This window comes from Klebsiella electrica, from assembly GCF_006711645.1.
GTDB classification, from domain to species: Bacteria; Pseudomonadota; Gammaproteobacteria; order Enterobacterales; family Enterobacteriaceae; genus Klebsiella; species Klebsiella electrica.
The window spans coordinates 1,091,944-1,148,915 of record NZ_CP041247.1 but is presented as its reverse complement, the minus strand read 5'-3'; the positions used below and the strand labels follow the sequence as shown (position 1 = coordinate 1,148,915).

At 53.1% G+C, this 56,972-nt stretch carries 54 protein-coding genes and 2 pseudogenes (2 of these 56 only partly in view); 21 read left to right on the top strand and 35 right to left on the bottom strand.

Going from position 1 to position 56,972, the window contains the following annotated elements; all coding sequences use genetic code 11:
- The 4 genes from Electrica_RS05565 to Electrica_RS05550 all read right to left on the bottom strand — a co-directional run.
- Nucleotides 1–1,139 carry the 5' portion of a tyrosine-type recombinase/integrase gene (locus Electrica_RS05565; RefSeq protein ID WP_141963839.1) on the bottom strand. The gene continues 64 nt to the left of window position 1, outside the view, so 1,139 of the gene's 1,203 nt are visible here — the first part of the coding sequence; the start codon lies at nt 1,137–1,139; the stop codon falls past the left edge of the window.
- A 281-nt stretch (nt 1,140–1,420) separates the two neighbouring features.
- Nucleotides 1,421–1,735: a hypothetical protein gene (locus Electrica_RS28765; RefSeq protein WP_141963837.1), complete on the bottom strand. Its 315-nt coding sequence runs from the start codon at nt 1,733–1,735 to the stop codon at nt 1,421–1,423.
- Nucleotides 1,736–1,754: 19 nt separating this feature from the next.
- The gene (locus tag Electrica_RS05555; protein WP_137474826.1) at nt 1,755–1,961 is read right to left on the bottom strand and encodes a helix-turn-helix transcriptional regulator; all 207 of its coding nucleotides are present in this window, start codon (nt 1,959–1,961) and stop codon (nt 1,755–1,757) included.
- Nucleotides 1,962–2,241: 280 nt separating this feature from the next.
- On the bottom strand, nt 2,242–3,087 hold the full coding sequence (locus Electrica_RS05550; protein WP_141963835.1) for a DUF6387 family protein: 846 nt from the start codon (nt 3,085–3,087) through the stop codon (nt 2,242–2,244).
- A 480-nt stretch (nt 3,088–3,567) separates the two neighbouring features.
- Between Electrica_RS05550 and Electrica_RS05545 the strand changes: the two genes are divergently transcribed.
- Nucleotides 3,568–4,755 carry an integrase domain-containing protein gene (locus Electrica_RS05545; protein WP_000124713.1) on the top strand — a complete coding sequence of 396 codons (1,188 nt, stop codon included), beginning with the start codon at nt 3,568–3,570 and terminating at the stop codon, nt 4,753–4,755.
- Nucleotides 4,756–4,914: 159 nt separating this feature from the next.
- The gene (locus Electrica_RS05540) at nt 4,915–5,901 is read left to right on the top strand and encodes a hypothetical protein (RefSeq protein ID WP_141963833.1); all 987 of its coding nucleotides are present in this window, start codon (nt 4,915–4,917) and stop codon (nt 5,899–5,901) included.
- A 129-nt stretch (nt 5,902–6,030) separates the two neighbouring features.
- On the opposite strand, the gene Electrica_RS05535 is transcribed toward Electrica_RS05540, so the two are convergent.
- The 4 genes from Electrica_RS05535 to Electrica_RS05515 all read right to left on the bottom strand — a co-directional run bounded on the left by Electrica_RS05535 (nt 6,031) and on the right by Electrica_RS05515 (nt 9,440).
- Complete coding sequence (locus tag Electrica_RS05535) at nt 6,031–7,602, bottom strand: LA2681 family HEPN domain-containing protein (RefSeq protein WP_112132971.1); 1,572 nt, start codon at nt 7,600–7,602, stop codon at nt 6,031–6,033.
- Between the two features lie 269 nt (nt 7,603–7,871).
- Entirely contained in the window at nt 7,872–8,438 is a 567-nt protein-coding gene (locus tag Electrica_RS05525) for a phage polarity suppression protein (RefSeq protein WP_141963829.1), read from the bottom strand.
- A gap of 15 nt (nt 8,439–8,453) precedes the next feature.
- Nucleotides 8,454–8,693, bottom strand: coding sequence for an STY4826 family bacteriophage gene regulatory protein (locus Electrica_RS05520; RefSeq protein WP_000468231.1), 240 nt, complete (start codon nt 8,691–8,693; stop codon nt 8,454–8,456).
- 3 nt (nt 8,694–8,696) lie between these two features.
- Entirely contained in the window at nt 8,697–9,440 is a 744-nt protein-coding gene (locus tag Electrica_RS05515; RefSeq protein ID WP_167686221.1) for a capsid protein, read from the bottom strand.
- 540 nt (nt 9,441–9,980) lie between these two features.
- On the opposite strand from Electrica_RS05515, the gene Electrica_RS05505 reads away from it, so the two are divergent.
- The 6 genes and pseudogenes from Electrica_RS05505 to Electrica_RS05485 all read left to right on the top strand — a co-directional run bounded on the left by Electrica_RS05505 (nt 9,981) and on the right by Electrica_RS05485 (nt 13,684).
- Complete coding sequence (locus Electrica_RS05505; protein ID WP_000556587.1) at nt 9,981–10,247, top strand: helix-turn-helix transcriptional regulator; 267 nt, start codon at nt 9,981–9,983, stop codon at nt 10,245–10,247.
- Nucleotides 10,244–10,576 (top strand): annotated as a pseudogene (locus Electrica_RS29180) (ash family protein); the annotation flags it as partial. The gene Electrica_RS05505 and the pseudogene Electrica_RS29180, both read left to right, overlap by 4 nt.
- Nucleotides 10,577–10,600: 24 nt before the next feature.
- A complete protein-coding gene (locus Electrica_RS29175) occupies nt 10,601–10,795 on the top strand; it encodes a host cell division inhibitor Icd-like protein (RefSeq protein ID WP_001472075.1) in 195 nt (64 codons plus the stop codon).
- Nucleotides 10,792–11,019 (top strand): hypothetical protein, encoded by a 228-nt coding sequence (locus tag Electrica_RS05495; protein WP_141963821.1) that lies wholly within the window; start codon nt 10,792–10,794, stop codon nt 11,017–11,019. Before Electrica_RS29175 ends, Electrica_RS05495 begins: the two co-directional genes overlap by 4 nt.
- Entirely contained in the window at nt 11,016–11,336 is a 321-nt protein-coding gene (locus tag Electrica_RS05490) for a DUF5375 domain-containing protein (RefSeq protein WP_001472077.1), read from the top strand. The genes Electrica_RS05495 and Electrica_RS05490 overlap by 4 nt, the downstream gene beginning before the upstream one ends.
- Nucleotides 11,337–11,350: 14 nt before the next feature.
- Nucleotides 11,351–13,684: a primase-helicase zinc-binding domain-containing protein gene (locus Electrica_RS05485; protein WP_141963819.1), complete on the top strand. Its 2,334-nt coding sequence runs from the start codon at nt 11,351–11,353 to the stop codon at nt 13,682–13,684.
- Nucleotides 13,685–14,202: 518 nt separating this feature from the next.
- On the opposite strand, the gene tssG is transcribed toward Electrica_RS05485, so the two are convergent.
- The 17 genes and pseudogenes from tssG to Electrica_RS05390 form a co-directional block, all read right to left on the bottom strand.
- Nucleotides 14,203–15,237, bottom strand: coding sequence for a type VI secretion system baseplate subunit TssG (gene tssG / locus Electrica_RS05475; RefSeq protein ID WP_141963817.1), 1,035 nt, complete (start codon nt 15,235–15,237; stop codon nt 14,203–14,205).
- Nucleotides 15,234–17,018 carry a type VI secretion system baseplate subunit TssF gene (gene tssF / locus Electrica_RS05470; protein WP_141963816.1) on the bottom strand — a complete coding sequence of 595 codons (1,785 nt, stop codon included), beginning with the start codon at nt 17,016–17,018 and terminating at the stop codon, nt 15,234–15,236. The genes tssG and tssF overlap by 4 nt, the downstream gene beginning before the upstream one ends.
- Nucleotides 17,015–17,554 carry a type VI secretion system lipoprotein TssJ gene (gene tssJ / locus Electrica_RS05465; RefSeq protein WP_141963814.1) on the bottom strand — a complete coding sequence of 180 codons (540 nt, stop codon included), beginning with the start codon at nt 17,552–17,554 and terminating at the stop codon, nt 17,015–17,017. Before tssJ ends, tssF begins: the two co-directional genes overlap by 4 nt.
- Nucleotides 17,551–19,878: a T6SS phospholipase effector Tle1-like catalytic domain-containing protein gene (locus Electrica_RS05460; protein ID WP_141963813.1), complete on the bottom strand. Its 2,328-nt coding sequence runs from the start codon at nt 19,876–19,878 to the stop codon at nt 17,551–17,553. The genes tssJ and Electrica_RS05460 overlap by 4 nt, the downstream gene beginning before the upstream one ends.
- Entirely contained in the window at nt 19,866–20,417 is a 552-nt protein-coding gene (locus Electrica_RS05455) for a DUF3304 domain-containing protein (protein WP_141963812.1), read from the bottom strand. The genes Electrica_RS05460 and Electrica_RS05455 overlap by 13 nt, the downstream gene beginning before the upstream one ends.
- Nucleotides 20,405–21,001 carry a DUF3304 domain-containing protein gene (locus Electrica_RS05450; RefSeq protein ID WP_228267393.1) on the bottom strand — a complete coding sequence of 199 codons (597 nt, stop codon included), beginning with the start codon at nt 20,999–21,001 and terminating at the stop codon, nt 20,405–20,407. Before Electrica_RS05450 ends, Electrica_RS05455 begins: the two co-directional genes overlap by 13 nt.
- Nucleotides 20,998–24,345 carry an ImcF-related family protein gene (locus tag Electrica_RS05445; protein ID WP_141963811.1) on the bottom strand — a complete coding sequence of 1,116 codons (3,348 nt, stop codon included), beginning with the start codon at nt 24,343–24,345 and terminating at the stop codon, nt 20,998–21,000. Before Electrica_RS05445 ends, Electrica_RS05450 begins: the two co-directional genes overlap by 4 nt.
- The gene (locus tag Electrica_RS05440; protein ID WP_141963810.1) at nt 24,326–25,471 is read right to left on the bottom strand and encodes a hypothetical protein; all 1,146 of its coding nucleotides are present in this window, start codon (nt 25,469–25,471) and stop codon (nt 24,326–24,328) included. Before Electrica_RS05440 ends, Electrica_RS05445 begins: the two co-directional genes overlap by 20 nt.
- Nucleotides 25,468–25,725, bottom strand: a complete 258-nt coding sequence (locus Electrica_RS05435; protein ID WP_142255845.1) for a PAAR domain-containing protein — start codon at nt 25,723–25,725, stop codon at nt 25,468–25,470. The genes Electrica_RS05440 and Electrica_RS05435 overlap by 4 nt, the downstream gene beginning before the upstream one ends.
- 2 nt (nt 25,726–25,727) lie before the next feature.
- On the bottom strand, nt 25,728–28,037 hold the full coding sequence (locus tag Electrica_RS05430; RefSeq protein ID WP_141963808.1) for a T6SS phospholipase effector Tle1-like catalytic domain-containing protein: 2,310 nt from the start codon (nt 28,035–28,037) through the stop codon (nt 25,728–25,730).
- Nucleotides 28,022–28,537, bottom strand: coding sequence for a DUF3304 domain-containing protein (locus Electrica_RS05425; protein ID WP_141963807.1), 516 nt, complete (start codon nt 28,535–28,537; stop codon nt 28,022–28,024). The genes Electrica_RS05430 and Electrica_RS05425 overlap by 16 nt, the downstream gene beginning before the upstream one ends.
- 21 nt (nt 28,538–28,558) lie before the next feature.
- The gene (locus Electrica_RS05420) at nt 28,559–29,347 is read right to left on the bottom strand and encodes a YceK/YidQ family lipoprotein (protein ID WP_208764237.1); all 789 of its coding nucleotides are present in this window, start codon (nt 29,345–29,347) and stop codon (nt 28,559–28,561) included.
- Nucleotides 29,344–30,111, bottom strand: a complete 768-nt coding sequence (locus tag Electrica_RS05415; protein ID WP_141963806.1) for a DUF4123 domain-containing protein — start codon at nt 30,109–30,111, stop codon at nt 29,344–29,346. Before Electrica_RS05415 ends, Electrica_RS05420 begins: the two co-directional genes overlap by 4 nt.
- 53 nt (nt 30,112–30,164) lie before the next feature.
- Nucleotides 30,165–32,060 carry a type VI secretion system Vgr family protein gene (locus Electrica_RS05410; RefSeq protein WP_141963805.1) on the bottom strand — a complete coding sequence of 632 codons (1,896 nt, stop codon included), beginning with the start codon at nt 32,058–32,060 and terminating at the stop codon, nt 30,165–30,167.
- Between the two features lie 28 nt (nt 32,061–32,088).
- Entirely contained in the window at nt 32,089–32,898 is an 810-nt protein-coding gene (gene tssL / locus Electrica_RS05405; protein WP_167686220.1) for a type VI secretion system protein TssL, short form, read from the bottom strand.
- Nucleotides 32,899–33,423: 525 nt separating this feature from the next.
- A pseudogene (locus tag Electrica_RS28635) lies at nt 33,424–33,502 on the bottom strand (integrase); the annotation flags it as partial.
- Nucleotides 33,492–33,845 carry a helix-turn-helix domain-containing protein gene (locus Electrica_RS05390; protein ID WP_141963803.1) on the bottom strand — a complete coding sequence of 118 codons (354 nt, stop codon included), beginning with the start codon at nt 33,843–33,845 and terminating at the stop codon, nt 33,492–33,494. The gene Electrica_RS05390 and the pseudogene Electrica_RS28635, both read right to left, overlap by 11 nt.
- 333 nt (nt 33,846–34,178) lie before the next feature.
- Here Electrica_RS05390 and Electrica_RS05385 point away from each other — a divergent pair, with 333 nt between their 5' ends.
- Together Electrica_RS05385 and oqxB are read left to right on the top strand one after the other, a co-directional pair.
- The gene (locus Electrica_RS05385; RefSeq protein ID WP_131048874.1) at nt 34,179–35,354 is read left to right on the top strand and encodes an efflux RND transporter periplasmic adaptor subunit; all 1,176 of its coding nucleotides are present in this window, start codon (nt 34,179–34,181) and stop codon (nt 35,352–35,354) included.
- A 24-nt stretch (nt 35,355–35,378) separates the two neighbouring features.
- Nucleotides 35,379–38,531, top strand: coding sequence for a multidrug efflux RND transporter permease subunit OqxB (oqxB, locus tag Electrica_RS05380; RefSeq protein WP_141963801.1), 3,153 nt, complete (start codon nt 35,379–35,381; stop codon nt 38,529–38,531).
- A gap of 856 nt (nt 38,532–39,387) precedes the next feature.
- Here the strand turns inward: oqxB and Electrica_RS05375 are convergent.
- From Electrica_RS05375 to Electrica_RS05365, 3 genes are all read right to left on the bottom strand, one after another.
- A complete protein-coding gene (locus Electrica_RS05375; protein ID WP_100685849.1) occupies nt 39,388–39,864 on the bottom strand; it encodes an RrF2 family transcriptional regulator in 477 nt (158 codons plus the stop codon).
- 185 nt (nt 39,865–40,049) lie between these two features.
- The gene (locus tag Electrica_RS05370; protein WP_141963800.1) at nt 40,050–40,397 is read right to left on the bottom strand and encodes a DUF6404 family protein; all 348 of its coding nucleotides are present in this window, start codon (nt 40,395–40,397) and stop codon (nt 40,050–40,052) included.
- A 127-nt stretch (nt 40,398–40,524) separates the two neighbouring features.
- The gene (locus tag Electrica_RS05365) at nt 40,525–41,436 is read right to left on the bottom strand and encodes a LysR family transcriptional regulator (protein ID WP_100685847.1); all 912 of its coding nucleotides are present in this window, start codon (nt 41,434–41,436) and stop codon (nt 40,525–40,527) included.
- A gap of 112 nt (nt 41,437–41,548) precedes the next feature.
- Between Electrica_RS05365 and speB (Electrica_RS05360) the strand changes: the two genes are divergently transcribed.
- The 8 genes from speB (Electrica_RS05360) (at nt 41,549) to Electrica_RS05325 (ending at nt 49,363) form a co-directional block, all read left to right on the top strand.
- Nucleotides 41,549–42,499 (top strand): agmatinase, encoded by a 951-nt coding sequence (gene speB, locus Electrica_RS05360; RefSeq protein ID WP_141963799.1) that lies wholly within the window; start codon nt 41,549–41,551, stop codon nt 42,497–42,499.
- 12 nt (nt 42,500–42,511) lie between these two features.
- Complete coding sequence (locus Electrica_RS05355; protein ID WP_131048878.1) at nt 42,512–43,375, top strand: sugar phosphate isomerase/epimerase family protein; 864 nt, start codon at nt 42,512–42,514, stop codon at nt 43,373–43,375.
- Entirely contained in the window at nt 43,372–44,448 is a 1,077-nt protein-coding gene (locus Electrica_RS05350; protein WP_141963798.1) for an isopenicillin N synthase family dioxygenase, read from the top strand. Before Electrica_RS05355 ends, Electrica_RS05350 begins: the two co-directional genes overlap by 4 nt.
- Before the next feature lie 9 nt (nt 44,449–44,457).
- Nucleotides 44,458–45,261 carry an ABC transporter substrate-binding protein gene (locus Electrica_RS05345; RefSeq protein WP_131048880.1) on the top strand — a complete coding sequence of 268 codons (804 nt, stop codon included), beginning with the start codon at nt 44,458–44,460 and terminating at the stop codon, nt 45,259–45,261.
- Nucleotides 45,262–45,294: 33 nt separating this feature from the next.
- Nucleotides 45,295–46,815, top strand: coding sequence for an amino acid ABC transporter permease/ATP-binding protein (locus Electrica_RS05340; protein ID WP_141963796.1), 1,521 nt, complete (start codon nt 45,295–45,297; stop codon nt 46,813–46,815).
- Nucleotides 46,816–47,544, top strand: a complete 729-nt coding sequence (locus Electrica_RS05335) for a class II aldolase/adducin family protein (RefSeq protein WP_100685841.1) — start codon at nt 46,816–46,818, stop codon at nt 47,542–47,544. It begins immediately after the preceding gene.
- A 5-nt stretch (nt 47,545–47,549) separates the two neighbouring features.
- Nucleotides 47,550–48,482, top strand: a complete 933-nt coding sequence (locus Electrica_RS05330) for a 2-hydroxyacid dehydrogenase (protein WP_131048882.1) — start codon at nt 47,550–47,552, stop codon at nt 48,480–48,482.
- Between the two features lie 86 nt (nt 48,483–48,568).
- Nucleotides 48,569–49,363, top strand: a complete 795-nt coding sequence (locus Electrica_RS05325) for an SDR family NAD(P)-dependent oxidoreductase (protein WP_131048883.1) — start codon at nt 48,569–48,571, stop codon at nt 49,361–49,363.
- Between the two features lie 22 nt (nt 49,364–49,385).
- Here the strand turns inward: Electrica_RS05325 and Electrica_RS05320 are convergent, their stop codons facing one another.
- The 6 genes from Electrica_RS05320 to speB (Electrica_RS05295) form a co-directional block, all read right to left on the bottom strand.
- Entirely contained in the window at nt 49,386–49,712 is a 327-nt protein-coding gene (locus tag Electrica_RS05320) for a DNA-binding protein (protein WP_131048884.1), read from the bottom strand.
- 50 nt (nt 49,713–49,762) lie between these two features.
- The gene (locus Electrica_RS05315) at nt 49,763–50,218 is read right to left on the bottom strand and encodes a PTS sugar transporter subunit IIA (protein ID WP_004866667.1); all 456 of its coding nucleotides are present in this window, start codon (nt 50,216–50,218) and stop codon (nt 49,763–49,765) included.
- Nucleotides 50,215–51,579 (bottom strand): PTS galactitol transporter subunit IIC, encoded by a 1,365-nt coding sequence (locus tag Electrica_RS05310; protein WP_141963794.1) that lies wholly within the window; start codon nt 51,577–51,579, stop codon nt 50,215–50,217. Before Electrica_RS05310 ends, Electrica_RS05315 begins: the two co-directional genes overlap by 4 nt.
- A 3-nt stretch (nt 51,580–51,582) precedes the next feature.
- Nucleotides 51,583–51,864 (bottom strand): PTS sugar transporter subunit IIB, encoded by a 282-nt coding sequence (locus tag Electrica_RS05305; RefSeq protein ID WP_032696809.1) that lies wholly within the window; start codon nt 51,862–51,864, stop codon nt 51,583–51,585.
- A 223-nt stretch (nt 51,865–52,087) separates the two neighbouring features.
- A complete protein-coding gene (locus tag Electrica_RS05300) occupies nt 52,088–52,906 on the bottom strand; it encodes an ABC transporter substrate-binding protein (protein WP_141963793.1) in 819 nt (272 codons plus the stop codon).
- 13 nt (nt 52,907–52,919) lie between these two features.
- On the bottom strand, nt 52,920–53,891 hold the full coding sequence (gene speB, locus Electrica_RS05295) for an agmatinase (RefSeq protein ID WP_131048887.1): 972 nt from the start codon (nt 53,889–53,891) through the stop codon (nt 52,920–52,922).
- Nucleotides 53,892–54,026: 135 nt separating this feature from the next.
- Here speB (Electrica_RS05295) and Electrica_RS05290 point away from each other — a divergent pair, with 135 nt between their 5' ends.
- Nucleotides 54,027–54,929 carry a LysR family transcriptional regulator gene (locus Electrica_RS05290; protein ID WP_004866683.1) on the top strand — a complete coding sequence of 301 codons (903 nt, stop codon included), beginning with the start codon at nt 54,027–54,029 and terminating at the stop codon, nt 54,927–54,929.
- A 47-nt stretch (nt 54,930–54,976) separates the two neighbouring features.
- Here Electrica_RS05290 and Electrica_RS05285 read toward each other — a convergent pair whose 3' ends face one another.
- The gene (locus Electrica_RS05285; RefSeq protein WP_141963791.1) at nt 54,977–55,738 is read right to left on the bottom strand and encodes a transporter substrate-binding domain-containing protein; all 762 of its coding nucleotides are present in this window, start codon (nt 55,736–55,738) and stop codon (nt 54,977–54,979) included.
- A 315-nt stretch (nt 55,739–56,053) separates the two neighbouring features.
- Between Electrica_RS05285 and Electrica_RS05280 the strand changes: the two genes are divergently transcribed.
- Nucleotides 56,054–56,923: a MurR/RpiR family transcriptional regulator gene (locus tag Electrica_RS05280; RefSeq protein WP_131048889.1), complete on the top strand. Its 870-nt coding sequence runs from the start codon at nt 56,054–56,056 to the stop codon at nt 56,921–56,923.
- Between the two features lie 37 nt (nt 56,924–56,960).
- Nucleotides 56,961–56,972, top strand: the 5' portion of a protein-coding gene (ddpX, locus tag Electrica_RS05275) for a D-alanyl-D-alanine dipeptidase (RefSeq protein WP_100685836.1). The gene runs 573 nt beyond the window's last position; 12 of the gene's 585 nt are visible here — the first part of the coding sequence; its start codon is at nt 56,961–56,963; its stop codon lies off the right edge, out of view.

Genomic DNA, 56,972 nt, shown 5'->3' with positions numbered 1-56,972 from the left:
TCAAAAATATGCCTGCGATTATAGATTATTGAAGTGTCTGAACCTGGTAGCCATCCCATTAGATAAGAACGGATTTGTTGCTCTTTTTCGTCGGATATGTCCTTAGCCTTATCTATTGTTTTCGAGAACTCATAATTCCATGTGTGTCGTAATTTATGGCCTGTTAATCCACTTAGAAGTGAGGATGATTGACGAACAACACTCACTATTTTATGGTATGAAGAAAATGATAGCGGTTGCCCTTGAGTCTTCCCTTCCTTATAGGTAATAAACAGAAAGTCATGCTTATTAGCATTTTTAACTTTCCTACGATCATTCAAGATATAATCTGAAATTTCATATATAAGGTTCGCATCAGCAATTAATTTTCTCTCACAAGTCTTCACTAATGGCTGATAAACTCGCGGATCTGTTTTATCATTTGCTCTTCTCCTTATTGCTATTGTTGATTCTGCAAAATCTATGTCACCAATTCGCAGATTCAAAAGTTCACCGACTCTCATGCCAAAGCAATGTAATAATAGGAATATTAGGTTATTTCTTTTTTGTACTGTTTCTGTAAACGGATTCAAGTTACTTCCTGGCGAAAGAATGCTAAACAAAGAATCCAGTTGAGCTTTGTCTAAGCTCTTTTCGATATCCATAACATATTTGTCATTGTTTCTTGGTTTCTTTCTTTTTATGTTGTTAATGAAAACAAGTATCTCTTTGATTGTATCTTTCTGACCTGTATGAGAAAGAAGTATTTTACATAGCCATTCCAGATAGTTAGCTATTGTTGTAATCCGAAAATACTTAGTTGGTTTTTTGACATTTGAAACACCAAAATCATTTTCTCCGCCATTTTTAAAATTAAATGAAGTAAACTCAATCAAATCATCAATTTCATGATTAGCCAGAAATATCCTTTTCTGAATTCTTTCATCAATATTGATCTCTTTCCTCATAAAGAATCGATATAACAATGAAATGCTACCGGCAATAACCTTCATTGTTGATATGGACTCTGATCGATTCCTGACTTGTGTTGTTATATACAAGTTTGGAAAGTACAATGGCTCACCATTTTCTTTATTTACAACATGACAATATCTCTCACCATTTTCGAACATAAACGAATCTACACAAATACTGCACATATTTTCCTCCTAAACATTACAAAAAGTATAGTTCCAATATATTAATAATAAGCATTTCGTAGATTTACAAATTTATTTGAATCGTTAGAATCATTTATTTAATTATAACAGTGAGATAGACGATTTTTCCTGTCAAATTATCCTCTGGTAGATCTAGTATATATTATGTACACCTAATACTTCGAAAACTATCTCACTGCCTTGCTAATAAACGGCAACCAAAATAATGTAAGTTATTCTGTAAGGTTTTATGCCAAAATATGGGACCAAACTTTACATTTTTATAAAAGAGTTTTCAGCCCAATCTGATATCGAATTATCCGTTTCGATAAATTCCTAATTTCATCAGGACATTTAATTAGAGATAACCAGGTCTCGTAAACATATATCTGTTTGCAAGCATTAAGCTCAGAGATCGAATCTAGCGGTTCTCTTAGATTCCCCACTAAATACTGGCTTAACCAGTAAACAATCTTTCTGTTAAACTCATTATCAGGTAAATCGTAAATCGCTCCGGGTTCGAAAATTTCACAAAAAAGTTCCTGACCCAGATTACACATATGGTTATCTTCACTCACAAATTCTTCGATATTCATAAAATGTCTCCCAGTTTTATTAAGCGACATTATTGCGGCTTGTTTTGATTACAGACTGAATCCAGGTATCAATCTCACTTTCAACGAAAGCTACTGCACGACTTCCAATTTTGACAGGGGCAGGAAACTTACCATCGTTGATCAGACGATAGATCCAGGCTTTTCCGTAGCCAGTTCGTTCGAGAACTTCTGGTAGGCGTATGAGGCGGGTTGCTTGATTTTTCATTTCGTTATCCCTTGTCGTTGCGGTGAAGTCACTATACGAACAGTTGGGAAAAGAAAAGAGCGATGCTCCTGAAGCGGAGGTTCTTCGTAGCTATGCAGGATGGTTTTCTCAAAGTTGGTGCCGTACAGAAAAGGGGAACTTGAGAGTAGCTGAAATTCCCCCGTTTTATAGCAAGTGTCAAAATGCCCGGTTTAAAGTAAAAATCGCAAAAAAAAGCACCACTCATAATGATGCCTTTAGTTAATTTTCACAATTAAAACAAATAGTTATAAATGTAATCCTAATCCGATAGTTTCATTACATCAGAGACTTTCATTTGCTTCAAATGGCTATTTTTGTTCATGAAGTAATGGAATTGTCGGATAAAGTCAGTTGTGCAGGATTTAAGAGCCAAAGGCCTGTCGGTATCTTTGATTTGGCTAGACTGCCTCATTTCGCTTTCTTCGTCATCGTCTGTATATAGCAATCTGGATAACCTGTCGTCAGAGACACGGATTTTTTTAACGGCTGCCCACACCAGGATATCCAGCATAGGTATCACACGATAACTGATGAGTTTCTTGATAGTTCCATACCCAAAGCGAACTGATTCTAAAGGATCTGGTCCGATACCTTTGATTTTACGCCACTGCGGTAATGCAGCTTTAAGCGACTCTGCAATCTCTTCGTCTGTGCCACTTGCCAAATCAATCTCGAACATGACTGTTCGTGAAAATTGATCTGGCATAATATCTGAAAGTGATTCTTCCCGAAGATCTCTGTTTATTGAATAATTGTCATCACCATCCCAAACAAAACCTCCGCGTTGCATAGCAATGATGCTCGTTTCAGCAAGGCGATCAAGAGTTGTTAGAAAAAAATGGGGAGGCTGAAAAAGTTTGTTGGCAGGAGTCATGTATCCCAGTTGCCCTTCTTCAATTAAAAAAGGATTGCCACTGAAAATTTTTGAGAAGTAACCCATAAGAGTTCTGCTTTCAAACTCTTCCCGATACTCCTTAAAGAACAAGTTACGAGCCCATATCTCATGGTAAAACTGGAGCAATGAGAGGTCTTCAAATTTGCGATATGTATCAATCTTAAACCAACTCTTTATGTCTTTTGTATGCTCTGGTGACCAGTTGTTCAAAATCCATTCTCCACCTATGCTGGTACTGCCCTACGGATAGAATTCAGTTTTGCTGAAAAACTACCGCATTCACTAATCGGTGAAAAGCAGATCCTGCTTGCGCAGTTCAGCTACCAGCAGGGAGTTGAACTGAAGAATTTGTTTCCTTTTGATACAATTCTCCAATCCGCTAGTCGTGTGAACCCATACCATTACGATTTATGGTTCCTTTTTAGAACCACACATAAAATTCAAGGTTTAAATAATATTAAAAATCAATGGAATGAATGGTTAATCACAGGGACGCCAGCCCACCAAATGATGATCCGGATACGTCCGGTGAAGTACAGAAAGCCCGCATAGCACAAGCTCTGCGGGCTTTTTTGTGTCTGTAGTTGTCCGAGAACATCCGGCTAAATCCGGTGATTATTGGTATACGTTTAGGTATACGGTAGGATGTATACCTAAAAGCGTATACCAATTCATGAAGGAGCGGCCACAGTGGCACGGACAACACGCCCCCTGACCAACACCGAAGTTCTGCGCGCTAAAGCGTTAGAGAAGGATCTAACGCTGCATGATGGCGATGGCCTTTTCCTGATAGTGAAAACCAGCGGGAAAAAGCTCTGGCGTTTCCGTTATCAACGTCCGGCGACAAAACAGCGGACAATGATGGGGCTAGGAGCTTTCCCCGCCCTCTCACTTGCTGACGCCCGAGGGTTAAGAGCGGATTACCTTGCCTTGTTAGCCAACGGAATTGACCCGCAAATTCAGGCCGAAGTTGCAGAGGAACAGCAGCAAATCGCTCTGGACAGTATTTTTTCAACGGTCGCCGCTAACTGGTTCCATCTCAAAAGCAAAAGCGTTACCCCTGATTACGCAAAAGACATTTGGCGTTCACTGGAGAAAGATGTATTCCCTGCCATCGGTGAGATCCCCGTTCAGCAAATCAAAGCCCGAACTTTGGTTGAAGCCCTTGAGCCAATAAAAGCACGTGGGGCGCTTGAGACTGTACGTCGACTGGTGCAGCGCATTAACGAAATCATGATTTATGCCGTAAACACTGGTCTGATTGATGCTAATCCAGCATCCGGTGTTGGCATGGCCTTTGAGAAGCCCAAAAAGCAAAACATGCCGACGTTGCGGCCAGAAGAATTGCCGAAGCTGATGCGTTCTTTAGTCATGTCAAATCTGTCTGTTCCGACTCGCTGTCTAATCGAATGGCAACTCCTGACCCTTGTGCGCCCTTCTGAGGCTTCCAGTACCCGGTGGGCAGAGATCGATCTTGATGCAAAGCTCTGGACAATTCCTGCCGAACGGATGAAAGCTAAGCGTGAGCACATAGTCCCACTATCTCCTCAGGCGTTAGATATTCTGGAAGTGATGAAACCAATCAGCGCTCACCGTGAACATGTTTTTCCCAGCAGAAATAACCCTAAGCAACCAATGAATAGTCAGACTGCTAATGCCGCACTTAAGCGTATTGGTTATGGTGGGAAATTAGTTGCTCACGGGTTACGGTCCATCGCAAGTACTGCACTCAATGAAGCCGGATTTAATTCTGATGTTATTGAAGCAGCATTAGCACACTCAGACAAAAATGAAGTTCGAAAAGCTTACAACCGTTCAACTTATTTACTTCAAAGAGTTGAGTTGATGGATTGGTGGGGAGATAAAGTAAATCATTAAAAATTTTTGCTCAGTATATCTGTGAGTTAGCACTAACCGTTGCCACGGATATAATGTATTCTTACATGATGATCGGCTTTAAGCGATAATGGTATAACTTTGTAATATGTTAATGACATATAACTTATTGAGTTCGAACTAAACCTATAGGGAGCTACCTTGAAAGATAAGCCGACAGATTTAGAGAGACTTATACATGAATCTCTAGAGCAACTGGGTTGGGAGGCTGACGCTAAGGCTATCGCTGAACGTGTAAATAGACTTAATATTGGCCTCCCGTTAGAAGACGAGTTTTCGATTATCTGTGGTTGGCTAGGTCAATGCAACCTAGTCCATAAATTGGATCAACAGCAGTATCCAACTACTTCTAACAAGACTTTTCAGGTTCCAGATTTACTAGCAAATTTTAATGTGCGTGGCGCAGGCAAGACTACTGTTTTGATTGAAGTTAAATCTTACATGGGAAATGTTTTGTCTTTTCGTCCAGATTACGTGTCCAGATTAAGAGCTTACGGCCAATTATTAGGGCTGCCCGTTTTAATTGCCTGGAGAAGACATGGAATTTGGAGCCTGGTAGATCTAGATTTATTTACAAAGGCAAAAACAAATTTCAACCTTAATTTCAATGATGCAATGTGTAATAGCTTAATGAGTAAAGTTTTAGGTGACTTCACCTACACTCCACAAGTTAATTCAGGTGTTCATATAAGTTTCAAGAAAGAAAATATTATTGAAACCATTGAAACAGATGAAGGGACACAAGAAAACTGGCATACCGTCATAGATGATGTTTACTTCACTAACGGAAGAAATGAACAAATAAGGGATCTGTCACCAATTGCTCAGCAATTATTTCATTCTTGGGATCTTTCTACGAAAGAATCATATTCTGATTCCCACGTGGTTGCCCATTATACAATCGATGAACAATCAGGAATGTTCGCACATATGGCTCTAACCCGATTGTTATCTTTTCATAGTCGAGAAAAAGATGTTCACTGGCGACATCATTTACAACATGATGCAACAATCTCAAGTATTCTAGATTTCAGGAAAGGAATTGAGGAGAACCTAAAAGCCGGAATCATTAAATATATTTTTGACCTTGAACCAGCTAATATCCCAGATTTTCTCAATATAACATAATAAGTGTATGTTACCAGAGACAGACTTTCAGCCCCTGGCATAGAACCGCCTATGAGATTGGGGCTTTGTGCCAGAGGTGTGTCAGGTCAAAGTTGAACGAATACAAGATATACTTGCAACGTAATGTTTTCATATTTTCCAATCTAGTGAGTTTGATATCAAAAATGAATCCTTGTTACTTTTACCCCCCTCTTCTCTTACCATAAAGGTAAAAAGAAAAATTGCTGAGCGTACTATTTGCAATAACACTTTAAAATGTCTAGTAAAATCAGACTCCGATATCAACCTAATATTCTTCATGTAACCGTAGGAATTATATATATCTAAAGGCTCGCAATCTTTATGAACGATCACTATATTATGTTCCAAATCATTTCTCCAATCCTTATAAAAGGATAATTCACCATTCTTTCTATCATTTAGGTCAGTAGCTAGACTATATAAAGCCAGTAAAGCTGGAGTTTTTATTTCTTCAAACTTATCCCTTCGCCCATTTTGGTTTAATTGCCAAAAATTTTCAAAGTACACTATTTTATTGGCTGGATAAACATCGTATAACTCACATATTGCAATAGCTATTTTATCTAATACACCAAAACATATACGAAATGCATTTCTTATCTTCTCAACACCAACATTTAAAACTTCATCGTTATACAACTCTGAATAACAGGCCACATCATCAACTTCCTCCATGTACTCATACTCGAATAACGAGCGCCTTGCCAAAGCATATTCAGACTTTAGCCTATTCAAAACCATTTCCATGGGAATAATAAAATCACCAGAAACACCATTATGTGTTGGTAATATTGTTAGGTTATCTTTAGCCCCTACTACGCAAGGACAATACACCCCATGCTCAGAAAGAACAAAGTGGTTATCTAAAACGAATTTTTGATAATTATTAAGTTTGCTATATTCTTCTAGCGTCTGTTTTTCATCAAGCTCATCTTCTTTTTCAAAAAATGGTTTTCCCGACATTTCGATTATATCTTCCGTGAGTTTTTCAGCACGTGATTGAAAGTGTGGTTTCCATGGCGGTGGCATCTCTGTTGATTCAATTGCTTTCATATATCCAAGTCTAATCTCTCTTATATGCTTTATAGTATGAGAACCAGAGAGTTGCAGCAATAGCATTAAGGCTTCAGACCTGTTAATCCATGCTTGCGGTATATCTTCCCCCGAGGAAATAACATCATCATAATATGAAATAGACTCTACAACTCTAAACTGTTGCTTGAGTGAGTTTGCTAAATTGACCTTCAGTTCTTTGCTATATATAGTATTATCATCACCGAGTAATTTAAATGCCTTCCAGTATAAATTTTTTACATCCACCATATCCTCAATTGTTGTAAACGTTTGTTTAAAAACACTGCCTTTTTCAACCAAGTTTGACTTTGCGTTTGCTAGGTTATAATAGAGCGTAGATTCATCCATAATTTTAGAAAAAGAGTCAAAGTGCTCATTCATTAAGTTATAGCCTAGCAGAGAAGCCTCTTTATTCGGTTGCATTCCTCCTATATCAACAAAATTCGCAGCCATATTATAAAGAAGTATATAGTAATTATCCCCAAAGATATTTTCGTCAAGGGATTTATAAATCTGCAACGTGAACTCATACGCCTTTTCAAACTTGCCATCAGAAACAAGCTCTCTGGCTATATTACATAAGTGCTGCATATCACTCGCCTTCATCACACGCATCCTTTTTTATGGCTATATGGTTAATTCTATCCTTCTTCATTAATTAATTATATATCGCTTGGCGCGCAATGCTCTCCCCGCCACGCCTGCCCGCTTAAGAGGTCGCTTTTAATGCAGATGCATGAACCGTCTCAGGCCGCGCCGGTACTGGTGTTGCGTGGGATAAAAAATACGGGGATTTGCATGCAAAACCATGCACCTTATGGATGCATGGCTTTTTTCGGGAAAAATAGCGGAATTTTCGGGGATTTTTTCGCGTGCTACCGTGCAGTCAGTTCTGCACGTCGGCGGGTGTAAATCAGGTTCTGTGCCGGGGTGAATTTCTCGCGATTATCATCCCGCGAAGCCGCATCAGGCCTGAGTCCGATGGCCGTTAAAATGTCGCTGTCCTGCGCGGAATAATTAATTTTTTCACCTGCGGCCAGCCACACCGACAGGGCTTCACGCAGATAATCAACCGAGTGCTGCATGGCGCTCTGTTTTACTGCGGGAAGCTGTTCGTTATACCCCATCAGCTCAGGTGCCAGAGTGGCGGCCAGCTCCGCGCCGTGCTGCTGCATAAAGTCATGGAGCCGGTTGCGGATGCAGATGTGCTGCACTTCCTCATGTGAGCGGATATAACGACCGGCGGCCTGATTAATCTCCCATTTTTTCACGTCGATATTGTCGCGCAAATCCTGCATTCTGCGCGGGATTTGTTCGTCACCGGCAAGGAGCTGTTCACGGTATTCCCGTTCAAGGTCTGCCAGTTCGGCTTTACGTTTCAGCCAGGTATTTTTGTTCGTCTGACAGGCCTCAAAGGCCTGCTGTATGGTCACAGTGGTCACGAGTCTCTCTCCTGATTAATGCCGGAACGGCGAGCTGTAGCAGCCCTGTACTTTACGCGGCGGCGGTGGCGTCACCGGGGCGGGGTCGGTTTTTTCCGGTGCGGCACGTATCACACCGTCAACCGACTCGATGGTGCGGAAAGTGGCCGAACATTCTATATTGGTACACTGGTGATAACGCTGTTTGACGTTTTCCGACAGATACCGGCTGGTACGGACGTGCGCGGTCTTTTTGCAGAACGGACAGTGAAACATAATTCAGCCCTCTGGCTGTTCGTGGTCTTTTGCGGCCAGTTCAGCGGCAAGCTTCATCCGTCTGGCCGGGCTTCTTAACAGCGCCATATCAACCCCGGTTATGACCGGGCGATTCATGCCCGTTACGGACAGGACCGGCTCCTGCTCCATATCAAAATGATACAGGGCTGACTGCAGATTCAGGGCATCACCCAGCTCGCGGGTCACGGTCGCACGCGGCGAGGTTTCTCCGCTCATTTCCAGCGACCGTATACGCAACAGAAAGGCACGTAACAGTGCGGGGCTGATACCGGCTAACGCCTTCTTCCACTCGCTGTTGGCGTAAGTGGTGAACGCTTTTTCATGGGCGCTGATATAAGCCGTACCGGAGGAGCATGCACCAAGCATGGCGAGGCTTTTGTCTTTCTCCAGCTCGGTAATAAGACCGGTGAACTCATCAGCCAGTTCGCGGCTGGCGATACGTTTACTGTGTTCAGCTTTCAGTTCAGGAGTGAGGTTGCCGCGCAGAGTTCGAAAGCGGCTGCGCCAGTCCTGTTCGGCCTGTGCACTTTCACTGAGCGCGGTCTGTCGTTCCTGCTCACAACGCTGAATGGAAGCCTCAATGTTGCTGAGTTTTCCCATGCTGGCCGTGTGTGCGTCTTTTGCTTCATTAAGTGCGGTCAGTGCACCGGCAATACGTTGTTCCGCGCCTTCATCCTGTTTACTGATAACGGTCTGCATGGCTTTGATAATGAGTTCGGGTTTCATGTTCAGGCTCTCCGTGTGTTCAACCTGAAATGATTCTGACGCCTCCTGCACAACAACACGATTCATTGCCGTTGTCAGAGTGCTGGCACAAACAGACCTTAAAAACCGGCTGGCCAGAGAAAGGTCGCAGGAAAACCTTACTCACCGTTTGTTTTTTTACTTATAACTATTCACCACTGTTCACCTTAAATAAAAATATAAGTAATACAGTAAGTTAAAGGGTGAACAGTTGAGGGTCTGACTGTTCACCGTCTGTTCACCACTGTTCACCTTTCAGTTTGTTCAGCCAGTCAACTACTTAGACTTTTTAGCGATTAAAAAATAGAAATATATAAACAAAAGCAATCATGAATGGGCCACCGGTTTGCCAACATTTACCAAAAAACGGCCAACGTTTGCCACTGTATAAAAAACGCTCTGTTGTGTGGTGGAGCAGTACAAAATGACTTGTTGCCCTGAGGGAAAATATTCACAAAATAGAGAGCTACCCGAAGCCGGACGGACACGACCGGCACTGTATGGACTTTGTGAGGTAGCCCGATGCACACTGCTTTTTCTTCCCCGTCTTCTGCCCCTGCCGCGCCGCTGATGCCGGTTTCTGATACCGTTCATGAACGCTTTATCCGTCTGCCCGAAGTGATGCATCTGTGCGGCCTGTCCCGCTCGACCATTTACGACCTCATCAGCCGGGAAGCCTTCCCGAAACAAATCTCCCTCGGCGGAAAAAACGTGGCGTGGGCGCAGTCTGAAATTACTGCATGGATGGCGGATCGCATTGCCGAACGCAACCGGGGCTATGACGCATGATGATGGCCGTTCAGCAAAAAGCCCCTTTTTCTGGCTTGCTTCCGTTCGCCGTTTCCAGGTATAGTTTTCCCGCTGTCGCAAAATCGGCAGCCGGGATTTGCAGCCCGTGTAACTTATTGGCGACACAACACGCGCCGAGCGTGTTTTTTTATGTCGTTGCTCAGACACACCTATTTTTCGGGCTGTGGTGCTTACACCGTGGCTCCTGTCAGATAATGGTGGTCCGGGTGGGGCAGCCTTCGGGCTGGCCGGTTTCCAATAAGGCCGGTACTGCAAACCCCATCCGGGCTACCACCCATGAGATTTGCAGCTCTGGTGGTGGCGATAACCGCTACTTATTGGAGGTTGCCACTATGGCCACGACCCTCACCCCGTCACATCCGCAGTTTGTCTTTGTGTTTGCTGCCGTTCGTCGCGCAGACCGTACCCCCCGTATTTGTATGCTTCGCACCGTTGCCGGTGATGAGCACGCCGCGCGCCTTTCTCTTGTTCGCGATTACGTTCTCTCGTTTGCTGGCCGTCTGCCGGTTGCGGAGGTGCGCGCATGAAACACACCACCATTACCGCCCGTGACCTCGAATGTCTGGAGCATATGCGCAATGTCGGCCAGCTCGTCGGCGACCTGATGCAGGTGCAGGACTGCGCCACCGTTCGTCGTGACCCGGCGCAGCACTTACAGCTCACCTCCGTGATTTACCTCATGACCGCCCAGCTCGACAGTGTGGTCGAACGCTGCAATCAGCAGTGGCTGACCGGGGAGGGTAACGTATGAAAAAGCCATTACCACCCGTATTACGCGCCGCGCTGTATCGTCGCGCCGTGGCCTGTGCCTGGCTGACCCTGTGCGAACGCCAGCACCGCTACCCGCACCTCACCCTCGACGCGCTGGAAAGCGCCATTGCCGCCGAGCTGGAGGGCTTCTACCTGCGCCAGCACGGCGAGGAAAAAGGCCGTCAGATTGCCTGTGCCCTGCTGGAAGATTTAATGGAAGCCGGACCACTGAAAGCTGCCCCGTCGCTGTCCTTTCTCGGGCTGGCCGTGATGGATGAGCTTTGCGCCCGTCATATCACCGCACCGGTACTGCACTGAGGGAGAAAACAACCATGAAAATGAACGTAACAGAAACGGTAAAACAGGCGTGCGGCCACTGGCCGCGCATTCTCCCTGCGCTGGGTGTGAAGGTGATTAAAAACCGCCATCAGTCCTGCCCGGTGTGCGGTGGCTCTGACCGCTTTCGCTTTGACGATAAAGAGGGGCGCGGCACGTGGTTCTGTAATCAGTGTGGCGCAGGTGACGGGCTTAAGCTGGTAGAGAAAGTGTTTGGCGTGACCCCGTCAGAAGCTGCCGGGAAGGTGAACGCCGTGACCGGCAATCTGTCGCCGGTTGCCCCGGAAGTGATTACGGCCGCAGAGGCTGAAACTGTGGCCGACCGCAAAGCGGCGGCCGCGCTGGCCGTCAGGCTCATGGAGAAAATCCGACCGGCCACCGGCAACGCCTACCTCACCCGCAAGGGTTTCCCCGCTCAGGAATGTCTGACGCTCACCGTCATGCATAAAACCGGCGGCGTGACGTTCCGCACCGGTGATGTGGTTGTCCCGCTGTATGACGATACCGGCGCACTGGTTAACCTTCAGCTTATCAATGCTGACGGTCTCAAACGCACCCTGAAAGGCGGTCAGGTCAAAGGGGCATGTCATATCATCGAAGGGAAAAAACAGGCCGGAAAACGCCTGTGGATTGCAGAGGGTTATGCGACCGCACTCACCGTGCATCACCTGACCGGGGAAACCGTCATGGTGGCGCTGTCCTCCGTGAACCTCTTTTCTCTGGCGAGCCTTGCCCGTCAGAAATATCCGGCCTGTCAGATTGTGCTCGCTGCCGACCGTGACCTTAACGGCGACGGCCAGAGTAAAGCCGCTGCGGCCGCAGATGCCTGTGAGGGCATTGTTGCCCTGCCGCCGGTGTTCGGTGACTGGAATGATGCGTTTATACAGTACGGCGAGGAGGCCACGCGGAAAGCCATTTATGACGCCATCCGGCCACCGGCGCAAAGCCCATTCGACACCATGAGCGAGGCGGAATTTACCGCCATGAGCGCCAGCGACAAGGCTTTGCGGGTGCATGAGCATTACGGCGAAGCGCTGGCGGTGGATGCGAACGGCCAGCTCCTGTCCCGCTATGAAAACGGCATCTGGAAAAATATCCCTGCCGCCACTTTTTCACGGAATGTGGCTGATTTATTCCAGCGCTTACGCGCCCCATTCTCGTCGGGGAAAATTGCCTCGGTGGTGGAGACCCTGAAATTGATTATTCCGCAGCAGGATACACCGGCGCGCCGTCTGATTGGCTTTCGCAACGGGGTACTCGATACTCAAAGCGGCGTATTCAGCCCGCACCACAAATCGCACTGGCTGCGCACCTTGTGCGATGTGGATTTCACCCCGCCGGTGGAGGGGGAAACGCTGGAGACGCACGCGCCGAACTTCTGGCGCTGGCTCGACCGTGCAGCCGGCAAAAATCCACAAAAACGCGACGTGATTCTGGCCGCGCTGTTTATGGTGCTGGCGAACCGTTACGACTGGCAGCTCTTTCTCGAAGTGACCGGTCCCGGCGGGAGTGGCAAAAGTATTCTGGCTGAAATCGCGACCCTGCTCGCCGGGGAGGATAACGCCACGTCAGCCGATATCGACACACTGGAAGACCCGCGCAAGCGTGCCTCCCTGATTGGCTTCTCGCTTATCCGTCTGCCTGACCAGGAAAAATGGAGTGGTGACGGGGCAGGACTCAAGGCCATCACCGGCGGCGATGCGGTCTCGGTTGACCCGAAATACCAGAACCCGTACTCAACACACATTCCGGCGGTGATTCTGGCCGTGAACAACAACCCGATGCGCTTCACCGACCGCAGCGGCGGTGTGTCACGTCGCCGGGTGATTATTCACTTCCCGGAGCAGATTGCGCCGGAGGAACGCGACCCGCAGCTCAGGGATAAAATTGCGCGCGAGCTGGCCGTCATTGTGCGCCAGCTTATGCAGAAGTTCAGCGACCCGATGGCAGCGCGCGCACTGCTCCAGTCGCAGCAGAACTCCGACGAGGCACTCAACATCAAGCGCGATGCTGACCCGACGTTTGATTTTTGCGGCTATCTGGAAATGCTCCCGCAGACCAACGGGATGTTTATGGGGAATGCCAGCATCATCCCGCGTAATTACCGTAAATATCTCTATCACGCGTATCTGGCCTATATGGAGGCTAACGGCTACAGGAACGTGCTCAGCCTTAAAATGTTCGGGCTGGGGCTGCCCATGATGCTGAAAGAGTACGGCCTGAATTATGAGAAGCGACACACAAAGCAGGGGATACAAACCAACCTGTCGCTGAAAGAGGAAAGCTACGGCGACTGGCTGCCGAAGTGCGACGAACCCGCAGCAACATAACCTCACTCAGACCGGCAACAGCCGGTCTTTTCCTTTCTGGCCATTGCCACAAGGTGAACAATCCACTGTTCACCCTTCACCGTATATTCACCCTGTATCACCATGAAATTATTGATAAAAAACCAGAGGTGAACAGTGTGAACAATAAAACCTGAAAAAACTTTTTATCACCCTGCGCATCTCCTGAGCGGGCGGATCCAGAACGAGCAAAAATCACAAAGGTGAAGAGTCGACTGTTCACTCTTCACCAACTCATCACCACCTAACCACATGATATAAAATGATAAATAACCGAGGTGAACAGTGTGAACAGTTAAATGCAAAAAAACTTTTTTTCGATGCGTTCCATTCAAAAAAACAGGTTTGCATAACCACAGTAAACACTACAGCAAATCGCCATTGGTATACGCTTAGGTATACCAATGAAAGTTGAATTAATAAATATTCAATAAAATCAAAGTATTGAGAAATATTTTCAGACTCCGCCAGCTCGATAATAATCCTAAGAGCCAGAGAAACTACTCTTCGTCAAAATCCCGCCCCCGTAATTTCCCTACCCTCATCCGCATCGTCTGCGGCATCTGATCTTCATTGTCATCGCGAAGACCGAGCATAATGTTGTATCCCGAAAAGAGATCCGGATTGCCAAGCCTCGGACGAGGCAGCAAACGCACCGGAACAGTCAGGTGCAGGCTGGCATCGTAATCGCATCCCAGATAGGCCTTCAACAGTTCAAACACATCCTTGCGTAACTGGCCGCGCGGCATCCAACCCTTTGCTTCCTCGGCATCTTCGGTACTCATTTCAATTCGCATGCAGTAGTTTGCATCTTCGACCTCATCCCCCAGAATCGGGCGTTCTCCCAGCGTCATACCACCGCTGATCGACAGCCGCGCACGTTCAGCCACCGGCATCCAGACCGGGTGATGCGGGATGACCTTCACCTGTGTATTTGGAGCCTGGCTGCGGATCACTGCGGCCACGCCTTCAGTCGTGTGAGTGGGATGCAGCAACGGCTGAATAATTGCCAGCAGGCGTGAAGCAGGCAGTTCCCGGCTGTGGCTAATGCCGGTCAGCGCCATCAGGCTGCGGGAGAACTTATCCGTGCCGCCATCTTCAAACGTTGCGGGGTAGCTGTATTTTTTCCAGATACGGTAAAACTGCGTCACCAGCCGGTGATTGAATATATCGAGGAACGCGGCCATTGCATCAGCCCCTTCCCGCCCTTGGTTGATATCGTCAATGTAGGCAGTCGGCAGCGGAGAATCCACACCGTACAATCCCAGGAACTTTGTCCTGACGGTCGGCGGGGCATCTGGGTTATACGGGTCTGTTTCGGTACGATTCAGCTCACTGGTCGGGAACCCCAGATGGGGATCGGGTCTGAAGCGCACCGGGTCACTTTCAGGATAAAAACCTGTACCCAGTGACTTCCCACCCACCTTTTCCAGCAACTGACAGAAGCGATAAAAATTGAACCGGGCAGTCTGATCGTTACCCTCTCTGTCGAGCCAGAATGGCGGCAGCGTTTTCTTGTCTTCAGCGTCGTTCACATCAGTACCCTGTCAATCTGACGCTCCGGCCACTCCCATTCCGTACCGGATTCGGTGAGCACCACTGTCAGCTGCGTAAAGCGAATAACGCTGGCGTACTGTGTAAAGAACTGCTCCAGCAATTCGCAGAATAACCGCGCATCCCCCATACCACTAAACTGTGTTTCATCCAGTTCGACACGAATGCGTACTCCGTGCCAGTGACGGGAAGAATTGAACGCCTGTTGATAGTTGACCTCTCGGATACCCCCTATCCGGCGACGGTTGTTGTCATCTTCCGTCCAGTTAAACAGCTGCAATACCGCCCGAAGATTTTCGGCATCGCTGATCATCTGGCTCAGAGCGCGGGGATGCAGCAGCGCCATGATATGCCACTGGTGCAATTGTGATAACGGCGGGTAACACGGCATCGAGGGCGCGTGCCGGGTCTGGCAGCGCAGCGTCTGATTCCCGGTCGTGGTTACGCCATCAAAGACCGCAGCATCAAGCGTCATGCGCGGGTAGTTGCCGTTGGTACAGGTGATGTTCATAAACAGCGTGGCATTTTCTTCGTGAAGATCCTGCTCACCAGACGTACCGCCCAGCATCAGCAACGTCTCATGCAGACCACTTACTCCGCGCCAGATACGGGTATGAAAGTACCGTTCCGGCCAGCTCTCCTTACGCTGCAACATCCCGCCCTTGTGCCGGAATTGCCGGTACGGTACATACTGGCGCTTGTCCAGCGTCTCACTCGCGGCCACCTTATCCACGCTGTAAATTTCGGTGTGATGATCGCGAAGCCGGTGTGGCCGAAGCCGATAATCCAGCGTTGCAGGTTCCACTTTCAGGGGTTCAGCATTGAGCGAAAACAGATTGATGAGCGGTACACAGTGGATACGCAGAATATCTTCCGGCACGGGAATATCCCGGTTCAGTGGCTTGCTCAGATGAAGTTCCAGCTCAAAATGCTGACAGTCTTCCCCGAGCGGCAGCGATTCAATGCCCGTCAGGGTAAAGAACGCAAACCGGGCCGGGAAGCTGAAGTATTCCAGTAACGGGCGAACTTCACCGCACAGCGCCGGGCTGTCGCTCTCCGGCCAGACTGACGACCAGTTCTGCTGCCAGCGCGATGACAGTTTGCCATGAAACGGCTGCGGGTCGAGATTGCCGGTCTGCGGCAGGCGTACCGTGATATGCGAGACATGGTGCGTCAGGGCCAGGTACAGCATTGACTGTAAGGGGCGATCACCGTGGATATAAATCGGGATCTGGCTTAAATCCGTCTGTGACGGGTCGGCGTACTGGCTGAACGAAAACCGCAGCATCAGCACCTGATGGCCGTCTGTGTGAAACTGTCGCCGGACGTTGTGCAGCTTTAGCGGGTGAAGTACCAGTTCGTCCGTTGTGCGGTACGGGCAGCGTAGACCGCTCTCATCCATTGGCCGGGTCAGCAGCATCGTACCTGCGGGGATCACCACATCCCTGACCTGCGCGACCATTTCCGGGGTCAGCTCCACCACGGCCATCGACGGTTGTGTGCGGTTAGCTATCGGCAGCAGATGGCCCAGCAACGGCTCCGTCAGCTCCGGGATATCGTCATCCAGCTTACGGCGCAGCTGTGCCATCATCAGCGAAAAGCCCTGGAACAGCTGTTCAACGGAATCATCAGCTTTGTGAGACAGCCGATCGATACCCAGCCGCCGACCGGCTTCCGGGTGTTGTTCAGCAAATTCACGCGCCGCCGCCTTCAGCCAGCGCATTTCGCCATCGAAATATTTCAGAAACTCATGGTCGTTCATTCTTTCACCGGTTTCAGCAGCAGCGTGTTATTACGGACTTCAATGACGCGCGACTCATTCGGATCAAGATCATCGCGGCTCAGCAGCTGCTTCCAGGTGCCACGGGTTCTGTCTGGTTTACGGAACAGTCCGACCACCGCCACAAACTGCGCTTTTTCATCCATTGGAATATCGAGATTGACCGTCTGACCGGGGTTGACCGTGATCTGGCGCGAAGTCAGCAGTGAATCCTTCAGTACCACGTCCGGCTGTGCCAGCAGGTCGGTGTACTCCGTATTATCAAAGGTCTTGTGGTCGCTCAGTTGCAGGACGCGGATACGCAGCGACATCGCCTGCTGCGCGTCATCGGCGTTAATGGCGCTCCTGGCTGCGAAGCTCAGGTGCAACGTCTCCACCTGGCGATATAAAATGGCTTTCGCCACGCTCTGTGTACCCTGTTTTGTCTTCTGGTACAGGCCACAGCTACTCAGCAGCGGCACGCACAGACAAAGCAAGCAGGCAATGCTAAAACGAGAACAGATCCTTTTCAGCTTCATACCACTTTCGCCCCTGCTGCTTTCAGCATATCGATGGATGAGCTCATCATTGCCTGGTGCTGCGCGGAAATTATCTGCGTGTTGGCCTGGTCGGCCAGCAAGCCCGGTGAGCGGGTAGGCTTAAGCAACTCAGTCGCATTGTCTGCAAGAGGGATGGCTTTCCCCGTCGCATTATCGAGGATCTTTCTTTCTCCCGTGCTATAGAGAGCCGGGTTCTTAATTCGATAAGACGCATCTGGCGATGGAACGGGCGCACCGATCAGTTGCCCGGCAGCGGAGAGCAGATACATATCTTTATTGCTGTCCGACCCAAAATAGATCGAACGGTAGAAGAAATAACTGCCCCACGGCTCTCGCGTCCCCAGCGACGAATACATAAACCAGGCCCGCGAATCGTGGATCTGATCGTCAAACAGCGCGACAACCTGAGACATAACAGGGTCACTAACAACCGTTCCTTGTCTGGAGGTAAACAGGCGAGGATAAACCGCCTCCCCATCCCCCTTGATTTGCTTGAACTCCTCCGCCTCATCGTCGGTGTTGTACATCCACACAACTCCTTTGGGGATCTCATTGAGAACGAACTCGCCCCAGCTTTGCGGCCTCGCTTCCTTGAGGTAGTCACTGCGAAATTCTTCAGCTGCCTCACGAAGCTCCTGCCGATCGATGGTCGGCTCATAGGCTGGAACACCCGGCTGGTTCATCAATGCCGCAGCTCCCGGCAAACGGGGGTTCAGTTTTGCGGCACGGCGCTTGTAATCAATTTCTTGCTGTTTTTTATCATGCGCCTGCTTAGAGGTAGCCTGTTGTTCCGCCGAATGCTGGGGGGAATGCAGATAGAAAGGCTGGTTTGCATAGCTGCCGTTCGTATAGCGCCCGATGCGCCAGGCCGTTATCAGGCCAATCTGGTCTGATACGACGTCTTCCAGAGACTGAGACAGTAGATGAGCGCTGTAGCCATAGTTTGATTGAGTCCCTGTTGGATCTGCGTCTTTGCCTGCAGGGATGATCGTCTGACGCCAGGCGTTGAAGCGGTTGGCGAGTGATTTACTTACAGCAAACTCTTTGTCTACGCCAGTCGACATTTTGCGTGAAGGAGTTTTTGCGCGTAGCGCATCGGATATCAGCTCGTCATGTACAGTCAGGGGCGCTCCAGCAGAAAAAGCCGTCGCGTAGAGGTCATGAAGAATAACTTGCGACAAAACATTCCCGGGATAATTTGGATCACCGTTTTGACCAACCAACCCCTTCCCCTGATCGCCGGGCGGATAGCCGCCGCCGATATCGGAGTGCATACCCGGATACACCACTTCCACCGTATTGGAAGGATAGCAGCCTTCAGGGCGGCGAACCGAATCCAGCGGGAAGCACAGCCGCTGTTCATGGGCAGCAATAAAATGGCGGCAGCATTTGATCAGGCCAGGATAACGCTTTTCGTCGGGCAACTGCTGGGTGCCGTTTGCCCAGGCCATATGCCCATCGCTCATCGGCATAATGTGCGCCACGCCAACGGACGGCACCGTATCCAGCAGCCCGAGGAACTCAATGCTCAACGGGATCCCCAGCAGCGACTGTTCAGGATTATCTCCCCCTTTGGGTGTTCTGAACAACTGGGTGAGCCAGTTCACGAAGGTACGGGCTTCTGCCGCCCCACGGGAAAAACCGTAAATAAACAGCTTAATTTTGAGCACTTTTCTCTGAAGCTTTTCAATTTTGGCTTGCGTATCGGCGTTCAGATAGCCATTTATGGCGTTAATACGGTTGTACACGCCGTCTATCGGCCAGGGTGACGCCATCCCGCTCAGCTTCTGGCGGGCTTCGGGAGCCCGGATACGTCTCGCTCTTTGTGTCGCAGTACTTAAAAGCGCATCTGCTAACATCAGCAGCGCCCAGTTAATACGGTTCTCACCCCCCGTGGCATATTGCAAACCGGCGTCGGAATAATCCATTTCTCCAATTTCAGGAAAGGCCGTACCCACTCCAGGCATGTAATAAGCATAATATCCGTCTCCTTCAGCCTCGGATGAATATGTGACATGAAACATTTTGGCAATATTGGTCGGATGGGTGGGGCTGGCATGTCGGGTATCATTATCTTCGTTATTGCCCGTACCATCAAAAAAGAAGCTAATATGCAGGCTCTGCGAACAGATAAACCCGTTTCGACGCCCGGTTTTTTCATTGTAAGCATCAAGATAGTCATCCTCTTCCTTACGCTGCTTACGGTAATTATCCAGCACATCCTTTGACGTTGAAGGCAAACGCCCGCTTAAAGGAAATTCAGGCGGTGCCCAAACGTTAGATTTTGCGTTCATTTTGGACATGTCGCTGGCTCCTTCATATTCATTGGTTCTTTTATCGGGTAGATTTCAGCCCCATAGCTGGCTTCACCTGCATAAACCTTTACCTGGTGGCAGGGAAGAAAATGAACGCTAATACCTGCGCTTTGATCGTATTTGGGGATCGACACATCAGTGCTGTACTTCCGGTATTTTGCTTCATGCTGAGCAAGAGCCTTTGGTTCAAAACCATAGCCCTCTTTGAGTCTCGGTATTCTCTCATCAGCATTAGGATCGACTTCCCATTCGATATGCGCAATCAGCCCTGGCCGCCATTTATCGGGGATCATAACGCAGCATGAGTTGCCATTTAACGTACTGCTATAACCATTCACTGAAAACCAGTTAACGTTCTGTCCTGCCATATGGTTATAACCACGAATATTTCCGGCACTGGATGTCTCTGCATTAGATTGATCACAGCCGGTCAGTAAAAGAAATACCGACAACATCAGATATCTGCTCAAGCCAGAAATAAACTCAGGTGGAGCCCAAACGCTGGATTTTGCACTTATTTTGGACATGTCGCTGGCTCCTTCATATTCATCGGTTCTTTTATCGGGTAGATTTCAGCCCCATAGCTGGCTTCACCTGCATAAACCTTTACCTGGTGGCAGGGAAGAAAATGAACGCTAATCCCTGCACTTTGATCATATTTAGGGATCGACACATCAGCGCTGTATTGACGATATTTCGCTTTGTGTAAAGCATATGCTTTCTGGTCAAAGCCGAAGCCCTCTTTTCTTCGAGGAATCTTCTCATCAGCATTAGGATCGACTTCCCACTCGATATGTGCAATCAGCCCTGGTCGCCATTTATCGGGGATCATAACGCAGCATGAGTTGCCATTTAACGTACTGCTATAACCATTCACTGAAAACCAGTTAACGTTCTGTCCTGCCACATGGTTATAACCACGAATGTTTCCGGCACTGGATGTCTCTGCATTGGATTGTTCGCAACCGGTCAGCAGCAAAAATACAGCCAACAGCAGACCATTCCTCAGTCCCAAAATAAATGCAGGCGGTGCCCAAACATTATATTTGGTGTTCATTTTGGATATGTCGCTGGCTCCTCCAAATAACAGCCTTTTTAATTGTTTTTTCATTGTCCACCTCTCATATCAGCCGCAACCACGCCACCGGTCGAGAAAATCTGTGATGGCAGTACAAACCCGCGCAGCTCAAGCAGTGACAGCGGCCCTTTCCCCAGCTCCGTGCGCAGCTGATAGTTCAGCGCCACACCGTCCGGCGTTATCCAGGCCACGCGGTACAGGTTGTCACCCAGGCTCGTAACCAGCGCTTTATCCAGCAGACGAATGAAGCCCCAGCTTCCCGGTTCATCGGAATAGAGACGAGCACCGGTTTTCACCGTGCGCCAGGTCAGTGTAGTCTGGGGTTGCCAGCGGTTGTCCGGCCAGGTCAGGGTCTGCCAGCTTTCTTCCTGGTTGAAATACTGGAGTTTCTGCCTGTCCAGCGTCAGGAAGGATTCCACCACATCGCGGGAAGGCTTCGCCATCAGCTGAAAATGCAGCTCTACGTCGCCATGTGCAAAGGCCACGTTAGCCACACGGGTCAGGCGGTTAAGCGCAGTGAGAAACGCCGGATTAAAGGTCAACCCCTGGCTGTTCATCGCATCCGGCACCCACTTATCCCCCTCAAGTCGCAGCAGTCCACTCAGACGGGTCTGGATAAACTGTGCAATACGCCCGGTGTCTGAGCGCATAAACTGCGCCAGCTCGGGCAGTGAAGCCTCACTCTGGCGATCGGTAAACGGATAACGATCTGCGAACGACGCATTCCACGGGGTCACAATATTGCTTTGCCACTGACTGTTGAGGCTCTCCGAGGTCGGGGAAAGTACCTGCTCCCAGGCCTGGATCATCGGCTGCACAAAAACAGTCTGGCCGAAACCGCTCCACTCCTGGCCGAGACTCGCGGCGATCAGACTGCCGTAGTCGCGGGTGTCGGTGAGATCGACCGCCTTGCCCTGAAACACGGTCAGCGCCAGCGACTGCATCATCGCCTGCGGGTCAGGCGCGTTCGTCACCTGCTGAAGCCGCAGGCGAACACGGGTGATGCGGGTCAGGAAGGTTTGCAGGCTCAGGCTGTTCTGTGAGTCGTTCCCGCCCGCCAGCGACAGTAACGGGCCAAAGGTATCATCCAGTGGCCCGTGCACCTCATTGCCAACCTGCTGAATAGCGGCATTTGCCTTATCGCTGTGGATCAGATTTTTCGCTGAACTCACCAGCAAGTCGGTCAGGTCGCCTCCGGTCTGTCCGGCACGGCCCTGCACGTTCAGGGTGTTCATCAGCGCAATCAGCGGTGACTGCCGCACATCAGCCAACAGGGTCAGTTGTTCAATCGACTCCGACAGGCTTGCGGCCTGATACCATTGCAGGCTGTTGAGGAATTTAAGCCACGCCGCGGAATAATCAGAGAAGTACCGCGCCGTCAGCCGGGTTTTCAGCGTATCCGGGGAAACCGTGCCGGTGGCATCGCCGGAATGCAGGGCATCGCTCAGCACCCAGTCAATTTCTTCCCGCCGTGATTTCGCCAGCTTATCGATGGCAGGCTGAATTTCTTCTTCCCAGGCCTTACGCGTAAATACGCCGGGTACGGTTACTTCGGTATTGAACAGCTGGCTGCTGTCCGTGCCGTTCACCATCGCACTCAGCGTCATATCCGCGTAATCACGGGATACCTGCTCAATCATCGTCTGATAGCGAGTGGATTCTGCATTGCTGTCCCCTATCTGGCGAAGCAGGGCTGAGCGCATGTCGCTGATCAGACGCATGTCCGGTGTGATTCGCCACTCCAGATGTGCCGGAAGGTTCTGCATCATGAACGCCAGCATGCTGTTGCCGACCATACGCCATGTGCCATCCTGCACACCCTCACGCTGCGGCCAATACTGCAGGGTTGTCGTACTGAAGAAAGCCGGATCGGCTTTATCCGGGCGGGAGAGCATCAGGTACGCCCTGAGCTGGTCATACATCACTTTCGACTGCGTGGCTCGCTGAGGGTCGTCAGGCGGCAGATTGCGCCAGCTGTTCATCAGCGAGGACAGGTGCTGCGCAGACGCATCCCGCAGCAACGGCATCGCCGCCTGCTGCCAGTATGGCCAGAGCGCATCCAGTACGTCATCGTTACGGCTGAGGCCCATGCGCATATACCACGGCGCACCGTATTTCTGACGGTGTTGCAGGCGTTCAATTTCATGTTGCAGCTGGTATAGCGCCATCAGCCGCGTCGGCAGTTGCTGGCGTGTATCCGTGGCATTCTGCGCCAGCTGCCGATCGGCCTGCATCAGATGCAGGTTCGCTGCCCAGGAAAAGACCGTTGCCGCCAGCCAGAACGCCAGCAGGCAGGTGCAGGTCAGCAGTAAAGATTTGCGCAACGACACGCCGGTTGCTACCGGTTTTCGCCAGCGCTGAGCGAGTAAATCCAGCCAGGCTTTACCCGGTTGCCAGGCATGCCGTAAGGAGGCTGTACCCGAGGTGATAACCGGGCTGAAAACCATCCCGCCGAGCGGCAGAGAACGTGCGCCCTCTGCCAGCTGTGAAAGCGTGTGAGTTAGACGTTCAGTACCGCCATCACGAAGGCTGTGAGCCAGTTGCAACAGGAACGTATGCCTGCGGTCATTCAGCGTCTGCTGCATCCCCTGCTGTACCAGTGCCGCTTCAAGCTGATTCAAGGAATGACGAAAATCCTCGGCCTCATCACCCGGCGCTGACAGGAAGCCGGTGGCCTGTATCGGCAGGCCGGGTTGCTCCCAGGCTGGCGCGTGGGTTTCCCACAACCACAGCGGCACTTCCCAGCCCAGCTGGTGATACTGTTTTTGCAGCTGACGGGCAACGGTGTCGAGGGTGTCGTGCGAAATAACGGTCTGTTCATTCACAACCCAGATAAACGCATCGGCCAGACGGCGACGGATCTTGCGCAGGGCTTTTAGCTGTACCGCATCCGGTTCATTCACCGGGCTACCGTGCCACAGCAGCAGTGCGCCATGCCCTTCAAGCCAGTGCTGCGTCGTCAGCCCCGGAATGGCCTGCTCCACTTCGTTTTCTTCCCCGACAACCAGCATGATGCGCACCTTGCTGCGCCAGCGTCTGCCGTACTGGAAGCGCAGTTGGGTGGAAATATCTTTCACCAGCTGGTTTTCAGGTGGCCGTTGTTTCTTATTACCGGTAGCACCGGTTGCCTCCCGCGCCTTGAGCTTAACCAGCGCTTTCCAGCACAGAATGAACGGCGCACAGAACCAGATGAGTACCAGCCAGACTATTGCGGCGTGGAAGGCTATCTGCCCCGGCAACAGTTCCGGCAGGTCAAAGCCGCTTCCCGCAAAGTACCAGAGCAACGCCCCGAGCAATACCAGCAGGGTGATCGCGATGACGTAGCCAGTGACCAGCCAGAATAATGAGTGACGGGGTTCAGTGCGGGAGGTTTCCACGGGGAACGCAAACTCCTGTAATAAATTGAGACTCCATCAATGTCGCTGTCCAGCCGCAGGACTGCCCCTGGAGGGCTGACAGCACGGCCAGAGACTGCATGACAAAAGGCGTAACCGGCCCGGCGTGACCCAGCCACGGCAGCAGAACGTAATCGACGGCTGACCAGCCGGACGGCAAAAGCGCCTCCATCGAGGATGAATCGGCGGCGAGCATACCTTCAGGCAAACCGTGCAGACCTGCATAGCGGCTAAGCTGCTCTCTCAACTGCGCAGGAGTTTCCCCCGCGTCAGGCTTGAGAATTTCACTGCGCGTCACAATGGCTTCTGCCTGGTGTCCACACAACCAGGCAAAACCAGCTTCCGAAGCGGTGTATTCCGCTGAGGGTTTTGCCACACCGAAACCCGCGCACAGCAGCAGCGCCTGTTCATCGTCGGGCATGGCATCAATGACCTTGTCCAGTTCGGCTGCGCTTTGCAGCTGAAGCACGTCTTCTGGCAGGCGAATACCATCGGATTCCAGCACCAGGCTGAACGCACTCAGGCTCTGCTCATCACCCAGCCAGCAAAACACCTGAACCGGACGGGTTTCATTGGCTTCGCGCAAACGGGTCAGCGCCAGACGGGCCAGATAGCGAGCCAGCAACACCGCCCTACTTTCCCTGCCTCCCAGCCCCAGCACTTTCGGGCAATGCCGCAGCACATTACCCTGCGGATCATCGACCGTGACCGGAACAACAGGAAACGGCGGCGACAACAGCGCCTGATGGTCAGCCTCTTTATCGCCCATTGGCGTAACCAGCATCACGGCTTCCACCGGCAACATACGTGAACGGTGTCGCCACCAGGCCCGGACAGAGGACGCAATTTCCTCCCGGTGCGTTTCGCGGTTCGAAACGGACTGAAGCCAGACCAGCCAGCGCAGCGCCACGGCGACCAGCCAGACGATCAACGGACACACCACGCTCCAGAACCAGAAGGAGAGGGTTCGGGTGGGTTTGCCTTCCGGCCACAGCAGCATCGTTGCCATCGCGGCCAGGAACAAAATCACCGGCAGCGCAATCCACCATCGCCGCCATCGGGCGGGATGAAGTTCGGCATACTCCGGGTAACGCGGCGGGAGGATCATCCGTGAACATCCATCGTGCTGAGTGAACTGACCAGCGTACAGCCGCAGGCACATTTATGGCCGTCGAGCGAGACGGCTTTACCGTTAACCGTGCTGCCTGGTGCGCCCTGGGCAATGGTGGTCATGCCGTGTTTATTGCACCGGGCTTTATCACCCACGCAGGCCACCGGCTTACCGAAGGCCTCATAGCTGCCGCTCAGCACTTCGCCACCGTGTTCCCTGAGCACATCCCCTACTCGAATCAGCTTTTTCAGGCTCACAGGACTTTCACCCCCGAGGCTTTAAGCATATCGATGGAGGAACTCATCATCGCCTGATGCTGTTCATTAATGGTGTCTGAGCGAGTCTGTGACGCTACGCTGCCGGGTTCATACCCTGCTGCCGACTGCGCACCGGCGGTAAGAGTCTGCGTCGAACCTGTAGCCAGATCCGTCACCTTATGGGCTTCACCTTTGTAGGCCGACTTTGGCTCAACCAGATACACAACCCGGTTAGAGGTTGGCTGTGCGCCAACGACTTTGCCCTCCACGGAGATCAGTTGCAGTTTTTTATTGGCCTTGTTGCCACAGTAGATCATGCGATAGCGGAAATAGCCGCCCCAGGGTTCACGGCCACCCAGGGTGCTTTGCATAAACCAGGCGCGGGAGTCGTGGATCTGCTCATCGTAGAGAGCCAGTAACTCGGCACGGGGCTGGGTGCGGATTCCCGTACCCAGCTTATCGGTGAACAGCTGCGGGTATAACCGGTTGCCGTCTGCTTTCATTTCCTCATATTCAGCGGCTTCATCATCGCCATTAATCAGGAAAACAGCGTGTTTAGGGATAACGTCCAGCGCTATCTGAAGGGGTTTATCCCAGACGCTTTGCCCATTGATATCCCGCACCCAGTCTTTGTAATCGTGCTGGAACTCACGGGCGGCTTCACGCAACTGGTACTGCGCATTGGTCGGGTCGAGGCCAGGCTTGCCCTGCAAGCTCTCATCCAGCGGCTTTCGCATTTTTTTTGCTTCAGCGCGGCGATCAGCCAGCTTTTTCACTTCCGCATCATGTGCGACTTTTTCGTCTTCCAGCTCTGGAATTTTCAACTGTGGGGCTTTATCGAAGAAATTCTGAGCCAGTACGCTGCCATTGGCATAGCGGCCAATACGCCACGCGGTGATCCAGCCAATCTGCTCGATGACAGCGCTTTCAAGGGTCTGGGAAAGCTGGTAGGGGCGGTAGCCGCCGTTATTATCCGCGTCTTCCTCATTACCCTGCAAAGTCGTATTAAGCAGGGTTTGTCGCCAGATATTGAAACGTTTGACCAGTGTTTTACTGAAGTCGAACTCTCCTTGTGATTCAGGCGACATTGTTCGCGACGGTGAAATGTCTTTTATAAGCGCAGTGATACTTTTAGGTAGAACCGCTAATGGCGCACCGGCCTCAAACGCCGCTGCATACATATCATGAAGAACAATTTGGGATAGCACTTCCTCTGTACCGTTAAGGGATTTGCCCTGATCGCCCGGTGGATAGCCGCCCCCAACATCCGAATGCATACCGGGATAAATCGCCTCGTGAGAATAGGAGGGATAGCTACCATCATCAGCCCGGCGAATAGAGTCCAGCGGGAAACACAAGCGCTGCTCATGCGCGGCAACAAAATGACGGCAACATTTAATCAATCCGGGGAATTTTGCTTCATCGGGAAGGGGCTGAGTATCATCCGCCCAGCCCATATGGCCTGCGGCTCCAGGCACGATATGAGCCGCCCCGACCGACGCGACCGTATCCAGTAAGCCGACAAACTCGATGCTGACCGGCAATCCAGCCAGCGTGATAGGTTGGTTTCCGACTGCTTTATCGGGAGCAGGCAACTGCGTCAGCCAGTTAATAAAGGTTCGGGCTTCCGCCGCGCCGCGTGAAAAACCATAGATAAACAGCTTAACGCACAGCAGATGAGGTTGTTGGCTCTCTTTGGCCTGAGCTTCCAGCGTTTTCAACAGTGGATTGATGGCGTTGCGACGGTTCACCTCCCCCGAAAACGGAGCATGCGCACACATTCCCGGCAGCATCCCTTTGGCTACACCGTCGTCAAGGCGTTTAGCGCCCTTAGTGATTGCGTAGCTTAGCGCATCAACCAGTCTTAACAGCGCCCAGTTAATACGATTTTCCCCACCGGTGGCGTATTTCAGGCCATCATCGCTATAATCTATTTCGCCAATTTTAGGGAAAGGAGTGCCCACTCCCGGAATATAGTAGCGAAAATAGCCATCTCTTTCTGCATCCTGATAGGTTGCATGGTAGAGTTTTGCGATATTAGTGGGATGCGCCGGAATGCTATTGGTGTCGTTATGTTCGTTATTACCCGTGCCATCAAAAAACAGGCTGATATGCAGACTACGACAGCAGGTAAAGGTCGCTCTGCGCCCCGCCGGCTCACCCAACCGTGTTTTATACTTCTGTTCTTCCAATATCTGCTTTTTATAATTGGCATTAACCTGCTGCTCACTCAACGGTAAACGCCCGACCTCTGGAAATAACGGCGGTGCCCAACAGGGATTCGCTAAACTCATTTCACCGGACATGATGCAGGCTCCTTCATATTCAGAGGCTCTTTGATCGGATAATTTGGCGTACCGTATCCTGAGCAAACCGTTGTCACTCTCACCTGGTTACAGGGCAGAAAGTGCACTGTTAAACCGCAGCGCTCTTTGCCGTATTGGGGGATATCAACAATAGCGCTGTGCTGTTGATATTTAGCTTTATGAAACGCATATGCTTTACGGAACTCACCAGTGCCTAATGGAGGCAAAATGACATTTGGATTCGGGTCAACTTCCCACTCGATGTGAGCTTTTAATCCTGAGTTCCATTTTTCCGGAAGTTGAATACAGCAGTAACCACCGCCCAAACCTGGAACATGATACCCATTTACAGAAAAACCATTGATTCCAATGCCATCAATATGATTGACTGCTCGTAAATCTCCCGAGGTATACCCCTCATCACCTTTGGCCTGAGAGCACCCTGATATCAAGACAATCAGAAACGCTAAACTCAGCTTAAGCATGCGATTAATGTTCATTTCAGAATGCTCCCTTCCCCATTATTTCCATGTATGTTCTATAGCCGGGTTAACCAGCGCCGCCTGAGCACAGTGCGAATGTTCAGCCATGTTCGTCAACTGCTTGTAGCTATCCTGTATTGCTTTTTGATTAATAAAATCAGCGTTATAAAAAGGACGTTCTGAGTTGATCACCACTACTGTGTTGCAAGGCATAAACAGCGCAATGATGCTCCCCGAGCCACGGAGATCATCCGTAGGGGTTCGTGTCTCAACAAAAGTAGTTGCAGCACTGGAGTTATTGCTGAGCGGCGTTGGCTGGGAGGCTTGCCATTTAATATCTACGGAGTCGATACGTGGCGACGGGTTACTCCGTGTCAGCACTGAAACAATATCAAGCGTTGGTGACTTACTGCCCGTTTGGGGAATTTTACTGGTTGTTCCTTTCGTCAGGACTTCACCTGATCGCTTGTTTTGAATGGTGTAATTGAAATCGGGGGTGTTCGTCATGTTAACGGCAAACACGGGCATGGTTATTGATGCCTGCGTATGATCTTCTGCTGGCGTAGGTTTGAGAGAGAGATCGACGGGTAACAATATCGTATCGATGACAGCATCAAGCGGCAGCGAAATAATATGAAAAAGAGGCCACAACCCGAGCGACGGTAGCCATAAGAAAGCGTTAGATATTTCCTTCTTATCGGTATCAACTCCGCGATATGTTTGTTCATAGCTACCACCTCGGCCTAGCGTACCGCACCCCGTCAATGATGTTGCGGTAGCGACAGCCAAAATGGTAAATAGCGCTTTTTTCATCATCCTGTTTTTCATTCCACATTCTCCGTATAAGCACTCAACTCACCGAAATACCCTGCTTCGTTAGCGTTGAAAGCGATATTCAGGCAGTGCGCAAAATGACTTTCCCGGCTGAGATTGCTGACGCTTTTTTCTTTCATCAGCGTTTCGGCATCACCGATGCAACCCATCAGGTCAACCTGAGCATCATCAACCCGGCTCAGTTCCGGCTCATCGGCCAGCGTGCGCGTCGGTAAGAAACTGCCTGACTTCCAGACGATCTCGCCGTCTCTGTCTCTCCAGCCCCAGAACAGCGCAATATCCGTAAACGCGGCCTGTTGTTCTACGGTGAGGACATGGGCAAGCAACGATGGGAATACGCGGTTATCGTAGTACCGCAGCAGGCCGGTTTGTTCCTCCCACTGCACCTGCGACAAGGCCTGCAAGTGGCGGCACAGCAGATCAAAGGCCAGGGGGGAGATCAGCAGTGTCAGGCGCGGCGAGTCCGAGAAGTATTCCAGCAGCTGTTCCAGCCACATCCGGTGACTCGTCACAGCAAAATGCAGACGCATGACGACCGGGGAATACTCCAGCGTTCCCCCTTCCGGGGTTCCTTCGAACAACTCAAACCAGAGCGCCTCTGGCGATAACTGGCGCAGGGCATTTTGCAGCGGCTGGTCGGTTCCGGCCTGGTCTACCAGAACATCGATATAATCCTGCCCGGCTGCGGAACAGAGGGATTCAGCCTGTTGCATCCAGAGCATGTGCTTTTTGAGCGTTATCGGCGGTGTCGTTGTCATGACCTGTCCTTATCCTCGCGCCGCGAAGGCGGCGGCGGCTTCCTGCGCTTTCTTCAGGCAGTCCTTACACACCGATTTCGGCAGTTCCGGCAGCTGTGTTTCAACGCTGGCTGGCGCTTCAGGTGTGTGGCATCAGGCTGAAGGTTGTGATGTGACTGCGTGATAGTGTGCCAGTCGGCCATCTGGCTGATGGCTCCTTTCACCAGGCTTATCGCCGGAGACATTTCCAGCACCTGACCGGTGGCCGTAGCCTGGGCATCGGCGGTCAGGAACAGCCCTTTACCGGCGCGGAGTGTGCCGGTACTGTCAGTGCGCAGCTCAAAACCTTCACCGCGTTTGTGACGTGAACTGTCAACGATATGGCCGAGTGTCAGCTGGCTCTTACCGCCATATTCCGTCGAAATTTTAACGTGCTCTGCCCCGCGCCGATCCTCAAATCTCAGTTTGTTGTTCGCAGGAGTTCTCAACACGTTACGCTGATAGTTATAGAGATTGACGTGATCTTCATGCCGGGAATCATGCATGGCGCAGAGGATGTACGGCCTGTCAGGATCGCCGTTGGTGAAGGCAATCATCACCTCTGTTCCGGCAATCAGCGGGAAATGCCAGCCGTAAGCGTTCCCGGCGTAAGGTTTTGCCAGACGCACAGGAAGGCTTTCAAAACCGGCCTGCCAGGTGGTGTTGAGGTCAAACTGGAATCGCACCCGGTAGCGCCCGGTTTCATCCAGTTCGGCATACTGCGCATTTTCTACCGGGCTTGTCACCCTGGCGAGCAGCGTACCGGCGATGTGTGGCCGGGCCAGCAACGGAGGACGATACGAGAGGTGCTGACGATTGGGAACGGCAGTAAAGCTGATGATGTAGGCCGTATCGCGGGAAACGCGCTGAGATGACGTCGATACCACTAACAACCCGTCCGGTGCATCCTCCCAGCTTTTACCCTGTGGATGGATAATCATCCCCGGTCGGATATCCATGCCGTTCGATTTACCGTCAAAGACAACCTGTTCTGTTACCAGGCGTTCACGACGGCGTTTAACGAACCAGCGGCCCTGCTCCGGCTGTTCTGCGGCCTGCCTTCCCTGCTCTTTGTAATTTTCGCCATAACGGTATTCTTCGCCGGTAAGCGCTGGTTTACCCAGACCGGTTTCCAGCTGCGCCTGCATATCACTCTGGGCTTCGCGGTAATATTCATCGTTCACCCGCGTCTGTCCGGCAACCGAATGCCGATTGACCGTCACATCCCACAGCGATTCCAGGCCACCATCAAACAGGCCTGAAGGATGACGGAAGGCGATCTCAGGACCATCAGTAAAGGCGTACCCGGAATCTCCCAGCACCAGAACATCACGGTGATTTTCATCATCCCATGCAAAGTAGTAGAACACGCCAACGCGGGACAGATGACGCTGAATAAAGGCCAGATCGCTTTCGGCATAGGAGATAAAAAAATCGCGCACCGGGTACTGCGTGTTCAGCTGATAACGGTAGTCGAGGCTGGAGAACTCCCAGCGCTTCAGGATATCTTCGACAGCCCCAATGACGCTTTTATTCTGGTACACCGCGTAGCTCAGGCTGTTCCGCAGCAATGCCAGGCTGGCTTCCAGCACCACCACATAGCGCGTGGTATCGGCAGAACGTTCGCACTGCTGGAAAGACGTGATGACTCCGCGCATGACGCGAGGACTGACGGCCTGCCAGGGTTTACCGTCCGGGTAAAACAGAAGTTGTGCCGTGGTGTTGATCAGCACATCAGCAGGAATATCGGGAGTCGCACTGGTCAGCTCAATCGAGTAGCGCCACGGGGTATTCAGGACTTCTTCACCGCTGAAACGCAGCACCGACAGTTGAATGTCCGGGCGTTGTTTTTGCAGCTCCGGCACTTTCAGCTGGTAGTGGTTGTAGACCGGAATCTTGCTCCCCTGAAGGGTAAACGTATTTTCGCTCATGACCTGCTTTCTCCCTGGTCAGTTGTTATCAGCTCAGCGTGAACCACTGCCCGAGCAAATAGTACAGATGGGTGCTCATCGCACAGGACACGGCCACAATCACCAGTAATCCCAAAAGTTGCATCACCCACGGCGAACGCCGCCAAAAACGAATGTCCTGACGACGGTTGCGAATAAAGACAGGCGTGTTGATTTTGCCTTTGACTGCGGGTAACAACTCCCCCAACTGCTTCAGTAACGATTGCCGTTCCTCGTTTTGTTCGCCATCATCGTGGATAAACTTCCCTCTGTAACCCAGCATCAGCATACGGTGATAACAGGTAATAACCGCTTCCGAAGGAGAGGATCCGCGTAGCAGCTTTTTGATATTTTCATAAAAAACTTCACCACCGTGCAGATCCTCCATAAATATGCCCTGAAGCGGTGTTTCAGCCCACCAGACTGAAACATCAGTATCTGGTTGAGTCATCACAGCCTCATCGAGAAATACGCAATGTGCGAACTTGATTTCATCGGCAAGAATATCGGATGCGCCTGCGCTGTAGAGTTTTTCCTGCACTCGCTCAACCATTTTGACGCAGTGCTGATAAAGAGCTTTATCGACAACAACGCCGGGAATATTTTTGATGGCTAAAGCGAGGATCCACGTATCCTGAAATATATTATCAATGAATGCAGAAGTGATGGGTTTTACCTGAATATCCGTTCCGGGAGCAGTTGGCACCACGCAGCTATGTCCATTATCAGAATGAGGTTTATTGCCAGTGATGGTATTTATGCCCAATCGGGCAGGCAATGAGACGGATGTTACAAAATGTAACCATATTGATATTTCCACCTCACAAACCTTGTCACAGGCGGAATTTAAAATAATCTTAAAAATAGCCGAAAAGACAATTAAATCATTTATAATTGCATCCAGGTTAAAAATACATTCTTCTTGCGCATAATTAAAGAAAATACATTCACCACCTGAATTTAATCAATACTAACCAAAACTGAAAACTGGCTATAAAATTACAGCGTGTTTTCATGTTGCATTTAAAATCGTCGCCTCTCTAAACATGCAATTCAGGTTACCAGGGATTTTTCCAGGTGTTTACTCGTCAACATCATCGAAAATACTCCGCCCTAATGGCAAGTTTGTACTTTGGGCTGCTTCTGGTTCATCGTAATCCACGGCTTCGGATTGCCTCAGCTTAATTTTTTCTGTCTTAATTTCAATTTCACGAATGACCTGTTCAGACTCTTGCCATTCATCTTCATCATAAAACTCTTCACAGTAACGTTCATTGCGCTCGCCACGAAATCACGCCAAAAGGCGTGTTACTTCGTAGAATGCTTCATTCTAAGCACACCCGTTTTAGTTCCACGCACTTTTTGAGATCTGCCATCAGCCGGTATTCCTCCGGCGTCAGGTTATTCAGGGATTCATGTGGAACGCTGGCACGATGCAGCCGTCCCCATGCTGCGGCGCCAGACTCCCGGCGCCTGGCCATACTGGCGCTTGAAACTGCGATTGAAGGATTGCTGAGAGTCGAAACCCAGCGCGATGGCCACGTTGAGGATCGGCTCGTCGCTGAGGGTTAAGCGCTCAAGCGATTTTTGCAGCTTCCGGGCGCGGATGTATTCGCCGATGGGGTGGCCGGTATGTTCTTTGAATATCCGCTGAAGATGCCACTTCGAATAGCCTGCCCGCCGGGAGACCGTGTCAATATCGAGGCGGCTTTCAAGGTTATTATCAATCCAGTCAAGTAAATCGTGTACAAAAGCGCCAGTGTTCATATCGGGTTCCCCTGGGCTGTTAATAAAAGTATCTTTATCTATTGCATTTAAAAGTGACCTGCTTTGGCATAAATTGCAAGTTTTATTGTTACATTAAAATCCCTGCCTGAAATGTGTCTTTTTCGCTCAACGGAAACAGCACATAAAGTGCAACAATTATTCTTGCACTTAGTTAAGCGCCTTCCTACAATCGCCGCGATAGTGTATTCGCAACTGTTACAGTTTTGTGGCGATGAACGGCACAAATGGCCTTAAGCCAGCCCGGGCACAGGAAGTTGCGCAGCGTCCTTCGCTGCGTCTTGCCCGGCGGCAACAATTACCGGAATAAAAATAATGAGCCTGAAAAAAACCTGGGTTAACTTTTATCTACGCGGACTGGGGAGCGCAGTCATCGCCATGCTGCTTGCCAGCTGCGATAACAGCGCGGCGCAAAACGCCGCACCGCAGGCCCCTGCCGTCAGCGCCGCTGACGTAGTGGTGAAATCCATTAGCCAGTGGGACAGCTTTAACGGCCGAATTGAAGCGGTAGAAAGCGTTCAGCTCCGCCCACGCGTCTCCGGCTACATTGAAAAAGTGAACTACACCGACGGCCAGGAAGTGAAAAAGGGCGAGGTGCTATTCACTATCGATGACAGAACCTATCGCGCCGCCCTCGAGCAGGCGCAGGCAACGCTGGCAAGAGCCAAAACACAGGCCAGCCTGGCGCGCAGCGAGGCCAGCCGTACCGACAAATTAATCAACAGCAACGTGGTATCCCGTGAAGAGTGGGAGCAGCGCCGTTCCGCCGCGACCCAGGCGCAGGCCGACATCCAGGCTGCACAGGCCGCCGTGGATGCCGCTCAGCTTAACCTTGACTTCACCAAAGTGACCGCCCCTATCGATGGTCGCGCCAGCCGCGCGCTGATCACCAGCGGTAACCTGGTGACCGCGGGTGACAGTGCCAGCGTGCTGACAACGGTGGTCTCGCAGAAGACGGTCTACGTCTATTTTGATGTCGATGAATCAACCTATCTTCACTATCAAAACCTCGCCCGCAGCGGCCAGGGGGCGGCCAGCAATCATCTTGCGCTGCCGGTTGAGATGGGTCTTGTCGGTGAGGACGGCTATCCCCATCAGGGAAAAGTGGATTTCCTCGATAATCAGCTAACGCCGAGCACCGGCACTATCCGTATGCGCGCGCTGCTGGATAACAGCCAGCGTCAGTTCATACCGGGCCTGTTTGCCCGCGTGCGCCTGCCGGGCAGCGCCGAATTCCAGGCCACGCTAATCGACGACAAAGCGGTACTGACCGATCAGGACCGCAAATACGTTTATATCGTTGATAAAGAGGGTAAAGCGCAGCGCCGCGATATCAAGCCGGGTCGCCTGGCCGCCGGTTTACGCATCGTCCAGCAGGGGCTGAATCCTGGCGATAAAGTCATCGTCGAAGGATTACAAAAAGTGTTTATGCCCGGAATGCCGGTTAACGCGAAAACCGTGGCGATGACCGCCAGCACTGCCCTCAATTGATCCCTTGACCTGAGAATCCGACGCATGGACTTTTCCCGCTTTTTTATCGACAGGCCGATTTTTGCCGCGGTGCTGTCGATTTTGATTTTTATTACCGGGCTCATCGCCATCCCGCTGCTACCGGTCAGCGAATACCCTGACGTGGTGCCGCCGAGTGTGCAGGTACGCGCGGAGTATCCGGGTGCCAACCCGAAAGTAATCGCCGAGACCGTGGCGACGCCGCTGGAAGAAGCGATCAACGGCGTCGAAAACATGATGTACATGAAGTCCGTCGCCGGCTCCGACGGCGTACTGGTTACCACCGTCACCTTCCGCCCGGGCACCGACCCCGATCAGGCGCAGGTTCAGGTACAAAACCGGGTATCACAGGCCGAAGCGCGTCTGCCGGAAGATGTACGCCGTCTGGGGATCACTACCCAGAAACAGTCGCCGACGCTCACCCTGGTGGTGCATCTGTTTTCGCCCAACGGTAAATACGATTCGCTGTATATGCGTAACTACGCCACCTTAAAAGTGAAGGATGAACTGGCGCGCCTGCCCGGCGTCGGCCAAATCCAGATTTTTGGTGCCGGCGAATACGCCATGCGAATCTGGCTGGATCCGAATAAGGTCGCCGCACGTGGGTTGACCGCCTCCGATGTGGTGACGGCGATGCAGGAGCAAAACGTGCAGGTCTCCGCCGGGCAGCTTGGCGCCGAGCCGCTGCCGAAAGAGAGCGACTTCCTGATCTCGATTAACGCCCAGGGTCGTCTGCACACGGAAGAAGAGTTCGGCAATATCATTCTCAAAACGGCCCAGGATGGTTCGCTGGTCCGTCTGCGCGACGTGGCGCGCATCGAAATGGGGTCGGGCAGCTACGCGCTGCGTTCCCAGCTTAACAATAAAGATGCGGTCGGGATCGGCATCTTCCAGTCGCCGGGGGCCAACGCCATTGATTTGTCGAATGCGGTACGCGCCAAAATGGACGAACTGTCCACGCGTTTCCCGGAAGACATGAAGTGGGCCGCCCCTTACGACCCCACCGTTTTTGTGCGCGACTCCATTCGCGCGGTGGTGCAAACCCTGCTCGAAGCGGTAGTGCTGGTAGTACTGGTGGTGATCCTGTTCCTGCAAACCTGGCGCGCATCGATTATTCCGCTGATTGCCGTACCGGTCTCGGTGGTGGGGACGTTCGGTATTCTCTACCTGCTTGGCTTCTCGCTTAACACCCTGAGCCTGTTCGGCCTGGTCCTCGCCATTGGGATCGTGGTGGACGACGCGATTGTGGTGGTGGAAAACGTCGAGCGCAATATCGAGGAGGGGCTCGCCCCTCTGCAGGCGGCGCACCAGGCGATGCGTGAAGTGTCCGGGCCGATTATCGCTATCGCCCTGGTGCTGTGCGCAGTATTCGTGCCGATGGCCTTCCTCTCCGGCGTAACCGGGCAGTTCTATAAACAGTTTGCGGTGACGATCGCGATTTCGACGGTGATCTCGGCCATCAACTCGCTGACCCTCTCCCCGGCGCTGGCAGCCCTGTTGCTGAAGCCGCACGGCGCGCCGAGAGACCTCCCGACCCGGCTTATCGATCGCCTGTTCGGCTGGCTGTTCCGTCCGTTCAACCGCTTCTTCCATCGCAGCTCGCACGGTTACCAGGGGCTGGTTGGCAAAACGCTCGGACGACGTGGCGCCGTGTTTATTGTTTACCTGCTGCTGCTCGGCGCCGCCGGCGTGATGTTTAAAGCCGTGCCGGGCGGGTTTATTCCCACCCAGGATAAGCTCTACCTGATAGGCGGCGTGAAAATGCCGGAAGGTTCTTCGCTGGCCCGCACCGACGCGGTCATCCGTAAGATGAGCGAAATCGGGATGAACACTGAAGGCGTGGATTATGCGGTGGCGTTTCCGGGGCTTAACGCGCTGCAATTCACCAATACGCCGAACACCGGCACGGTATTTTTTGGCCTGAAGCCGTTCGATCAGCGTAAACATTCCGCAGCGGAAATTAACGCCGAGATCAATGCCAAAATCGCGCAAATCCAGCAAGGCTTTGGCTTCTCTATCCTGCCGCCGCCGATTCTCGGCCTCGGCCAGGGTTCCGGTTACTCGCTGTATATTCAGGATCGAGGGGGCTTAGGCTATGGCGCGCTGCAAACGGCGGTGAATACCCTGTCCGGAGCGATCATGCAGACACCGGGGATGCATTTCCCTATTTCAGCCTATCAGGCAAACGTACCGCAGCTGGATGTGCAGGTCGATCGCGACAAGGCGAAAGCGCAGGGCGTCTCGCTGACCGATCTGTTCGGTACGCTGCAAACCTACCTGGGCTCTTCCTATGTGAACGACTTTAACCAGTTCGGCCGAACCTGGCGCGTCATGGCGCAGGCCGACGGGCCGTTCCGCGACAGCGTGGAGGATATTGCTAATCTGCGCACCCGGAATAACCAGGGTGAAATGGTGCCGATCGGCAGTATGGTCAATATCAGCACGACCTACGGGCCGGATCCGGTGATCCGCTACAACGGCTATCCGGCGGCGGATCTGATCGGCGACGCCGATCCTCGGGTGCTCTCTTCCGCTCAGGCGATGAGCAAACTGGCCGCCATGTCCGGCCAGCTGTTGCCGAACGGCATGAACATCGAATGGACGGATCTGAGCTTCCAGCAGGCCACCCAGGGCAACACCGCGCTGATTGTCTTCCCGGTGGCGGTACTGCTGGCGTTCCTGGTGCTGGCGGCGCTGTATGAAAGCTGGACGCTGCCGCTGGCGGTGATCCTCATCGTTCCGATGACGCTGCTCTCCGCCCTGTTTGGCGTCTGGCTCACCGGCGGCGACAACAACGTCTTCGTACAGGTTGGACTGGTGGTGTTAATGGGGTTGGCCTGTAAAAATGCGATCCTGATCGTCGAGTTTGCTCGCGAGCTGGAAATTCAGGGGAAAGGGATCATGGAAGCGGCGCTGGAAGCCTGTCACCTGCGTCTGCGTCCGATCGTGATGACCTCCATTGCCTTTATTGCCGGGACAATTCCGCTGATCCTCGGCCACGGCGCGGGCGCGGAAGTGCGCGGCGTCACCGGGATTACGGTGTTCTCCGGGATGCTGGGCGTGACGCTGTTTGGTCTGTTCCTGACACCTGTGTTCTACGTCACGCTGCGTAAGCTGGTCACCCGCGGCAAACCGGCACCAGAAGCGCTGCCTGAATAGGCAGCTGCCGACAACAAAAAACCGCCTTCTGCTTGAAGGCGGAAACGAATGACAAACCGCTTTTGAACATTGCTCCCGCGTTTTGCCGGGTGGCGGCTGACGCCTGACCCGGCCTACAAAACCCACACTATCAAGCAATAACACAAGCTCTGTTGGCCAACAAAACCCGCACTACCACGGATGGCACAAGCTCTGTAGGCCCGCGCAAGCGAAGCGCCGCCGGGCAATGCAAGACGCTTGCGCTTTGCCAACAGCCTGCGCCTTCGGTATGAAGATGGACATTGGGGGCAAAGCGGTTTTGAACATCGCACCCGCGTTTTGCCGGGTGGCGGCTGACGCCTGACCCGGCCTACAAAACCCGTACCATCAAGCAATGACACAACCTCTGTTGGCCAACAAAACCCACACTATCAAGCAACGACACAAGCTCTGTTGGCCAATAAAACCCGTACCATCAAGCAATGACGCAATTTCTGTTGGCCAACAAAACCCATGCGACCAAGGATGGCACAAGCTCTGTAGGCCCGCGCAAGCGAAGCGCCGCCGGGCAATGTAAGACGCTTGCGCTTTGCCAACAGCCTGCGCCTTCGGTATGAAGATGGACATTGGGGGCAAAGCGGTTTTGAACATCGCACCCGCGTTTTGCCGGGTGGCGGCTGACGCCTGACCCGGCCTACAAAACCCACACTATCAAGCAATAACACAAGCTCTGTTGGCCAACAAAACCCGCACTACCAGGGATGGCACAATCTCTGTAGGCCCGCGCAAGCGAAGCGCCGCCGGGCAATGTAAGAAACTCGCGTTTATCAACAAGCGACGCCTTCTGAGTGAAGGCGTTTTTACGCTGACGGCAGGATTAATGCGCTTTTTTCAGAGTATCCAGTTCCGGTAGCAGATCGCAGCCGCTGGTATCGCCTTTTTTGACCTTTTCCAGCGCGCTTGCCACGGTATGGCGGGCTAATACATCCAGAGAAGCCTGCTCTGCTTCGTCGGCGATAGACTTGAAGTACCAGCAGGCGTTGGCGCTGACCACGCAGCGGGCCGGCACATCGGGCCGCGACGCCCACAGCTTTTTATCTTCAATCACCGACACGTAGATATCACGCAGGGTGATGCTCTCCGCCGGGCGACCAAGGTGAATGGAACCGTTACGTCCCAGCGTGGAGACAATAATACCGTCACGGGTGAGCGGCACCATTAATTTGCGGATAAAGCTCGGGTTGGCTTCCAGTCCGTAGGCCAGAATCGCACTCGTCGAACGTTGACCCAACTGCTCCGCCATCGCTACGCTGAGAACCATCTGCAAAGCTGTCGGGAAGCGATAATCTAACATTTTATCTTCCTGGGTTGCGGTGAATCTTGTTCTTTTTGGCACCGCAGAGGTGAATAAGCAATGAACAACAATATAACAAATACGGTCATTTTTTTGAAGCAATCTACGCGCTACCCGTTGCCTAAAAGACACTTTCCGCACCACACCTGTCGCCATCCAGGGTATTTAACCGCCCACGTTTATCGCTACAGACGATCCCAGTCCGGCAGCTTGTTGGCGCGCTTACGCCAGACATGAAACAGCGCCATAAAAAAGCCGAATAAGACCCCGGCGGTCGCGCTGGCGAACAGCGCGCCTGAGGCGCTATAGCCTTCACTTTGCCAGGTGCTGAACCACATAAAAACGCCCCATAAAGGGCCAAACCAGACGGCGAAAAACAGCATATTGAGCCAGAACGGGGCAAACGGCGGCGGCGGCATTTTACCTCCGGCTTTCCAGAAAAGACGCAGCAGCGGAGGCGCATAGTTGCTCCGCCACATCTTTTTCTCTTCCATCAGCGCAAGCGCTTTTTTCTTCTTCTCTTCAAATGCCATCGTTCAGCTCCTTCCTCTGGAGATAAATAATGCCTGTTAAGGGTGTTCAATATTCAGCCACAGGCGCGGAAAAACGGCAATACCCAACATTTGCCGCGCTGCGCTCCGGGGGCGCCAGACTCCCCCCTCAATAGTTCCACTTCGGCCTGGCCACCGTATTCTTCTTCAGCAAATTGCGAAACTCTTTCAGATATGGCTCGTTACTGCGCCCGCGTTTGCAGATCGCCGAAAACGGCGACTGAAAGCCAAATTCATTAGGCAGTAACACCCGCAGCCGGTTCTCTTTGATCCACGGCCAGGCGTAATGCTCAGGGAGATAGCCGATATATTTCCCTGAGAGAATCAGCAGCAGCTGCGCATCGACGGTTTCCACGGTGGCGCTGCCTTTATTGAAACCGCGCCGACGCAGATCGCTGGTATTCCAGTAGCTGCGGGTCACCAGCGGACACTGGCTGATATGCTCTTTATCAAGCTGGCGGCTGAAAAACATCGGATGAAGATCGCTGCAGTAGAGCCAGTGCTGCTCGCGATAGAGCGGCTCGCTGATAATGTTATGCACCTGGGAGTTGTAGCTGCCGATCGCCAAATCGATATGGTTGTTCAGCACGCCGTTCAGCTGCTCCGCCGGGGTGCGGATAATCAGCTTGATATGCACATGGGGGAACTTATCGCTGAAGCTACGCAGGACCACCGGCAGCGACAGCGCGGTTTCAGTTTCAATCGAGTCCAGCGTTGAGATACAAATCGTGCCGCTGTGCTCGCCTTTCAGCAGCGCCGACTGGCGCTCCAGCTCGTTCAGCTCGCTCAGCACCCGAATCGCCTGCTGTAAAAACTGCTGCCCTTTCTCGGTCAGCGCAAAGCCGCCGCGCCCGCGCTGGCACAGGCTGAACCCCAGTTGCCCTTCCAGCTGAGACATCGCGTTGCTGATTGCCGATACCGAAATACCCAGCTCCTGCTGGGCTCTGTTATAGCTTTCCAGGCGCGCCACCGCCTCAAAAACCTGCAGCTGTCGAATGTTGAGACTGCCGTCGTTGAGCATGATTAGTTCACCAATAAATGAACTAAGTATTTACGCCAGACGATGTAAAGTCCAGCTCATCTTTCGCACTATCTCTCTGTCGAGTATTGGTGTGTCAGATTCAGGAGCTGCAATGGATAACGTCTTTCATCAACCGCAGGGTGGCAACGAGATGCCACGTTTTGGCGGCCGCGCAACGATGATGCGCCTGCCGTTTATTGAAAATTTACAGGGACTTGATGCGGCATTCGTCGGCATCCCATTAGACATCGGTACTTCTCAGCGATCCGGCACCCGCTACGGGCCGCGCTATATCCGCGCCGAATCGGTGATGATTCGCCCCTATAACATGGCAACCGGGGCGGCACCTTTCGAATCGCTGTCGGTGGCCGACATTGGCGACGTACCGATAAATACCTACAACCTGCTCAAATCGGTGCAGATTATCGAGGATTACTACACGGATTTTAATAGTTTCCCGCTAATCCCGCTGACCCTAGGCGGAGATCACACCATCACCCTGCCGATCCTGCGCGCCCTGACAAAAAAACATGGTCCGGTTGGCCTGATTCATGTCGATGCGCATACCGATACCAATGATGAAATGTTCGGGGAAAAAATCGCCCACGGCACCACCTTCCGCCGCGCCGTAGAAGAGGGTCTGCTGGATCTCAAACGGGTAGTGCAGATTGGTCAGCGAGCCCAGGGTTACGCCGCCGGCGACTTCCAGTGGGGCGTTGACCAGGGTTTTCGTCTGGTACAGGCGGAGCAGTGCTGGCACAAGTCTCTCGCCCCGCTGATGGCTGAAGTCCGCCAGCAGATGGGCAATGGCCCGGTCTATCTCAGCTTCGATATCGACAGCCTCGACCCTATCTGGGCGCCCGGTACCGGCACGCCAGAAGTTGGCGGCCTGACATCTATTCAGGCACTGGAAATCGTCCGCGGCTGCCGCGGCCTGAACCTGATTGGCTGCGATCTGGTCGAGGTCTCGCCGCCTTACGACATCAGCGGCAACACCTCCCAGTTGGCGGCAAACCTGCTGTACGAAATGCTCTGCGTCCTGCCCGGCGTGAAATATCCATAGGGGATTCGGCTCATGCAACTCACGGTTTTTCGTACGCTTTGGGGCGTCACCACCCCGTGGCAGCAAACGGTCAGCGAGCTGAAAAGCGTCGGCTGCGGCGGCATCGAAGCACGCGTACCGCTGACCCCGGAAGAGCAGCAGACGCTGGCCCGACGCCTGCAGGAATCGGCGCTGGAGTATATCGCTATCGTGTTCAGCGGCGGTGGCGTGATCCCCGCTCAGGCCGACACGCCCCGGCAGCATCTTGAACGCCTGAAAGGTCGTTTTGATGACGCCAAAGCGCTGAACCCGCGCTTCGTTAATCTGCTGGCCGGTAACGACCGCTGGCCGCTGGCGCAGCAGGTGGATTTCCTCGGCAAGGCCCACGAACTGGCGGCGGCCTATGAGCTGACCTGCAGCTTTGAGACCCATCGCGCCACCTCGCTGTATAGCCCGTGGCTGACTCTCGAGATTATCCAGCAGCTGCCGCAGTTGCGGTTTACCGCCGACATCAGCCACTGGCTTGTGGTGAGCGAGCGTCTGCTGGATGACCCCTGCGATGATTTCAGCGCGTTTATCGACCGCGTACACCACATTCAGGCCCGCGCCGGTTACGACCAGGGGCCGCAGGTGCCCCATCCGGCGGCCCCGGAATATCAGGCTGCGCTGCAGTTTCAGCAGCGTTTCTGGCAGCAAATCTGGCACTCGCAGCGCCGACGCGGGTATCAGCACACCACGCTGACGCCCGAGTTCGGCCCCGATGGCTATCTGCATCATCTACCGTTCACCAACGTCCCGGTGGCCGACCTGTGGTCGCTGAATGCGTGGATGGCTACACATGAACAGCAGCATTTTGCCGAGTTTTTATCGTTAACCGAAAAGGAACTGCAGAAATGAGCGTTGCGAAAAATTCTTTCACTGAATTACCGACCATCGATATTGGCGACCTGAGCAGCAGCAGTCTGGCAAAGCGCCAGGCCGTCGCCGATGCGATTGGCAAAGCGGCACGCGAAGTCGGCTTTTTCTATATCACCGGTCACGGTATTGCCCCTGAACTGATCGCTGGCATCCGCGCGGCGGCCAAAACGCTCTTCGCCCTGCCGATGGAACAAAAGATGCAGTACTACATTGGCCATTCGCGCAGCCATAAAGGCTACGTCCCCGAAGGCGAAGAGATTTACGGCTCCGGCAAACCGGACCATAAAGAGGCGTTCGATATTGGTTTCCAGGCGGCGGACGACCATCCGTTTGTGCTGGCCGGCACGCCGCTGATTGGTGCCAACGAGTGGCCGGAACTGGCGGAATTTCAATCCCGGGTACTGGCCTACTATGACGCGGTTTTCGCCCTCGGCCATCGCCTGTTTGACGCCTTCGCCCTCGCCCTTGGCCTGCAGGAAGGATATTTCAAGGCGCTGGTGACCTGCCCGCCGTCCAAGCTGCGCCTGATTCACTACCCCTTTGATGCCAGCGCCGAGGATGTTCCCGGTATTGGTGCACACACCGATTACGAGTGCTTCACCCTGCTGCTCGCCGACCAGCCGGGCCTGGAAGTGCTGAACGAAGAAAGCGTCTGGATCGATGCGCCGCCGGTGAAGAGCGCCGCCGGTGAAGAGGCTTTCGTGATCAATATCGGCGACATGCTGGAAGTATTAAGCGCTGGCACATTTGTTGCTACAGCCCACCGTGTTCGCAAGGTACCGCAGGAACGCTACTCCTTCCCGCTGTTCTTCGCCTGCGATTACCACACGCTGATCCGGCCGTTGCCCAATTTTTTAGCCGCCGGAGAAGCCAGCGACTACCAGGAATTAAGCATTGGCGAGCATATGTGGAGCCAGGCGCTGCAAACCTATCGCTACCTGCGTGAGAAAGTCACCCGCGGCGAACTACAGCTTCCGGAGCGCGCCCGCGGCACCCACACCTTTGGTCACCTGAAGAAACAAGCACAGCAAAAAACCGTTAATAACCCGTGAGGATACATGATGAAAAAAACCCTTAAGACGCTCTCGCGCCGTGTGGCTTTGGGCATCGCCGTCGCCGCTTGCTTTTCTCCGCTGACCCAGGCAGCTGAACTGCTGACCGATGGCGTCTTCAAAGTCGGCATGGAGGTCACCTATCCGCCGTTTGAATCCTATGACAGCAACAACAACATCGTTGGCCTCGATCCGGAGTTTGCCGCGCTGATTGCCGAACAGCTAAAAGCGAAGCCGCAGCTGATCGACACCAAATTCACCAGTCTGATTTTAGGCATCGGCAAGAAATATGACGCGGTGATATCCGGCATGTACGTCACGCCGGAGCGCCTGAAACAGGCCGATGCGATCCCTTACGCCCTGTCCGGCGCGTCGATCATTGCCCTCAAGAGCAGCACGATTCAACCCAAAACGGAAGACGAGCTCTGCGGCGTCAAGGTGGGACTGCAACAGGGCACCGCCTGGGTCGCCAGCCTGAAAAATCACTCCGATGAGTATTGCCTGAAGAACGGCAAGCCGGCGATCGGCATTCAGGAGTTCCCGACGGCGCCGGAAGCCTCGCAGGCCCTGCTATCGAAAAACATTAACGCGCAGTTAGAAATCGCCCCGGCGGCGCAAATCATTGTCGATAAGAGTCGTGGTCGCCTGGCTATCAGCTCCACGCGGCTGGTCTACCCGTTGCCGCTGGGTATTTATATTGCGAAAGGAAATAACGAACTGGCGGCCGCCATTAAATCAACATTAGCCACCTTAAAAGCCAATGGAAAATATGACGCCATTATCAAGAAATACAATTTAGAGCGCATCGATTAAATACAATAAAGCACATGAGCAACAGGAGTTAGTATGGAGTTCGATTGGGGATACTTTTTCTCATTATTTAGCGTTGGGGCATTCTGGCAGGCGTGTGTCACCGTCATTGTCGTCAGCTCATTGTCCTGGTTTATTGGCCTGGTGTTAGGATTTTTGTTAGCCTGCGCGAAACTCTCCGGCCCGCGCTGGTTAAAGGTTCCCGTCGAACTCTATATTTGGTTTTTCCGCAGCGTGCCGTTAATGGTGCTGCTGGTCTTTGTCTATAACCTGCCGCAGCTCTTCCCGGCCACGCAGCCGCTGCTCGGTATTCCGTTTATTGCCGGATTAGTGTCGATGACCGTGACCGAAGCCGCCTATATGGCGGAAATCCATCGCGGCGGATTAATGTCGGTAGCGAAAGGACAAAGCGAAGCCGGCCACGCATTAAGTTTCAGCTTTATTGGCATTCAGCGCTTAATTATTATTCCGCAGGCGTTTCGTATTTCGTTACCTACGCTGATTAATGAATACATTACGATTATTAAGCTCAGCTCAATATTATCGGTTATTTCACTTCCGGAGCTGCTGCTCACCGGCCAACGCCTGTATGCGCAAAACTTCCTCGTCATGGAGACGCTGCTGGCGGTCGCGGTCTACTACGTCATGGTGGTGACGGTCTTCACCTGGCTGTTCCGGGCGCTGGAGAATATGCTGGATATTCAGCAAAAGCGCCCGCAGACCTTCAACGACGCCGAGTGTGAAGCCCTGCGTCAATCGCTGAAGGCACCGCAGCCTACGGCAAAAGCCGAACCCACCAGCGGCAGCCCGCCGGCGCTCGATCTGCGCGCCATCGAGAAATCCTGGGGCCAGCATCAGGTACTGAAAGGTATCGACCTGAAAGTCGAAAACGGTCAGGTCATCAGCATTATCGGGCCGTCGGGGTCCGGTAAAACCACCCTTATCCGCACCATTAACGCGCTGGAAAGCATCGATGCCGGGGAGATCGTGCTCTATGGCGAAGATTACCTTAAGGGGGCGGCAATCGTGGATAAACCGCAGATGCGCGCCGGCGTGCGGCGTATCGGCATGGTTTTCCAGAGTTTCAATCTGTTTCCTCACCGCACGGTGCTCGATAACGTCATGCTCGCCCCGCTGTATCACAAGCTGGTTGAGCCGCAGGCGGCCAGAGAGCAGGCCCTCTATCTACTGGATCGCGTCGGCCTGCTGGCCCATGCCGAAAAATACCCCTGGCAGCTTTCCGGCGGCCAGCAGCAGCGCGTCGCCATCGCCAGGGCGCTGGCGTTAAAACCGGACATCATGTTGTTTGACGAACCCACCTCGGCGCTGGATCCCGAGTTGGTAGGGGAAGTGCTGAAGGTGATTCAGTCTCTTGCCCGCGAAGGGATGACGATGCTGATCGTCACCCATGAGATGGACTTCGCTTTATCCATCTCTGACCGGGTGGTGATGATGGAAAACGGCGTCGTGGCGAGCGATGTGCCTCCACAGCGCATCCGCAACGGCGCGGCAGACCCGGCGCTGAGCCGCATACGTGAATTTATGGGAGTGCAATAAATGACGACTGAACGTGAACTACGCCAGGATCTGGCTGCCGCCTACCGGCTTGCGGCGCTGTTTGGCTGGGAAGATACGCTGTATACCCACTTTTCCGTGCGCCTGCCGGGCGACGGCGAGCCGCGGTTTCTGATTAACCCGTTCGGCATGATGTTCGATGAGGTGACGGCGAGTAATCTCATCGTCGTCGATATGCAGGGAAAGGTCGTGGAGGGCCACGCTCCGGCCAACTCGGCCGGCTTTACCATCCACAGCGCGGTACATATGGCGCGGGAAGATGCGCATTGCGTCATCCATACCCATACGCTGCCGGGCATGGCGGTCGCCGCCTGTGAGCAGGGATTGTTACAGCTTAACCAGATCAGCACCGAGTTTTATCAGCGCGTCGGCTACCACCCGTATGAGGGCGTCGCCTTTGACCTCGACGAGCGCGAGCGAATCCAGCGTTCGCTCGGAAATCATATCGCCATGATTTTGCAAAGCCACGGCCTGCTGTCGGTGGGGCGCACCGTCGCCGATGCGTTTTACATCATGTACTACCTCAACCGCGCCTGCGAAATTCAAATGGCCTGCGCACAGCTCGCTCCGCTCAGCGCCATCCACACCATTCCTGCGCACCTGAGCCAGCACGCCTGCGAACAGCTGATGGGCGTGGAACATGAACGCCAACTGGTCTGGCAGGCGTGGTTGCGCCGCCTGAACCGTCTCGACACTTCTTACAAAGACTAACGCCTATGCCAAACCTGACTATCGTTGTCGATTGCAATGACCAGAACTATGCCCGCGAGATTTGCGAAGCGCTGCAGCTGTTCCCGGACGTAACCGCGGTCCTGCCCGAACATCCGGCGGCACGCAGCGCAGAATATGCCAGCTGTTGGTTTCCCGATGCCAGCCTGCTGACCCGTTCGCCGGCGTTAAAATTAATTCAGGCCGCCTCGGCCGGGGTAGACCATCTCCCCGATAACCTGTTCGCCAGTTCTGTTCCGCTGTGCCGGGTGGTAGATGAGGATTTCCGCCACGGGATGTTCGAGTACGCGCTGTGGGGCGTGCTGTGGTTCCAGCGCAGTTTCGATCGCGCGCTGACGCACCAGCGTGAGCGCGTATGGAAGATTTATCCGCAGCGGGCCGCCGCCGACTTTCGTATTGGCGTGATGGGACTTGGCGAAATCGGCGGCTACATCGCCACCCGCCTCGCCGGGCTGGGGTATCACGTTTCCGGCTGGGCGCGCAGTGAGAAACAGCTCCCCGGCGTCCGGTGCTATCACGGCGATGCGCAGGCCGGTGAATTTTTTGCTGAGCTGGATGCGCTGATCAACGTTCTGCCGCTCACCGAACAGACCCGTGGTATTCTCGCCCAGCCGCTGCTCGACCAGCTTCCCACAGGCGCCGTGTTAATCAACTGCGGACGCGGCGAACATATGGTGAATCACGATATTCTGCAGGCGCTGGATAGCGGTCGACTGGCGGGCGCGGTGCTGGATGTCTTCCCCGTCGAACCCCTGCCGCAGGATGACCCGCTCTGGCAGCATCCGCAGGTGGTCATCACCCCCCATATGGCCTCGATCGCCCCGGCGCAGGTGATTGCCCGCCAGCTGCTGGAGAACATTCACCGCCAGCAACGCGCGCTGCCGCTGCACAATCTGGTGGATAAACAGCGGGGCTATTAACCCCTGCGCTGCCGATTCCCCGCCCGGCATCCGCCATCAGCTGCTACGCTTAATGGTCTGTCTGACAACACATTAAGGCCGGAGTTATGAAAATTGATCTTTCGGGGAAAGTTGCGCTGGTGACCGCATCCACGGCCGGGATTGGCTTTGCTATCGCCAAAGGGCTGGCGGCCAGCGGCGCGGAGGTGGTGGTGAACGGGCGCAGCGAGCGTAGCGTCAACGAGGCCATCGCCCGTCTGCAAAACGAGGTACCCGGCGCCAGACCGCGCGCCGCCGTTGCCGACCTCAGCGACGCCGAAGGGGTCGCGCAGCTCCTGCACGCGGTAAACGGCGTCGATATCCTGGTCAATAACGCCGGGATTTATGGCCCGCTGGATTTCTACGACACCGACGATGCCATCTGGGAAAACTACTGGCAGACCAACGTCATGTCCGGCGTACGGCTGTCGCGTGCGCTGCTGCCGGCGATGGTGCAAAAAGGCTGGGGCCGGGTGGTGTTTATCTCTTCGGAGTCGGCGCGCAACATTCCGGCGGACATGATCCACTACGGCGTGACCAAAACCGCTCAGCTGTCGCTGGCGCGCGGGCTGGCGAAATTTGTAGCCGGTAGCGGCGTGACGGTGAACAGCGTGTTGCCCGGCCCGACGATTTCCGATGGTTTTGCCGAAATGATGAAAGACGAGGTGGCGAAAACCGGTAAACCGCTGGATCAGCTCGCCAAAGAGTTTGTGCTGGCCCATCGTCCCAGCTCGGTTATTCAGCGGGCGGCATCGGTTGATGAAGTGGCGAATATGGTGGTGTACGTCTGCTCAACTCAGGCCTCCGCCACCTCCGGCGCGGCGCTGCGCGTCGATGGCGGCGTGGTAGATGATATTGTCTGACCGCTTAGCGCCCGCCCGCTGACTAGCGGCCGGGCTTTTTGGCCGGCTCGTTAACCGACGTCATTTCGAACTGACCTTCAGGGTCCATGGCGTTGACCGCCTTTTGCAGTTCCGCGAGGGCAAACTTGAGGGAAGCCACCTCCTCCCGTAGCGCCTGCATCTCCTGCTCTTGCGTGGTGCTGCGGCTGGTTTTTGGAAAGGCTTCAAACACATCCTCTTCAAGGAACATACGAACCTGGCGGTTATCAACATTCACCAGCTGATACTTCAGCCGGCCGCTGTTGATCGCGTTATAGATAGTCTTGCGACTGACCATCGCTAACTCTATGACGTCGCTGATTCGTAACATCTTGCCCCTCTCCGCTTCCGGCCTCACCGTCTGGCGCCCATCATTTTATCTTACTGCGTGACGACGGCATCGGTGAACACTTTTGCAATCTCCTCTGGCGTCATTTTAACGATATCGTTAACGCGATCGCGATCGGCTAATAATGCGAATAAGGATTGAATAATTGCCACTTTTTCGCAAGTTTTATCAATGGCCATCATGACCACGATCTCCGGCACCACCCTCTCTTCCGGCTCATCGGTACGGTGAAACGCCACGCCGGCCCGATTGATACCGATGGCAAACCCGGTGTGGTTAACATGCTCAAACTCGGTATGCGGAATGGCGACGCTGTGGGTCTCCATAAAGATCCCCGTCGGATAGCGCTCCTCACGAGCGAGCACGCCGTCGGTGAAACTCGGTTTTACCAGACCATCCGCCAGCAGACTTTGGGCAAGGCGGGTCAGTAAGGCCGTCCGACTCACGGCCTCGTTAAATGTCACCACTCGCTGAGCGCTAAACATCATTTTCCTGCCTCCGTCGCCGCTTCTGCCGGCTGTTCATTTTCCTGGGCCAGTTTGCGGCGATTCCACAACACCAGCGCGAGGGTGCACAGGGTCAGAATCCCGACGCCAATCTCTTTGAGGTGGAAGCTCTGGATAATCGCCCACGGCAACATGGCCCCGGCATAATCCACGCTACTGATACTGGTGGTGCCCTGCGGCAGCGAGAAGCCGGTGCTGACCGCGGTGCTGGTGACAATCGGCGCCAGGTTGGTACCAATCAGCAGCGCCAGGCTCAGGGTTAACAGCCCGGTCAGCAGCGTGCGGAACATATCGCCGCGGCATACCGCCGTTACCAGAACAAAGGCAAAGGGTAAACCAGTTAATGACGCAAAAGGCAGGAACTGGTTGCCGGGAATGATGGCCGCGAGAACCAGCATCACCGGAATCATCAGCATCGAAACGGACAGCGTGACCGGATGCCCGACGCTGACGGCAGAGTCCAGACCAATGGCAATTTTACCGAACGATCCGGCTCGTGACTGGGCAATTTCCTGAATACGCTCACTGATCGGATAGACCCCTTCCATCAGCATCTTCGCCATCCGCGGAATAATGGTCATCACCGCCGCCATGGTAATCGCAGTTTGCAAAATAGCCTTGACTTCAATGCCGGAAATAATGCCGAGCAGCGCGCCGATAATAGCCCCGAGGGAAGCCGGGTCGCCGAGAATAGATAATCTCCGCTGAATCACTTCCGTATCAATTTTAATATCACGTACCACCGGAATACGGTCGACAATAGCATTCACCAGCCATGCCGCCGGAACAAATGAAGCGGAGAAACCGTGTGGCACCGAAATAGAGGGCAGATTTAAATATTTTTCAACATCGCCGCTGGTACGGTCGGCAATCACCATCGTAATAATGCAGTTAATCCCGGCGGCAAATATCCCCAGCCACAGGCTATCGGTAATAATCGTCACCAGTGAGCCGGTAAACGCGTGATGCCACAGGTTCCAGATATCGACGTTCAACACCCGGGTGGTTTTGGTGTACAGCATCAGCACGTTAATCGCCACGCACACCGGAATCACCAGCGCTCCGACGCGCGTCCCCATCGCCACCGCCGCTGCCGCGGGCCAGCCCACATCCAGCACGTTCAGATTCAGACCGAAACGCTCTACCAGCGCGTGGCTGACGGGCGTCAGAGAATCGATCATCAGGTTCACCGTAATGCTTAAGCCGATAAACCCGATCCCCACCATTAAGCCCGCTTTCAGGGCTTTACTGAGGGACAGACGTAATAATAGACCGAGGAGCATAAATATCAGCGGCATCATCACCGATGCGCCTAAACCCACGATGTAATCAACAATAAACATAGCTTAACCCTCGGCGAGAATTAATTCTTTCACGCTGTTGAACACTTTATCGGTACCCATGCCGGTTAATAGCGGCAGAGCGTTAATGACCGGAACGGACAGCGCAACGGGCGACGTCGAGACGATAAAATCGACATCGTCACGGGTTTTGGCTTCCGCGACGGTACCTTGTGAAATACGAACCTTATCGAGGATATTTTCTTTTTTCAGGAAGTCCTGCAGTTTATTTAAGGCGACGGTGCTGGTCGCTACGCCAGCGCCGCAGCAAATCATCATGTGTTTCATATGAATTCCTCTCTGTTTTGGTGAGGGGAATTAAAACATGCGGAGGGGAGAGGAATTGTGATCAGTGTGTAATTTTACACACTGAATACACAAAGGAGGGTAAAAAGACAGTAATCAATTGATAAATATGAGAATTAAGTTTTATCTGAACGATAATCAGGCAAAAACCGTGATATTAATCTCATTAAATGGCTCGTTCATCACAACATTTCCGCTTTTCATCTCAGGGCTGCGGCGCGTTATCCGTAATACCGTAGGCGGCATATTTCTGCAGCAAAGTATGATATTCCCCGTTGTCACGCAGCGTTTTCAATGCCGAAGTCAGCTGCTGCGCCAGCGCCGTGTTGCCTTTGCGAACGTAAATCCCCAGCGTTTGCGGGTAAATCGTCTGCGGGGAACTCACCTTCAGGCGGCCTTTACTACGCTGGGTAAACAGGCTGACCACGCCAGCGATATCCACCTGGGCCTGAATATTTCCGGAGAGCAGCGCCTGCAGCGTCTCCGGCGAGGTCGGGAACTCTTTAATCTCAATAGCCCCTTTGCCCTGCTGCTGGCAATCGCCTGCCGAAAGCGCCTGCAGCTTTTTCACCCATGAAGTCCCCTGCTGTAGTCCGACGGTTAGCCCACAGAGATCGTGTTCCGTTTGCGGTGCCACGGGACTGTCGCTGCGCACCATAATATAGGCCCCGGTGTTGGCGTACGGGATAGCATCCGCCTGACGGGTACGTTCCTCGGTGATATAGAGCGCCGAGATCACCGCATCCTGGCGCCCGCCGCTCAGACCAAGGATCAGGCTGCTGAATTTCGTATCCACCAGCTGGAGCGTTAAGCCTGTTTGCTGGCTGAGCAGCGCCGCCAGTTCGGCATGGAACCCCACGATGGCGTCATCCTGCCAGGATTCAAATGGCGGGTAGGCCACTTCCATAGCTATTTTTATTTTTCCCGGTGAGAGAGTGGCATCGGTCGCATTGGCCGCCGATGCCAGCCCCAACGCCAGTCCCAGCGTGGTCGCAAGATAACCTAATGAGAGACATTTTTTCATCAGTTGGCTCCGGTTAAGCAGAAATACGCCGATGATGAGCATCGGCAAGCTGGCAAAGCAGTTCGAACATCAGGGTCGCGCCGGTCAGGCTGGTGAGATTGCCCTGGTCAAACGGCGGCGACACCTCCACCAGGTCGGCACCAATCAGGTTCAACCCGGCAAGCTGGCGGAGACAATGCTGCGCCTGCAAGGTGGTCATACCGCCAATTTCCGGCGTTCCGGTGCCGGGGGCATAGACCGGATCCAGCACGTCGATATCAAAGCTGATGTAGGTGGGCTGGTCGCCGACAATCTCCCGCGCCCGCTGCATCACCCGCTCGACGCCCAGTTCATTGACCAGCTCCATACGGATAATCGTGATGCCGTTTTCCTCCGCCCAGCGGTGTTCATCCGCGGAGAACAGCGCGCCGCGAATACCGATTTGCACCGTGCGTCTCGGGTCGAGAACCCCCTCTTCCACGGCGCGGCGAAACGGGGTGCCGTGGGTAAAGCGCTCACCGCCAAAATAGCTGTCGTTGGTGTCCGAATGGGCATCAAAATGGATCATGCCCAGCGGCTTATTCCGTCCTAGCGCCCGCAAAATCGGCAAGGTGGTGAGATGGTCGCCCCCCGCGGTTAACGGCATTACCTGCTGCTGATTAAGGGCGTGATACCAGGCCTCAATGCGCGCCAGGCTATCCTGCATATCCACGGGATTAATTCGCACATCGCCCAGATCGCCCACCCGCGCATAATCGTAGGGAGAGCGGCGGGTCACCGGGTGGATCCGGCGCACCAGGCTGGAGGCATTGCGCAGTTCGCGCGGCCCGTGGCGTGTGCCGGCACGGTTAGTGGTTCCGCCATCCCACGGCACCCCCACCACGCTGATATCCAGTTCGCTGGTCTGCGGGGCAAAAGGAAGACGGAAAAAGGTCGGTAATCCGCTGAAGCGCGGAATTTCACCATCCTGCGGCTGCGGGTACTCATGTTCAGTTGCGGATGTCATTGCAGTTTATCCATGGCTTATCGGGGCGATAAAGAGATACTGCGGAACGTAGTACAGAGAAAAAATAGTCAAAGCCAAAAAATTAGTTTAGAAAAATAAAAACAAAACCCGGGACTTACAGTGGAGTATTCCCCTATGTCAGTGGGCAAATTTCCTAATCTGCGCCTGTTACACGTTTTTATCACCGTCGCAAAATATCAGGGCTACGCCAACGCCCAGCAGGAGCTTAACCTGACGGTTTCGGCCATCAGCAACTATATGAGTGAGCTTGAAGAGAAGCTGGGAATCATTCTGTGTCGCCGTGGCAGAGGCGGATTCTCGCTGACGGAAAAAGGGGAAACCGTTCTTCAGCAAAGTATCGATTTGCTAAATTCGCTGGAGGATTTCGAACGCAATACGGCCACTCTGCGGGGCGAGCAAACCGGGATCTTTAATCTTGGCGTCATCGATTCTACGATTACCGATCCGATGCTGCCCATGAGCGATATTATTGCGACATTCAGCGAACGCTTCCCGCGGGTACAGATAAACCTGCAGGTCAGAAGTCCGAACGCGCTTTTACAGGGCGTGTTGAATAACGAACTGGATCTCGCCGTCGGGACCTTCTCACTTCAGGCCAACAGCGTGATTTCTCATCCGCTCTATCGCGAACAAAACTGGCTCTACTGCGGCGATAAGCACCCGCTCTTTACCGTTAAACATCTGACGGAAGCGCTGATTTCGCCGATGCGGATGGTCACCCGCAGCTACTGGAGCAGCAGTGATTTGGGGCGTAAAGGCTTTAAGCAGAGCGAAGCCAGCGCCGAAAGTATGGAAGCACAGCTGATGCTCATCTTGTCCGGCAAATATATCGGCTATCTGCCGGAGCACTATGCGCTGCCGTGGGTACAAGCGCAAAAGCTGCGCGCCCTGCTGCCGACAGAATATGGCTACCAGGCTCCCTTTTCGCTGATCTTTCGCCGCGGGCGCAGCAAAGAGACGTTAATTCGCGCGATGCGGGATACCGTCCGCGCTCGCGTGAAAGGGCGAAAAGGCTAAAGGCCGCAGGGCGGAAAAATCTGACGCTTACTCCCGACCGCCGGCACCTACTCGTGAATCTTCCATTTTTGTTTGAGGATATTTTTATCCTGGCTGTCCAGCCAGTGGTTCACCTTCTCCAGCAGCGGCTGATTATCTTTGTTCATCATATAGACTTTAAAACTGGCGGTGCCCGGGAAGGGTTTATCCGTCGCCACGCAGAAGACGCCGGGTTCTTTGTTCTGGTAATAGACGCCTTCAATCAGGTCGGTAACCATCATATCGGCGGTTTTCTGGCGTAACGCCTCAAGATTATCGACGTTATTTTTGACCCTGATAATCTGCGCATGTTTGATATGAGCATCGACGTAGCTCTGGTTGGTGCCGCCCGGGTTAACAATCACTTTCACATTGGGGCGGTCGATCTTTTCCAGGCTACCGAGTGCCGGGGCCGCCATACAGTTCGCCAGGGCTATCTTACCGTTTGCCACCACCGGATGGCTGAGGGCGAAATCTTTTGCCCGCTCCGGGGTTTCCGTGACCCCGCCCATCGCAATATCAAACTTATCGGCCTTCAGATCGCTGGAAAGCGTCGGCCAGCTGGTCAGCACAAAGTTGACTTTTAGCCCCAGCTTCTGCCCCAGATCCTTTGCCATATCCACGTCGTAACCGCGCAGCTCACCCGCTGCGTTGTGGAACGCCAGCGGAGCATAGTCGCCCGGAACGCCCACTTTCAATTCGCCGCTTTGTTGAATCGCCTGCAGATCCCGCGCCTGGCTCGCGCAGGCAAGGCTCGCGAGTACCAGGGCCAGACAGACCTTTAAGTTCATACCCTCATCCTTATTAGTACGTGCGTTGTTGAAGAGGTTGCGCGATTTTGCCGCGCGTTATCCCCGGCTCATTTGTTGCACAAATTACGGAGTTGTTAATCGTATGTTTTATTTTTGTGATGCACAACCAGGAAACGTTGCACTTTCTTTGTGCATATTTTGGCGAAAATATACGCTCATGGTTCGCCTGCCTCGCGCATTTCCCCAGTAATAGCGCAAAAAACGGTTTTCCGGAATAGCTGGCATGCATCGTGCTTTGTTAGTTGAGTAACACAATGCGGGTTCATGAGAGAGAAATCTCATTGAGAGGCGGGTATGAACGATAACTCCAGGCTGTTTCGCACCATCGAGTCGATATTTAGCCAGCTAACGCCAAGTGAAAAACGCATCGGCAGCTGGCTGCTGAGCCATCGGGAACATATCCCTTATGAAACGGCCGATAGCATCGCGCTGGCAACCGGCACCAGCGGGATCACCGTCGGCCGCTGCCTGCGCAAACTCGGCTATCGCAACCTCGACGATGTCAAAAACGGTCTGAAAGAACATACCCCGGCGCCCTATAAACACTGGGGCGTCATCGACCGCCTCGACTCCTGGGCGCAGCAGCAAACCCAGCCCGATCGCGCCAGCCTGTCGCTACAGATGGAGCTGGATGCGATCCGCTATGTCTATCAGCTGGCGCAGGAAGAGACCTTCGCCCGGGTCAGCAGGCGGATCGCCCAGGCCGATGCGGTGATGGTGCTCGGGATCCAGTCCACCCGGGGCATCGCCAACAGCTTTTTTAGCCATCTCGAATACCTGCGCCCGCGCGTGACCTATGCCGACGGCAGCTCCGGTAGCTGGCTGGAGTCGCTGAACTCCGAATATGAACATCCTTACATCATCCTGACCGATACCCGCGCCTATTCCAGCACCGCGCGCCAGTTCTGTCGGGTTGCCGCCGAGCGGCATATTGCCACCGCGCTGGTCACCGATATCTGGTGTCCGTGGGCCCGCGATTATCCGGTCGATCTGCTGCAGGTCAAAACCGATACCGGTCATTTTTGGGACTCCCTTGCCCCCATCAGCTGTCTTTTCAACCTGCTGCTCTCCGCGGTCGTCGAGCAACTCGGGCCGTCGCTGTCGCGTCGGCTGGCCGAAAACCGGGCGCTGCAGCAGGAATTTGGTCAATTTGAACGTGAATAAGCGCCTGCGCGTCAGGCTTCAGGACAGGAAACAATAAATGAATCAGCAA

What these genes read in the sequence shown, in the direction of transcription:
- Electrica_RS05310 (WP_141963794.1), bottom strand. Translation starts at nt 51,579, where the DNA reads ATGTTTATTGTTGATTACATCGTGGGTTTAGGCGCATCGGTGATGATG.
- Electrica_RS05515 (WP_167686221.1), bottom strand. Translation starts at nt 9,440, where the DNA reads ATGAAACCCGAACTCATTATCAAAGCCATGCAGACCGTTATCAGTAAA.
- Electrica_RS05375 (WP_100685849.1), bottom strand. Translation starts at nt 39,864, where the DNA reads ATGTTAGATTATCGCTTCCCGACAGCTTTGCAGATGGTTCTCAGCGTA.
- Electrica_RS05485 (WP_141963819.1), top strand. Translation starts at nt 11,351, where the DNA reads ATGAAAATGAACGTAACAGAAACGGTAAAACAGGCGTGCGGCCACTGG.
- Electrica_RS05370 (WP_141963800.1), bottom strand. Translation starts at nt 40,397, where the DNA reads ATGGCATTTGAAGAGAAGAAGAAAAAAGCGCTTGCGCTGATGGAAGAG.
- Electrica_RS05350 (WP_141963798.1), top strand. Translation starts at nt 43,372, where the DNA reads ATGAGCGTTGCGAAAAATTCTTTCACTGAATTACCGACCATCGATATT.
- Electrica_RS05300 (WP_141963793.1), bottom strand. Translation starts at nt 52,906, where the DNA reads ATGAAAAAATGTCTCTCATTAGGTTATCTTGCGACCACGCTGGGACTG.
- Electrica_RS05450 (WP_228267393.1), bottom strand. Translation starts at nt 21,001, where the DNA reads ATGAAAAAACAATTAAAAAGGCTGTTATTTGGAGGAGCCAGCGACATA.
- Electrica_RS05430 (WP_141963808.1), bottom strand. Translation starts at nt 28,037, where the DNA reads ATGTCCGGTGAAATGAGTTTAGCGAATCCCTGTTGGGCACCGCCGTTA.
- Electrica_RS05425 (WP_141963807.1), bottom strand. Translation starts at nt 28,537, where the DNA reads ATGAACATTAATCGCATGCTTAAGCTGAGTTTAGCGTTTCTGATTGTC.
- Electrica_RS05285 (WP_141963791.1), bottom strand. Translation starts at nt 55,738, where the DNA reads ATGAACTTAAAGGTCTGTCTGGCCCTGGTACTCGCGAGCCTTGCCTGC.
- Electrica_RS05505 (WP_000556587.1), top strand. Translation starts at nt 9,981, where the DNA reads ATGCACACTGCTTTTTCTTCCCCGTCTTCTGCCCCTGCCGCGCCGCTG.
- Electrica_RS05330 (WP_131048882.1), top strand. Translation starts at nt 47,550, where the DNA reads ATGCCAAACCTGACTATCGTTGTCGATTGCAATGACCAGAACTATGCC.
- speB (WP_131048887.1), bottom strand. Translation starts at nt 53,891, where the DNA reads ATGACATCCGCAACTGAACATGAGTACCCGCAGCCGCAGGATGGTGAA.
- Electrica_RS05355 (WP_131048878.1), top strand. Translation starts at nt 42,512, where the DNA reads ATGCAACTCACGGTTTTTCGTACGCTTTGGGGCGTCACCACCCCGTGG.
- Electrica_RS05390 (WP_141963803.1), bottom strand. Translation starts at nt 33,845, where the DNA reads ATGAACACTGGCGCTTTTGTACACGATTTACTTGACTGGATTGATAAT.
- Electrica_RS05320 (WP_131048884.1), bottom strand. Translation starts at nt 49,712, where the DNA reads ATGTTACGAATCAGCGACGTCATAGAGTTAGCGATGGTCAGTCGCAAG.
- Electrica_RS05490 (WP_001472077.1), top strand. Translation starts at nt 11,016, where the DNA reads ATGAAAAAGCCATTACCACCCGTATTACGCGCCGCGCTGTATCGTCGC.
- Electrica_RS29175 (WP_001472075.1), top strand. Translation starts at nt 10,601, where the DNA reads ATGGCCACGACCCTCACCCCGTCACATCCGCAGTTTGTCTTTGTGTTT.
- Electrica_RS05290 (WP_004866683.1), top strand. Translation starts at nt 54,027, where the DNA reads ATGTCAGTGGGCAAATTTCCTAATCTGCGCCTGTTACACGTTTTTATC.
- tssF (WP_141963816.1), bottom strand. Translation starts at nt 17,018, where the DNA reads ATGAACGACCATGAGTTTCTGAAATATTTCGATGGCGAAATGCGCTGG.
- Electrica_RS05385 (WP_131048874.1), top strand. Translation starts at nt 34,179, where the DNA reads ATGAGCCTGAAAAAAACCTGGGTTAACTTTTATCTACGCGGACTGGGG.
- Electrica_RS05410 (WP_141963805.1), bottom strand. Translation starts at nt 32,060, where the DNA reads ATGAGCGAAAATACGTTTACCCTTCAGGGGAGCAAGATTCCGGTCTAC.
- Electrica_RS05305 (WP_032696809.1), bottom strand. Translation starts at nt 51,864, where the DNA reads ATGAAACACATGATGATTTGCTGCGGCGCTGGCGTAGCGACCAGCACC.
- Electrica_RS05455 (WP_141963812.1), bottom strand. Translation starts at nt 20,417, where the DNA reads ATGTCCAAAATAAGTGCAAAATCCAGCGTTTGGGCTCCACCTGAGTTT.
- Electrica_RS05535 (WP_112132971.1), bottom strand. Translation starts at nt 7,602, where the DNA reads ATGAAGGCGAGTGATATGCAGCACTTATGTAATATAGCCAGAGAGCTT.
- Electrica_RS05555 (WP_137474826.1), bottom strand. Translation starts at nt 1,961, where the DNA reads ATGAAAAATCAAGCAACCCGCCTCATACGCCTACCAGAAGTTCTCGAA.
- Electrica_RS05340 (WP_141963796.1), top strand. Translation starts at nt 45,295, where the DNA reads ATGGAGTTCGATTGGGGATACTTTTTCTCATTATTTAGCGTTGGGGCA.
- Electrica_RS05315 (WP_004866667.1), bottom strand. Translation starts at nt 50,218, where the DNA reads ATGATGTTTAGCGCTCAGCGAGTGGTGACATTTAACGAGGCCGTGAGT.
- Electrica_RS05440 (WP_141963810.1), bottom strand. Translation starts at nt 25,471, where the DNA reads ATGATCCTCCCGCCGCGTTACCCGGAGTATGCCGAACTTCATCCCGCC.
- Electrica_RS05280 (WP_131048889.1), top strand. Translation starts at nt 56,054, where the DNA reads ATGAACGATAACTCCAGGCTGTTTCGCACCATCGAGTCGATATTTAGC.
- Electrica_RS05415 (WP_141963806.1), bottom strand. Translation starts at nt 30,111, where the DNA reads ATGACAACGACACCGCCGATAACGCTCAAAAAGCACATGCTCTGGATG.
- Electrica_RS05520 (WP_000468231.1), bottom strand. Translation starts at nt 8,693, where the DNA reads ATGTTTCACTGTCCGTTCTGCAAAAAGACCGCGCACGTCCGTACCAGC.
- Electrica_RS05495 (WP_141963821.1), top strand. Translation starts at nt 10,792, where the DNA reads ATGAAACACACCACCATTACCGCCCGTGACCTCGAATGTCTGGAGCAT.
- Electrica_RS05420 (WP_208764237.1), bottom strand. Translation starts at nt 29,347, where the DNA reads ATGAAAAACAGGATGATGAAAAAAGCGCTATTTACCATTTTGGCTGTC.
- Electrica_RS28765 (WP_141963837.1), bottom strand. Translation starts at nt 1,735, where the DNA reads ATGAATATCGAAGAATTTGTGAGTGAAGATAACCATATGTGTAATCTG.
- Electrica_RS05345 (WP_131048880.1), top strand. Translation starts at nt 44,458, where the DNA reads ATGAAAAAAACCCTTAAGACGCTCTCGCGCCGTGTGGCTTTGGGCATC.
- Electrica_RS05460 (WP_141963813.1), bottom strand. Translation starts at nt 19,878, where the DNA reads ATGTCCAAAATGAACGCAAAATCTAACGTTTGGGCACCGCCTGAATTT.
- speB (WP_141963799.1), top strand. Translation starts at nt 41,549, where the DNA reads ATGGATAACGTCTTTCATCAACCGCAGGGTGGCAACGAGATGCCACGT.
- tssJ (WP_141963814.1), bottom strand. Translation starts at nt 17,554, where the DNA reads ATGAAGCTGAAAAGGATCTGTTCTCGTTTTAGCATTGCCTGCTTGCTT.
- Electrica_RS05335 (WP_100685841.1), top strand. Translation starts at nt 46,816, where the DNA reads ATGACGACTGAACGTGAACTACGCCAGGATCTGGCTGCCGCCTACCGG.
- oqxB (WP_141963801.1), top strand. Translation starts at nt 35,379, where the DNA reads ATGGACTTTTCCCGCTTTTTTATCGACAGGCCGATTTTTGCCGCGGTG.
- Electrica_RS05325 (WP_131048883.1), top strand. Translation starts at nt 48,569, where the DNA reads ATGAAAATTGATCTTTCGGGGAAAGTTGCGCTGGTGACCGCATCCACG.
- Electrica_RS05365 (WP_100685847.1), bottom strand. Translation starts at nt 41,436, where the DNA reads ATGCTCAACGACGGCAGTCTCAACATTCGACAGCTGCAGGTTTTTGAG.